Source organism: Candidatus Zymogenus saltonus (assembly GCA_016929395.1).
In the GTDB taxonomy this organism is placed as follows: Bacteria; Desulfobacterota; Zymogenia; order Zymogenales; family Zymogenaceae; genus Zymogenus; species Zymogenus saltonus.
This window is the reverse complement of the sequence record JAFGIX010000027.1, coordinates 57,672-115,342: the sequence shown is the minus strand read 5'-3', so window position 1 is coordinate 115,342 and position 57,671 is coordinate 57,672. Positions and strand designations below refer to the sequence as shown.

The following is a 57,671-nucleotide window of genomic DNA, read 5'->3' as shown; positions in this document are numbered from 1 at the left end:
ACGCCTGAATACCATGAGAACGACCCCCTTTCGCTCTATCGTCGAGCCGACTTCAACGGATTTAAGGTTACTCGGAGACCCCCTCCTTGAGCCTGGGGTCAAGGGCGTCCCTTATCCCCTCTCCGAGGAGGTTGTAGCCGAGGACGGTGACGAGGATGGCAAGCCCCGGGTAGAGGGAGAGCCACGGCGCTATCTCAATGGTGTCCTTGCCCTCGGTCAGGATGTTGCCCCAGCTCGGGGTGGGCGGTTGTATCCCGATTCCCAGAAACGAGAGAGCGCTCTCGGTCAGGATGGCGCCGGCCACGCCCAGGGTCGCCGCAACGAGGATCGGCCCCATGGCGTTGGGCAGGATATGCCCGAAGATGATTCTCATCCCCCCCGCCCCCTGGGCCTTGGCGGCGAGGACGAAGTCGCGCTGTTTAAGCGAGAGAAACTCCGCCCGCACAAGCCTCGCCACGCCCATCCACCCCGTTATACCGATTACGATCATTATGTTCCAGATGCTCGGCTCCAGAATGGCTATGACCGCCAATATCAGAAAGAATGTTGGAAAACAGAGCATTATATCCACAAAGCGCATGATGACGGCGTCCGTAAATCCGCCATAGTAGCCCGCCAGGGCGCCGATGAACACCCCGATTACGAGGGATATCCCCACCGCCACGAATCCAACCTTCAGCGAGATCCTCGAGCCGTAGACCATCCGGGAAAAAACGTCCCTGCCGGTCTTGTCGGTGCCGAATATATAATCTGTGCTCGGCGGCGACAGGACGTTTTCGCGGTCGATCTCCGCAGGATCGTGGGTCGAGATTACCGGCGCGAGAAAAGAGACCACGAAGAAGAGTAGGACGATTACGAATCCCGAAACGGCGAGTCTATTCTTTAAAAAGCGTTTTAGAAAATCGGATCTCATACGGTGAATTTCCTCTCCACCCTCTTGATCTCCTCCTCGATCTCCTCTACGGAGAATATGTCGTAGCGGATAAGGAGATTTACCAGAGCGCGAATTATTATCCGTTCCTGTTTAAGGGTTGAGTAGTGGGATTCGTCAAGCTCCTTCTTTTTCTTGGATTTTTCCATGGAGACTTCGTTGTCCATCTTCTTGATCCATTCTTCCTCTTCCCCGCTGACGTCTGAAGCCTTATCTCCCGACCAGGCGGGACCATCATCGGAAATCTCCCCCCGTTCCAACTTGCCGTAGTAACGCTCGACAATTGGCAAAAGCTCGCTCTCCTTGCAGAGGACGGGCTTGATCTTAAATCCGGTTACAAACTGCATATCCTCTATGGCGCTGAGATCGAGGGGATTCAACATGGCCACAAAAAGCGTCTTCTTCCCACCGGACTCATCCTTCTTTACGGGAATGGCCGCGTACTTTTTCGCGATATCGGCCGGCAGCATATTGGCGATTTCTTCGGGGATCGACTTATCTTTCAGGCTAACGGAGGGGATATTGAAGTGGTATCTCAACGCCGTCAGGAGCTTCTCCTCCGAGATGATATTCAAGGCGACCAGTGCCTGCCCCAACTTGCCGCCGTGCTCCTTCAGATAACCGAGGGCCCTTTTGATGTCGTTTTCGGTGACGATCTTTTTCTCAACCAATAAATCGCCCAGACGCACCTTTTTTTGCATAATAATCTCACTATCGCGTTTCCCCCCGATAATTACACGGGTCTTTGTCCCGATGAATGGAGGGGAGACATGAAGTCAATTATTAAATAAAACGTTCAAATATATATTATCAGTATGCTACCTTATAAGTATACCTCGATTGACATCGCATTTAAAAAGTTTAAGATCGATTACCTTCATCGGCCCCTTTCACTCCTCGAGCTTTTCCCTGAGATCATCTATGGTGATATACTCCTTCTCGATCAATATCTTTATCAGCGCCCTCAGGAGCTTGTTATCCCCCTTAGATCTCTTTGCCTCTTTGGGGGATGTGTCATTTGGGGGCTCATCTTTGCCGTCGCCGCCGACCTTGGCCGGCTTTATCTCCTCGCCGTCGTCGTAGATTACCTCGCCCGTGGAGGTGATCTTGAGCTCGTCTCCGCCCCTTATTATCGTCATCACATCATCGCTGTAATTTTCATCCTTGCCGTCTCCACTGCTAAGTCGACGCGAGTCCCTCGGGTCTATGTAACCCGTGTCGAAATTGTAATAGTGGCTGAGGGCGTTCATTATGGAGTGCTCTTTTGACAGGACCGGCTGAATCCTGTAGCCGGAGGCGAACTGAATCTCCTCGATGGCCTTTATATCCAGGGGGTCGGACATGGCCACAAGGAGGGTCTTTTTACCGAAGCTCACGGCAATCCTTACCGGGACGGCCTTGAATTTTCCCGCCATCTCCTTCGGAATGAGCTTGATCACATCGGATGGGATATTGATTTCCTGGAGGTCCATAATCGGGATCTCAAGGTGATATTTCAGGGCGGCAAGCAGCTTGTCTTCCGAGACGATCCTCAAGTATGTCAGCGCCTCCCCGAGCCTCCCCCCCCACTGTTTTTGGTGTTGAAGGGCCCTGCTTAGTTGACTCTCCGTGATTATCTTTCTGCTCACGAGGAAATCGCCGAGACGCATCTTTGCTTCAGCCATTTTCGGGTCTCCTTTTTGTCAAGATAGCGTAAAGCTGGGCCTGAAGTGACGCTCGCCGAGTCCGCGTCGCAAATCTCCCGTTTCCGCCGATGCGCGCCGTACGATCTTTTTCACCCCGCATGCATTGCAACAAAAAACCTCTCATCAAAATGAAATACAAACCTCCCTGTCCGCCCGGGTCTGGGCGAAATATTCAAAATTGTCAAAAGCGTTTTCCAATTAAGGCGAGACTATAAGTCTGCCCGCTCAATTCCTATATTTTAAGCTGAACAGAGTTCATTTTCAATATAACATTACTGTCGGAAACCACTTTCATAATTTTTCGAGGTAGTCGAAGCCTTGCCTCTTTCGCGCTTCAATTCTTCGCCAGCGATTCTATATCTCATATCTCAACGAGGTCGGCTCAACAGTTTCTTTTTATCCCGCACCCTTCTTACGGCTAAACCTTCAGGGCGGAAAAGAATCTCTCGAGATCGACGTTTCCGCCGCTGATGATTACCCCGACCATTCTATCCATGACGTCGATCTTCCCCGAGAGGAGGGCTGCCGCCGAAACCGCCCCCGACGGCTCCACCACAAGCTTCATCCTCTCCCAGAGAAAGCGCATCGCCTCGACTATCTCCATTTCCGAGACCGTTACGATCCCTGAAACGTTTTCACGGATGATCTCGAATGTCCGCTCGCAGAGGCTCGTCCTCAAGCCGTCGGCTATGGTGTCGGGGGGGCGCTCGTTCTTTACGATATGCCCCGCAACTATCGATCTGAAGGCGTCGTCCGCCCTCGCAGGCTCAGCGGCGTAGACCTCTATATTTTCGTCGATCCCCTTGGCCGAGATCGACGTGCCGGAGAGGAGTCCTCCCCCGCCGACCGGGGCGATTAATACCTCTATCCCCTTGACCTCTTCCAAAAGCTCCAGGGCCGCCGTTCCCGCCCCGGCTATGACATTGTCGTTGTCGTAAGGGTGGACCAGCGTATATCCGTGCTCTTCGATCAGCCGCTCGGTTTCTGCGATTCTCGCTCCTTCCGAGTTTTCTGAGAAGACGATCTCGGCGCCATAGCCGCGGGTTGCGGCGACCTTGACATCGGGGGAGCCCTTCGGCATGACCACCGTGGATTTCACTCCCAAAAGCCGAGTCGCCAGCGCCACCGCCTGGGCGTGGTTCCCGCTGGAGTGGGCCACGACACCCCTTGTCTTCTCCTCTTCGTTAAGGAGGCTTATTGCGCTGAAGGCGCCCCGTATTTTAAAAGACCCGGCCCGCTGAAAGCTCTCGCACTTGAAATAGAGGGAGGCGCCCAATTTCTCGTTTACCGTCCTGGAGGTCACAACCGGTGTTCGGTTTATATGGGGATCTATCCTCCCGGCGGCCTCCCTCACGTCCTTAATCGTTACCATCTGCTATATGACGGGGAAGTGAAATCGGCTGAAATATATAACCCCTCACCCAACAAAATTTGCATGTCTCGACTACTTCCTCATCGCGGTGAAGTAGCAGGTTTCGTCTCCGAGGGCCTTGCACTTCACCTCTTTGACCGTTAATGCGTTTTTGCCGAATGCGTAATCGGCGATATATTGAATATGCCCGACGTAGTGGTTGCACATAGGCCTTTTGGTCCTGTGTCCGGCGCAGTGGATGCAGTCGTACACGTCCAGATCGTAGAGACCCCTCTCGTTTACCGCGATCCTCCCCTTTCCGGAGCCGGCGACGTACATCTCCATCGCTCTGTTGAAACGCTCCTCCGATGGAAGGTCGTTAATCGAGTCGAAGACGTGGCCGAATTCGTCGATGTATCTTATTGTTGTGTACCCGATCCTTCGCCAGATGCCCATTGCCCCGTTCAGGCCGACAAGGTTTTCCACCTCTGTGTATATGCTCGCCTGCTCCGGGATGGTGAGGCAAGGCTCCCAGGTGTATGCCGGGGGATTTTCATAAATATGGATCAGGCCGATGTTCCTGAACAGTATCTTTGCGCCGTTGTCGCCGAGGATCTCGCGAATCGCGTCCAGGCCGCCCCGGATTCCAAGATTTGTCGCCATCTTTTCTTCACCGCTCATCTTACCCCCCCGGATGATAGTCCGGGACAATTATACAATATTGTTGAACAAATATAAAGAGTTTATGCAAAGAAATTTCTTACAAAAATCTTGACATATTTTGTACTGTACAATCTCAAACAGGGCGAAATAGCGATATGTTTTTTGAATGATATGATATGATATCCGGCATAGGCTGACAGTGCAATTACGGGGGACACGGAATGAAAGAGAGGGTATATATCATCGGCGTTGGGATGACAAAAATATCCAAGCAGGGGGGGAGTTACGAAGAGATGGCCGGATTCGCCGTCGGCGAGGCGATGTCCGATGCGGGCCTTTCGATGGAGGACATGGGCGACAGGAGGAGAATCGGGGGGATATGGTACGCAAACTGCGCCCAGGGGATGTTGACGAGCCAGCATTCCATCCGGGGCCAGGTGGTTTTGAGGAGGCTCGGCTTCGAGGGGGCCCCGATGGTGAACGTGGAAAACGCCTGCGCTTCCGCCACAACGGCCCTCAACCAGGCGGTGAACCACGTTGTCGCCGGGGTCTCGGATCTGGCGCTCGCCGTCGGGATCGAGAAGATGACGCCCGATTTCGACGACCTTCCGAACCACCCGGAGATCGAGGCGGCCCTTCCGTACATGGGTCTTTCGGCCTTCTGGAACGGCTGCGAGCAGGACAGGAAGGGTGAATATATCGAGAAGTGGCGCCGTGAAAAATCGAGGCTCACCGAAACCCCCTTCGAGGAGACCGACGTGGGGGTAGGAAGGAGCCCCTTCATGGACTACTACGCCGTAAAGACCCTCAAGATGATGGAGCGCTACGGCTGGACCCAGAGGCAGCTCGCCTGTGTGTGCGCAAAGACCCATCACATGAGCACGATGAATCCGAAGGCCCAGTACACGAGGGACTTCACGGCGGAGGATGTCCTGAACGACAAGCCGATAACGTATCCGCTGACGAGGGCGATGTGCGCCCCCACGGGGGAGGGGTGTGCGGCGGCGGTCGTCTGCTCGGAGCGGTATCTCAAGGAGGGGAGGGGGATCAATGATCCGGTCCTCGTTCTGGCATCGGTTCTTGTGTCCGGGAGGGACAGGGGGGATTTCGACGCCGACATCTCGGGGCGGGCGGCTGAGATTGCATACAAAGAAGCCTCCGTCACCCCGAAAGATATCGAAGTTCTTGAGCTTCACGACGCCACCACCTTCGGCGAGATATACCAGGCGGCCCAGGCCGGCTTCTGCAGTATGGAGGACGCAGGGGAGTTCTGCTCCACGGGAGCCACAGATATGGGAGGGGAGATACCCACGAACACCAGCGGGGGGCTCGTCTCCCGAGGGCACCCAGTGGGGTGCACGGGGCTCGCCCAGGTCTACGAGTTAGTGACCCAGATTCGGGGAAGGGCAAAAAAGCGCCAGGTCAGGGGCGCCAGGGTCGGGATGCACATAAACGGGGGCGGCGTCATCGGGGTCGAGGAGGCGGCCCTGGGCGTGCATATCCTAAAGGCGGTCTGATTCCGATCTTGCTATTATTTTTTACATCTAATATGTTTCAAACGGCGCTTTTCCCAATTACGGTTATGTCAGCGCCGTACGTCTTGATCATCAGCGCTGTTCAAAATAAAGGGGAGCAACCACCCCCCTTTAAATAGATCATTTAGAATTGCATTTGAATCCTAACCCGTGACCATCCTTCTTACGATGTCGGTAAAGACCTCGCTTCCCTTTATCATGTTCTCCACCGAGATTTGCTCGTCGATCCCGTGGACCATCTTTATGTGCTCCATCGGCACGAAGGCGGGGCAGATGCCGTAGGAGGGTATCCCCTTCTTCCTGAGGAAGCGGGAGTCGGACGTCCCCATAAGTAAGGACGGGGCGATCACGGCATTGGGAAAGTGATCCGCTACCGTCTCTTCTATAATCCGGTAGTGTTCAGTGTCTGTGGGGGACTCGGTCGAGTCGCTCCTCTCGATCGGCTCGATCTTTATCTCGTCATCTTTGAGCTTGCTTTTAATCTGGCCTATGAACTCGTCTATGTCCTGGCCCGGCAGGACCCTGCAGTCCAATACCGCCTCGGCGTGGCTGGGGATTATGTTTGTCTTGTCGCCGGCCTTCATTACGTTTAGGCTTATCGTGTTTTTCACCATGGCGGCTATCTGGGGAAGGGCGAGGAGACCGCTCTCCTTGAGGACCTTGACCAGCGTCTCTTCCCTGCCGTCTTCCACGAAGGGCTTGAGGAACTCCCAGCCGGAGGCGAGGTTTTTGAAGTATTCGGAGATGATGGGCGTTATGGTGATCGGCGTCTCTTCAGAGAGGAGCCTGACCAGCGCCTTGTTCAGGTTTTCCAGGGCGTTCTGGCCGTGGGGGGCGCTGCCGTGGCCCGGGAGGCCCTCCCGGATGAGTTTGAGCCAGCATATCCCCTTTTCGCCCGACGAAATCATCATCACCGGCCTTCCGGGGATGATGTCGCTCACCCCGAATCCCCCCTCGTTCAGGACTACGTCCGCCCTGAAGTCGTCGAAGTGGTTTTCGACGAGGTAGCCGGCACCCTCCGCTCCGCCCATCTCCTCGTCCGCCGCCGCAAGAAAGACGAGGTCGCGGTTTAGCTTCGCCCCCTCCCGCTTTAAGGTCAGAAGGGCCGTAAGCTCCATAATCCCGATCCCCTTCATGTCCAGGGCGCCGCGCCCCCGTATCATGCCTTCCACGATCTCGCCGGAGAAGGGGTCGAAGCTCCACTCGTCTCGATTTGCGGGGACGACGTCCGTGTGGCTGATCATCAAGACCGGCCCCCTCTCCCCGCTTCCGGAAAGCTGGGCGCGGATCGAGACCCGCCCCTTCTTCGGTTCGTACGTTTTGTATTCAATCCCCTCTCCCTCGAATATCTTCTTGAAAAAGGCCACAGCCTTCTCCTCGTTGCCGGGGGGATTTGTAGTATCGATCTTCAGATACTCACACATGAGCTTAACAGCTTCGTCTTTCATATCCATCTCCTTACATTCAGGTTCATGCAACTCCATTCATGTTACCATATTAAATATAAAGCATTTACTGACTCGACTGTTACACGCTACCTCATCCCTTGAGAGAATGCTTCAGCGCGGCCTCGGCGTGAATCTTCGTCGTATCGAAGAGCTGAACAGCGGCATCATCGACTCCGATTATGAGGGGAATCTCCGTGCAGCCCAAGATTACCCCCTCGGCTCCCATCTTGGAGAGCTCCCCGATGATATTGATGAGCTTTTGTTTGCTCCTGACGTTTAAGATGCTCTTTACAAGCTCATTGTAGATGATCCGGTTGATCTCGTTTATCTCGTCCTCTTCCGGGACGATCACGTCAAGCCCCTTCTTTTTAAGACCTTCCTTGTAAAACTCCTCCTGCATGGTAAAGCGCGTTCCCAAGAGTCCCACGCGGCCCACCCCGGAGGCTATTACCGCGTCTGCGGTGACGTCGATGATGGAGAGTATTGGAAGCGATGTGTTCGGCAGGATATATTCGAGGGAGCGGTGGGGGGTGTTTGAGGCGATGAGGCCGAAGTCCGCTCCGGCCGACCTCAACCTCTCGAAGACGTCGGCCATATCACGGCCCGCCTCCTCCCACTTTCCGTTGGCGAACCACTCCGAATATTTCTGAAAGTCGACGCTGTAAATCAAAATGTCGGGATAATACTCGTCCCCGGTCTCCTTCAAATATCCACGCGTTATGGTGTTATAGTAGACAGTGGTGGATTCGGGCGATAGTCCGCCGAGGATTCCTATCTTCTTTTTTGTGATATTTGACATATAACGGCGACTCCAATTGGTTTGTGTGTAAAGGAGTGAGAAGTTGAAATAATATCTGTTGCCGTTAATAATACCGGGACTTCTCCTCGTTGTCAATAAAATGATGGATTTTATTCTCTGTTTTGCCGTCGAAGCGGGGACAGGGACGCAAATCTGTTTCTCGGCCCTAAAATAAAAAGGTTGCCAAAGACATACGCCTTATGATAAATAATCAGTGTGTGTGGGGGCGGATATCGAGCGGGCGATGGTTTGGCGCTGAAATTCATCCTGTATTAATTTGATAATTCCATTGAAAGAGGGAAGGGGTTTGATCAGAGATAATATTAAGGGTAAGGGGGAGGACAAGGGGGGCGGGAAGTCGGAGGGGAGGTCGGAAGGGGGAGAGGAGGGAAGGGGGGTAAGGGGGGGGAGGATATTGACGTTCGATATCCCCGATGTCTGCTCGGCGTCCTTGATACCGGGCAGGAGCAGGCCCATAAACGGCAGGGGAGGGGACTTCAATGCGGGAAAGATCGGGGATTCGGTATACATCGATCTCAACCTCGGCATTGTGGCCGTGGCCGACGGCCCGGAGAGAAATCCCTCGGCCTCGTCGGTCTTTATCAAGAAGCTGAGGGCGGCCATCCATGGTTCGCCCAACTTCGGCTCACCCCCCAGGATCTTTTCCGAGAGTCTCTTTAAGGGGGCGTTTGAGGAGCTTGTCGAGACGGCGAACGTTATATCCAAGGGGACGGACTACCACAACGCCACGACGTTCTCGGCCCTCTTTACCGGTTTGAGGGATGAGGGGGAAGGAGGCTCGGCCGGGAGGGGGAGGTGCGGGCTTTACTCCGCCATCCTTCATACCGGAGACAGCATGATCTTTAAGATCTCCGCCGGGACGGGAGAGGTTTCGAGGCTGACGAAGACCAATCACTTTCTGATCGGGAGGGCGCCGAGGCTGTTTCAGGCCGAGTTTTTGTCTGAGATCGACGAGGTGATCGAGGGGGGGGACACCGTGCTCCTCTCCACCGACGGCCTCAACGACCTCGCCAGGAGCCATGGGATCACCACTGAGGATTTTCTAGCCCAGGAGATTGTGGGTCTCAATCCGAGAGGGATTACAAGGCGGATAGGCTCGCTCGCCGGGGGCGCCAAGATCCGTCTCGATGATATAGGTCTGGTCTGTCTCGTGCCGGGGGCCGCGATTTGTCGCCATCTGAACAAGGCGGTTCCCGGGATTATCCTTGAAGATGCGGTGGGTTGATAGAACCGCGTTTTTAAAAGTAAGTAAGCTTAAAATGTTTATTAGGGGGTAGATAGCGATGAGTAAAGGGATTTTAAAGATAAAAATTTATTACCCTTTGATTTTGGTCATGATCGTATCCGCGCTTATTCTATTTTCCTGCGGCAAGATGGGAAGAGAGAACTACGTCCCGATGTTCAAGGGCGGCCCCTCGAGGACCAACTCCTACTCCACGACCGGCAAGCCGCCTTCCGGGTCCGTCCTGTGGAAGTTCGAGGCCCAGAAGGATATATATTCTTCCCCCGCGGTCTCGAAGGGCGTTGTCTACTTCGGGAGTCACGACAGGAGCCTTTACGCCGTGGACGCAAAGAAAGGGACTGAAAAGTGGCGCTTTTCGACGGGTCACTGGGTTTCGTCTTCCCCGGCGGTCTCGGGGGGGGTTGTCTACGTCGGCTGCTGGGACGAAAACCTCTACGCCGTGGACGCAAAGAAAGGGACTGAAAAGTGGCGCTTCAAGGCGGCGGGGGATATAACCTCTTCTCCCGCGGTGTCCGAGGGGGTTGTCTACTTCGGCAGCGTGGACAACAACCTCTACGCCGTTGACGCCGGGACTGGCGTCGAGAAGTGGCGCTTTAAGACCGAGGGAGACGTGAACTCGTCACCGGCGGTTTTTGAGGGGGCCGTCTTCTTCGGCAGCAAGGACAAGAATCTTTATGCCGTAGACGCGAAGACGGGCACGGAAAAGTGGCGCTACATTACGGGAGGGGACGTGGTCTCGACCCCCGCGGTATCCGGCGGCCTCGTTTTTGTCGGCTCCGCCGATTCCAACGTCTACGCACTGGATACAGCCTCAGGCAAAGAGAAGTGGAAGTTCAAGGCCGCGGGATACGTTATGTCGTCCCCGGCCGTGGATGACGGCGTGGTCTACGTCGGCAGCAAGGGCGGATTCCTCTATGCGCTAAATGCGGCCACGGGCACGGAAAAGTGGCGCTTCAACGCCGGAAGCGATATTCACTCCTCCCCGGCCGTATCGGGGGGCAGGGTCTACTTCGGCAGCATGAAGGGCGATTTCTACGCCGTTGACGCCGCCGAGGGAAAACAGATTTGGCGTCAAGAGATTGGGGGCGGGATTCTGTCGTCCCCTGTCGTCATCGGCGGCGTTTTATACTTCGGCTGCTACGACGATCACCTTTACGCATTGGATTAAATAATGGAGAAGGCCATGAAACTATTGCGATCAAACAGAAGCGGCTCGGGAGGCTTCGGGGGGTTTTTGATTTGTAAGGTTACGATCCTTTTTATCCTGGCTCTTTTTTTACTCCCCTCAATCTCTTTAAGCCAGGAGGTCGAGTGGGAGCTGCGCTCCTCTTCCCACCTGGCCCCCCAAGGGCAGAATTACTACGATGTCTACAGGCTCTTTGACGGTCAGATGGGAACCGCGTGGGTGGAGGGGGTAAGCGGGGGCGGTGTCGGCGAATTCATCACGTTGAGACTGATGAATATTGCCGGCAATGTGGAAAACTACATTTACCTGAAGGGATTTGAGCTGAACAACGGCTACTGCAAGGACAGGGAGACCTGGTTAAAAAACGGAAGGGTAAGGAAGATAAAAATATATTTTAATGGGACGGAAATATACAACGGGCACCTCGAGGATACCATGAGGGAGCAGACGGTGAGCCTCGGGAGCCATCTCGTCAATATCGATGATGTGATAAAGATCGAGATCATGGATGTCTTCCCAGGAAGGGAATACGAGGACACCGCGATCTCGGAGCTGATCCCGATATATACCTTTGCGCAATGACCGTCTCGGCCGGCCGGCGATGGCAAGACTAAAAAACGGAGAGATCGGGGGAATGAACCGGTTTCGGGAACGGGGGAATTGGGAAAAGGAGAGGTTGAGAAGGATTGAGAAATGGGGGGGCGGTAAGGAGCCGATTAGATTGTTTGGATTGGGGAAGGCAGGGGGAATTGGGAGGATTGGGGAGGGGGAATGGGGAAATGGCTATACTATAACAATAGAGGGGTTGGGGGGCTTGAGAGACTGGGAGAAAACTGGGGGAATGAGGGAGCTGGGAGGAGCCGATCTGATTGTTTGATTGGGGAGGCTCGGGGTAATGGGGGAATTGGAGCCGGGGGAATGAGGGGGCCGTGGATTTTACTCTCCCGTGAATCTCTTCAGCCAAGCCGAGACTTGTTCATCGTACGAGATTGACCTCAAGAGCTCGATAGCCCTTCCCGTCTCGATCCGTTTAATCTCCGTGTCCCTCGATAGATATGCGGAAACGAGATGCTTCCTTGCGGCCGTCTTTGTCTCAAAGAGGGACTCGTAATAGGCGATGAGTTTTGTTATACCGCTATCTTCGGTTTCCTTGAGCGGCGTAACCGGGTCTATGTAGGCTCCATCCACCCTGATGCCGAGGTGAAGCTGGGGGGATACGGCGTTTCCGGATATGCCGGTCAACCCGAGTACGTCGCCCCGCCTTACCCGATTCGGCCCCCCGTAGGCCTCTTTCAGGTGCATATAGAGGGTCTCCACCCCCCTTCCGTGGCTGATTATCACGTAGTAGCCCGCATTTTTTCTGTTCTCTCTCACCGTAACCGTCCCGTCTGCCATAGCCCTTATCATGAGGTCGTCTCCGTAAAAGTCGAGCCCCTGGTGTTTCCGGGGCGCCCGTTTGAAGTCGTCCCTTACGGCGCCGAACCAGGGCAGGCCGTCCCTGACCAGGTCTTCGTGCATGGACCCCAGCGAGATGGCGAGGAGCTCATCCGTTGTGATGGAGGCGAAGGGGGCCGTCAGATCGATCCCGTTTATCGACCCCCATTTCGCGCAGTCGGAAGAAGCGGGGGATTCCCCGGCGGCTTCCTCCGCGCACGACTCAGATACGTAAAACAGGACGTCTAAACCGGTCGGGTTTACGGCCTTTGAGTAGGGATCATGCCCCGGCCCAGGCGAGAGCAAGCCGGAGGCGACGAGGACGACGGTTGTCCCAAGAAGTACGTGTATCAGGGATTTTAACCTGTTCATAGGCGGTCCGATAGACTTTATAGCAACGAGGGGTCTTCTTGAAAGGTCCCGGCCACCGACACCCCCCTTTTACGGGCCGGCCCCACTGTTTTCGAAATCGGATCGGAAAGACCTCCGTCGATCAATCCTTCTTTTTGCCTCCCCCCTTAGGCGGTGGGATAGCCAGTGGGGGATCGGGTCCGGTGATCTCCTTGGGCGGGGCCTTCGCCGGAGGGGCAACCGGTCTTATCAGTTTCATTAAAAAGTATATCCCGAGGGCCAAGATGCCGAAGAAAATCATGATTATGGCGGTGACAAGAAGATAGTTGACCTTGTAGGTAACGAGCTGGATGTCGAGGTTTCCGACCCTCTTCATGTTCAGCGCCCACGTGGCGCTTTTCTTGTTCCAATTTGTGGCATTGGTTTTTATGATTCTCCCCCTGTAGTTGACGACAAACGTGAGGGGGATGTTTTGAAAGAAGTCTATATCCTTCCCGCTCGTGCTCTTTGTCCGCTCCCTTACATAGGTGTAGTTGACGTTCAGGACATACCTCTTGAAGAGAACGTAGTCGGTAACTGAAAAGTCGAAGGCGTTGACCTTGGTAACCCTGATATATCCCGGGACTGTAGGTATCTCCCAGTGTCCCTTCATCAGCCTCTTCTGTCCGGTTACCGTCACCCTGTCCACCTCGTACACGGTCTCGACGCTGAATCCGTTGTTTCTCATGTCGGTTATGAGATCCTTGAGGTAGGGCGCGACGAGGGCCGGGGCGTCGATCCTCAGGGTAACGAGCTCGGAGTCGTCCTTGTCGATGGTGATCTCATACAATACATCGATGCATCCCGAGACGGCGATAATGGAGAAAAGCAAAATTGCTATCGCTATTTTTTGCTTCATGATAGGAATATCTTTCCGATTAAAATTGGAAGCCCCCGTGATTGTCGGACAATAATAGTATCTGAGGGGGGTTCTTGTCAAGCAGGAATGACGGGAAGGTGAATTTTAGTTTTTTCTCTTTTCACCCCTTCCTATTTTGGGTCCCTAAACGCTGTGAGGCTCTCGGAAGCGGCGGATTAGTTTCAGGTTATTGAAAGTTGTATTCGGGGTTTTTAGGATCGAAGTCGAGATCAGTCAGCCCGACGTTGGTTCTGAGGTCCCTGTATCTGTAGTCCTCCCACATTTCCCCGTCGGGGCCGTACGACCTGTAGTATAAGGGGAGGTATCGCTCCATGTCTATCCCGAAGATGGAGACCGGGGCGTAGTAGGGATAATCCTTGCCGTGGGGGAGTTTTATCCTTATGAGCCTTACCGGTTTTCCGAAGATATTTTTCGTCCCAATGTCCTCGACTATCATGTTGTCCTCCGGATGGGCCTTGGCGTAGTCCATGCTTCTTTCGAGGGTGTTCATCATATATACAAGGGAGGATTTGTCTATCGTATGCCGGGACCTTTTGTTGGCCATGTCCGCGCCCGGTTTTAGATTTAAGATGATCCCATTGAGGGCTCCACCTAAATGTCCCATCATCTTGCCGTCGTTCCACCCCTCCCGATAGATAATTTCCTGTCCATTGTTTGCTTCCCCTATGGAGCGGAGATAGACCGAGTTCGGCCTCTTGAATTTGTATAATATCACCTCCTCCGGCAGAAGCTTGCCCCCGACCCTCTGTACCTGGTGAACGACAAGAATGTAGTCGTTGACGCCCTTCATTGTGCCGATGCACTTCCTGAGCGCATCGATGGGCTCAAGGGTATGTTCGGAGTATACCTTTAATGGAATCAGGGTGAGCGTGAGTATCAGGATCGCAATCGCGGGATTGATGGGCTTTAGAGGTTTCATCTTGTTATTTTATTCAAAATATCTGTTTTTTAAAGGGCTTCGGGGCATGCGCAAAAAGTTTTTTGCCGGGATCAGCTCTCTTCTGCCGTTCTCGGGGAGTTCCCATTACAATGGGGATTGACCTCTCGGAAACGCGATCAGGATGTCGGTTCCGACTCCCACCTTGCTGTCGACCTCGATCACTCCGCCGTGGGCCTCGACGATCTGCTTGACCGTCGAAAGGCCGAGTCCCGTTCCCCCGTCCTTTGTGGAGAAAAAGGGATCGAAGATCGACGATTGAATATCCTCCTCTATTCCGGCTCCGTTGTCTGTGATCTTAATCACCAAAAATCCCCTGTAATCCTCGTTGTTTTCCCCTACGCTCACCTTTATCGTTCCGCCGTCGGATATGGCATCGGATGAGTTGAGAAAGATGTTCCAGAAGACCTGTTTTAATTGCTGGAAGTCGCCTTCCATGTTCGCGTCGTCGGAAAACGTGGTTTCGATCCCGATCCTGCTCTCCCCCTTGGGAGTGTTTTTGAAGACCGCGATGGTTTCGTTGATAACGCTTGTTATGTCCAGCATCTCCTTTTTTACCTCTATCGGTTTCGCGTACATAAGGAAATTCGTTATGAGGTGATTCAGCCGGTCGATCTCCTGGAGTATTATCTCCATGAGGTTTACGTTTTTCCCCTCCAGAGACAGCTCGTTTTTTAGAATCTGGATTGATCCGCTCATGGCGGCCAGGGGATTTCTGATCTCATGGGCAAGGTTGGCGGCGAGCTTGCCGAGGGTCGCAAGCCTGTCGGATTTTTTTACCTCCTCTTCCATCTCCATGAGGCGGGTGATGTCCTGAAAAAGGATGATCTTCCCCACTGTTTTTCTGCGGGCGTTTTTTAACGGGGAGACGGAGAAGCCGAGCACGTATCTCTTCTTGTGTTTGGTCTCATATTCCATCGTCCAGCGGTTCAGGCTGTCTTTGTATCTTGTATTCTCGATTCTCTTGATTTTGGACGCGATGCCCGACAGCAGATCTCCTATAGGCTTTAGGTAGACATCTTCGAGAGTCGTTTCAGTGATCTTTTCCGCCTGGCGGTTTATTGAGATGATCTCGTTGTTCGTGTTTATCGTGATTACTCCGGTCTGGATGTTCTGGATTATGTCGTTGTTCAATATCTTCAGCTCTTCGTAGTCTATCTCCTTTTCTATGAGCTCTTCCCCGGCCCTCTTGAGCTGTTCGGCGAGGTACCCGGAGAGGAACGCCACGAGATAGAAGGCGACGATGTTGATGAAGATATTGTAGAAAATATCGCTTTCCTTGTAGCTGAGCTTTGCGCCGCTGATGTAGGGGGATATTATTCCGTAGTAGTCAAGGTCGACGAGGACGCCGTAGAGTATTCCGGAGAGGGACGCCGTGAGAAACCCCCCCGATCGATATAGGACGATGCTTGCGCTTATGACAATGACGATATAGAGAAAAGCGAATATGCTCTCGATGCCCCCGGTGATGAATATCAGGGCGGTGACGATGAAAACGTCGAGAAAAAATTGGATATATGCGAAGATCTTGAGATTTTTGAGTATCCTGAAAAGGAGGATATATATCGCCGTCAGAAAGTAGGTAAATGCGATTAGGAAGTAAATCAGCTTGACGTCCGGGACGAGCTGGGATCCCTTTTCGGTGATTTGCAGGATTACCGAGGTCCAGAGAAGGACGGAGATAATGACTACACGGAAAAACATCAATATCTCGATGTTTTTCCGTAAATCCCCGACTTGTTTTTTTCTTTTTTTAGACGCCATGATTCTTAAGAAGAAAGATGGAAGGTATGGTCGCCGATAATCTTAAACCCGGTATAACGCTTTTTGAATGTATGGGCGGCTGTTATTGGATTTAAGATTATCCTCCCCCCATTGCGGCGGCCATGTTGAATATGGGGAGGTATAGGGCGATGACCATTCCGCCGACTACCACCCCGAGGAAGACCATGAGCATAGGCTCCAAGAGGGAGGTAAGCGCCGCAACGGCGTTATCGACCTCATCGTCGTAGAAATCCGCTATCTTGTTGAGCATGGCGTCCATGTTACCGGTGGCCTCTCCCACGGCCACCATTTGGACCACCATGGGCGGGAACACCCTGCTTTGGCTCATCGGCTCGGCGATCGTTTTTCCCTCGCTGATGCCGGTCCTTGTGGCCATAACCTCGATTTCCACGGTCTTGTTTCCGGCGGTCTTTGCGGTGATTTCAAGGGCGTCCATGATGGGAACGCCGCTGGATATCATGGTGCCCAAGGTTCTCGTGAAGCGGGCGACCGCGACTTTTTTCAACAGTGAGCCGAAGACCGGCACCTTTAATATGAGATCGTCTATTATTCTATTGCCTAAGTCGGTTCGGTAAAAGTATGTAAAGGAGATAACGAATACAATACCGGCGATTATGGCGATGTAGAGTTTTGTTTTGACGAAGTTGCTTAAGTTTACAAGGATTTGGGTTGGAACCGGCAATGCAACGCCGGCGCCGGCAAACATCTCCTGGAACATCGGAACGACAAAAACCATAAGAATTCCCGTGACGACCACGGCCACTCCCACGATGGTTGCGGGATAGACAAGGGCGCCCTTGACTTTAGATTTTAGTGACTCGGCCTTCTCGATGTAGGCCGCGAGACGGTTTAAGATCGTATCGAGGATACCGCCGACCTCGCCGGCCGCCACGAGGTTCACGTAGAGGGCGTCGAATATCTTGGGGTGCTTACTCAGGGCATCGGCAAAGGTTGCCCCGCCTTCAACATCTTCCTTGACGTTGAAGATGATGTTCTTGAAGGTCTTCTTTTCCTGCTGGCTTCCGAGGATATCCAGACACTGAACAAGGGGAAGACCCGCGTCTATCATGGTGGCGAACTGACGTGTAAAGATTACAAGATCCTTTTTGGTGGGCTTGGGCTCGAGGCCCGGAATCGTCATATCCTTGTCCATGCTGAAGCCCTTTTTCTCCGAAAGGGCGCTGGGAGTTATATTTCTTTGTTTTAAAAGCGCCGTTGCCGCCGCCTGGTTTGCGGCCTCTACCTCGCCGTTTTGCATCGCCCCGGTATTGTCCCTCCCCGACCATTTAAAAACAGGCATTTTACTCCCCTTTTATATATCGATGAAAAGCGTTTATGTCTTCACGGTTAAGATTAAACAAATTATGATAAAAACGGCGTCATTAATGGGCGGTGCTTTATTCTGTTTACAAAATTGACAAAACGCCGTGCCGCCCCCCGTAAAAAATTGCTCCGTCTATCCCGATGAAAGAATGTGCTCTTTAAAAGTTCTTGAATTTTTAAGAAAAACAGCCTTTATCGTTTTTCCAAGTCCCTACATGGGATGAAGTCTGCAAATAACCTTCGCTTGCGTTTCCCCCGTTTCCCCGCTTTCCCTCTCCCCCCTCTTGCTATTTTCCCCCGATTCCCAGCCCCCCTTCATCCCGACCCCCCTTTATCTATGTTACTCCCCCCGTTGTTAAGGCGTTTCTCATTATCGCCCGATCACCCGTTCCATAGAGTCCCGTCGAAATAGTGCGGGGTGATGGTTTATTGCGGCATCCCCCCGCCCCTTTGGGTCTGGGCCTGAGCCTGGGCCTGGGGTTGACCGGTTTTTGTGGTGGCGGTCGTCCCCCTTGAGAGCATATTCCTTAGCTCCTCGGGATCGGAGCTCCTCCCCATTGCCACGTCCAATGTCAGCATTCCCTTTGTATAGAGGGTATATAGGGACTGGTTCATGGTCTGCATTCCGAATTTTGCCTGGCCCACCTGCATGATGGAGTATATCTGATGGATTTTATCCTCCCTGACGAGGTTTCTGATGGCGGCGTTGGGCACCATGACCTCGATCCCCAGCACCCTTCCCTTGCCCCCCGCCCTTGGGATAAGCTGCTGAGAAAGAACCCCTTCCAGCACGAAGGATATTTGAGCCCTGACCTGTGATTGCTGGTAGGGCGGAAAGACGTCTATTATCCTGTTTATCGTTTGGACGGCCGAATTTGTATGGAGTGTTGCAAAGACGAGGTGGCCCGTTTCTGCGGTGGTGAGGGCCGCCTCTATGGTTTCCAGGTCTCTCATCTCACCGATGAGGACTATGTCGGGGTCCTGCCTCAGGATATATTTCAGGGCCGTCTTGAATCCTTCCGTATCGGCCCCCACTTCCCGCTGGTTGACGATACATCCCTTGTGGGGGTGGAGATACTCGATGGGGTCTTCGATGGTGATGATATGCTCGTGTCTCTCCTCGTTGATCTTATTGATCATAGATGCCAACGTTGTCGACTTGCCCGATCCGGTGGGGCCTGTTACCAGGATCAGGCCTCTCGGTTTTCTTGCGAGCTCCTCGACCACCGGCGGGAGTCCCAACTCCTGAAAGGACATGAACTTATACGGGATTATCCTGAAGGCGGCGGCCATGGCTCCCCTCTGGATGAAGACGTTCGCCCTAAATCTTGAGAGTCCCTTCACGCCGAAGGAGAGGTCGAGCTCGTTGTTCTCCTCGAACTTGTGTTTTTGGGCGTCGGTCAGGATGCTGTAGCAGAGGTTTTTTGTATCGGTCCCTGTTAGGGGGTCCATGGATAGGGGGACGAGTCTCCCGTCGATCCTGATCTGCGGCGGCGTTCCCGTTGTGATATGCAGGTCTGTGGCCCCTTTTTCTACCATTATTTTCAAGAGTTGGTGAAGACTTGCCATAAAGAGATCCTCTTCATTTTTTTATGTTTTTAAGATTTATGAATCCGCCGCGGACGCCCTCAATACTTCCTCGATGGTGGTGACCTTCTCCTTGATTTTCAGGATGCCGGCCTGTCTTAATGTTCTCATTCCGTGGCGCATTGCTTCACGCTTGAGTTCGATTGTTGAGGCACCGTTTAAGATCAATTCCTTGAGCTCGTCGTTCATTCTCATCACTTCGTAGAGGGCGACCCTCCCCTTATATCCCGTATTGGCGCATGTGGAACAGCCCCTTCCCTTGTAGACATCGATCTCTCCCGCTTCGTCCGGGGAGACGCCGATGTCGATAAGGGCCTGGGCCGGGACGTCGATTTTTTCCTTGCAGTGCTCGCATATCCTCCTGGCGAGCCTCTGGGCCACTATTGCGTTGAGGGATGAGGTGACAAGGAAGGGCTCGACCCCCATGTTCAGGAGCCGGTTGACAGTGGATGGGGCGTCGTTTGTGTGGAGCGTGGACAAGACGAGGTGGCCGGTGAGGGCGGCCTTGATGGCGATCTCGGCGGTCTCGAAGTCCCTGATCTCCCCCACCATGACTATGTCCGGGTCCTGACGGAGGAACGATCTCAATGCGGCCGCAAAATTGAGGCCGATCTCGTCGTGCATCTGTACCTGATTAATTCCTCCAAGGTTGAACTCCACCGGGTCTTCCGCGGTCATAATGTTGTCGGATTCCTTGTTGAGCTCTGAGAGGGCTGAATAGAGCGTGGTTGTTTTCCCGGAGCCGGTGGGGCCCGTAACAAGAACCATACCGTAGGGCTGGTGGATTGCGTCCTTAAATTTTTCCAGCGCCTCCACCTCGAAGCCCAGCCTTGTCATGTCAAGCTGAAGGTTCGACTTGTCGAGGAGCCTCAAAACGACCTTTTCGCCATACAGGACCGGAAGGACGGAGACCCTGAAGTCCATCTCCCTGTTCTTGCCGAGCTTTAGCTTGATGCGACCGTCCTGGGGGAGGCGTTTCTCGGCGATGTCGAGCCTCGCCATGATCTTGACCCTCGACGTGATGGCGTTTTTGATCTTGAGGGGAAGCCCCATCGCCTTTCTCAACACGCCGTCGAGCCTGTATCTTATCCTGTAGGATTTCTCGTACGGCTCGAAATGTATGTCCGATACGCCGAGCTTGATTGCCTTGATTAGGATTCCGTTTACGAGTTTTATGATGGGGGCTTCGACGTTCTCTGTGGAGTCTTCATCGCTGGACGAGTCGATAACCTCGACGGTGTCCACGGCGCCGTGGACAAGGGCGTCGAAGTCCTCCACCTCGACAACTCCGTCGTCGTCCATATCGCCGAATGCGCCGGAGCCATCTTCATCGTCGAAATCGTAATCCTTGGCGTCCAAGGACACAGACCCCTGGCCCTCCAATCCCCTGGTTCCGTAGTTCCTCTTTATGGCGTCGATGATGTCGGCCTCAGCCGCCACGACCACATCGACGTTGAAACCGGTAACGAACCTTACGTCCTCGACCACCTGCATGTTGGAGGGGTCCGCCATGGCGATAACCAGATTTGAGCCGGAGCGGGATATCGGTATGAGCATATTTTTCTTGGCGATGTTGGAATTGACGTATTTCAATACCGATTTGTCGATCTCGTAATCCTTAAGGTTGATCGATGGAACGTTATACTGGGAGCTGATGAATTCGGTTATCTCCGTTTCAGACAGGAAGCCGAGCTTCGTCAACTCCTGTCCGAGTCTCCCGCCGGAACTCTTCTGCTGCGCCATCGCCTTCTGCAGCTCTTCGGAAGTAATCAGATTATTTCTGACAAGCAGCTGTCCCAACCTTTCACTCATTTTTGATTGCCCCTTGAAAGAGAAATTTTGCTAATTCTGTAGCGCCAATTCTGTAGCGGAGAGTTTGGTAAAATCACCTTTATATCATATATTCAATTGTACTCTTTTGTCAAGACATATTTGACGACAATGAGAAGTTGGTAATAGTAAAAGTAGAGGACAGGATCAAGATCGTCGGGTCAAGGACAAATAGAATGGATAAGCTCAAAACGAAAGATTAACTGAGCCGCCTCTTTATATTCATATTTTTATGGAGCGGGATGGGAACTGCTCGGTGCCGCTTAAAGGACAATTGCGTGGAGTCCGGTCCTTCTATGTGTGCTGCCTTAAAATCTGGAAGCGAAGGGGAGGGCATTTCCATTGAGGCATAATAAGGGTCATAATCCCTCGAAACGAAGAGGGATTCAGACCTGTTTCATCCCCAGGGCCGCCCTCATGATATCGAGGGGAGCCTCCTCCCCTGTCCAGAGTGCCAAGGCGCGGGCGCCCTGATGGAGGAGCATTGCGAGGCCGTCGGAGTAGAGCACCCCCCTCTCTTTTAGGGCGGCTTCTACATCGCCCTTTTCTACTCCGTAGTTCATGTCAAAGAAGAGGGCCCCTTTTTTCATCTTGAGGAGATCGAGTCCAAGGGGATCGTTTTCGGGGGAGGTCGCCTCCGGTGTCGATTTCTTGACCGAGGTGGCGTTGATAATTATATCGAATCGGTCTATTTCCGGGTTAATCACTCCGGGATTTAAGGGCACGACCTCGATTTCTATATTCCTTTTCAGTACATCCATAAGGTTGGATCTCAGCTCCTCGGCCTTGTCTATCGACCTGTTTGCTATGGTGAGGGAGGCTGGCGATTCTTGAAGAATCGAAAAGAGGACGCCCCGGGCAGCGCCCCCGGCCCCTATTATTAGGATCCGGGCGCCTGAAACGGCGACGTTAAGCTCGTAGTTGATCGCGGACACCATGCCGTAGCCGTCCGTGTTGTCGCCGATGAGCTTATCCATGGACGGGAATATGGTGTTTACCGAGCCGGTGAGCTGGGCCTCCGGGAAGAGCTCGTCGAGGTATCCGATCACCCGCCCCTTGTGGGGTGCGGTTACGTTTACGCCGCCGACGTCCATTATCCTCAATGCGTTCAATACCGTCCCGACGTCTCTGCCCTGAACGTGGAAGGCGAGGTAGACCGCATCGATTCCCAATGTCTCAAAGGCGGCGTTCATCATCGCCGGGGATTTTGAGTGGGATACGGGATCGCCTATAAGGCAGAAGAGCTTGGTGGCGGGGGAAATCTCCCGTTTCATCTTCATTGCTTCTTGTAATATTCGACGTAGCTTCTGATGTTGTCCACATCAGGGTCGTCCGGGACGAGCTTCAGATACCTGCCGAAATAGTTTGCGGCCTCTTTATGGTTATCCTGACTCCTCAATATTATGCCGAGGTTTTTAAGGGAGACCAAAAGCTCTTCTTTGTCGATATTCATGGAGATCGCCTTCTTGTAGTTGGTAACGGCAGATTCGAGCTCATCGAGGTTGTCGTATGAGAGGGCGAGATAGAAATAGAGCTTTGCCGTCTTGTGTCCCCCCTTGTTTATCGCCTCCTCTATAAGCTCCACGGCGTCCTTGAAGCGGTCTGCAAATATAAGCTTTTCGGTCCTCTCCAAGTAATCTTCGTAAGAGATTGTCTCGGCCGACCAGGCCGACGCCGTTTCCACGGTCGGCCCGATGAAGGATTGAAAATCGGGGCAAACCGAAAAGGGGAGGGCGACCGCCGCGATAATAAATAACAACAGAAGGCCCGATCGCGCCTTTCCTGCAATATTCAATAATTTCCTGCTAAAAAATAATCTCATCTCTTTTAGATCCAACAATAGTCTTTGAAGTCAGTTAAATTCAAAACCGATGCCGCCTTTGTCCACAACTTGAACAAATCCGCCGCGGTTTGAAACATCTCATGGTCTCGCTTTGTCCTGATTTGACCCAACGCCGCAATGGAGGTAAATCTTCCCATCCCCCCCGTACCGCCGCTTTTTGTCATCTACTTGTAGTCACTGACATATTTTTTTATATTTTCGGCGTCCGGGTCGTTCGGGACGAGATCCAGATACCTTTCGAGGTATACGGCGGCTTCATTGTGCCTGCCCAAGCCCCTCAAGATTATCCCGAGGTTTCTCAGCGCCACGGTCAGCTCATTTTTCTCGAGGTTTAGATCGACGGCCTTCTTATAGTTTTGGGCGGCGTACTCGACCTCGTTCATGCCGTCGTAGGCCAACGCCAAAAGGAAGTAGAGGTTCCCGGTCTTGTCCTCCCTCTCGTCGATGGAGCCCTCGATTAGCTCAATCGCGTCCTTGTAATGTCGGTCGGAGATATAACCGTTGGCCTTTCTGACCACTTCGTTGTAATCGGGTCCCTTGGAAAGCCAGCCCTCTGGCGGCTTCTCCCCCGATAAGGAGTACGTCTTCTTGTCATCGTTCAGGTTGTAATGGTCGATCTTGCCGCTATCCTTTTTAACTATAATCCCGTAGATGTAGTTGTTGTAGGAGAGGGTCTCTATCGTTTCATCTCCGCGGACGTAGTGCTCTACCCAGGTCTCCGGGCCCACTACGCCGGACAGGACGTCCCTCCTCGTCTTGTAGTGGTCGTTTTTGAACGCCGGGTTCGGCTCGGCGCCATCGAGGATGTCCGATATGTAGAGGTTTTCCGAGGCCGAAGAAACACCCGGGATAAAAAGGACGGTCGTTATTAAAAACAGGGCGAGTAAAATATACGCGAGAGACGATCTCGCCGCGATCTTAGCCCTTATTTTGATTGCCTCTATTTTCATCAAACAGCTCTCCTCATTGCCCAATATTGCAATATTGATATGTCGGTGTATAGCTTAATACATCTTGTGCGGCCTTGTCAAGGACGCATTTCGATAAAAGTGTGTAAATATGTTAGGCTGGGCGTCGGGAGAGGGAATGGTCGGTCATTCAACCTCTTTCTTGCCGAAGTGGAGCACGATCGCCGCGATCTTTGCGCCCTCTTTGTCTTCGCCGGCGCTCACCTCCGATAGCGCCCTCTTGACCGCCGTGTCGTCCATCTTGAGGAGGGAATGAAAGATGACGAGCTTCTCCTCCTCTCCGGCCGTCTTGTAGGTCTCGATAAGCGGCCTTACGGACGCGAAGTTGTTGAGCTCGCCTAAGGAAAACTCGGCCCTTATCCTCACCGATTCCTCTGGGTTTTTTAGTAGGGGCAGTATATAGACTGTCCCCCGCCTCTGCTTCAGGTAGGCGAGGGTCATCGCGGCCTTTGCCCTGACCTTCGGGTCACCGCTCTTCAAGTCCTTGACCATCGCCTCGAACTCGAACGGGGGGGTCAGGGTTTTGCCCAGCTCCTTGAACTCGCTTTCGAGATCGGTGAAACTCTTCGACGGCGACAGGGCCGGGGGGGAGCCGGGTTCCGGGACCTCCGGGGTCGTCTCCAAATGAGAGGGCACCTTTGCGACATCTTCGTTATAGGGAGTATCGGGCATCGGCTTCGCGATACGATCTTTGATCGAGTCGAGGGAGAGCTTCGCTATGGCTCTAACCCTTGGGTCATCGTCGTTCAGGGCGTCGGTCAGGGACTTTACGGCGTTCTCCCTCCCGAAATTCGAGAGGAGCTGGGCCGCAAAAATCCTGACGTCGACGTTTTTATCCTTGAGGCCCAAGGCGATGAAGGCGGAGAGCCGATCCCTGTATCGGTCGTCGTACGTCTCGCCCGAAAATATCTTGAGCGATTCTCCTATCAGCTTTGCGTTGGAGACATTGCCCTTGCCGCCATCTCCCGCCGGGCAACCCTCTCCCCTGGGGGAGCCGTCCGGGCAGACCGAGCCTATCTTCAACAACGCCGAAACCGAGGCCTCCCAGACGGCCTGCTCCATGGAGCCGGTGAGGGTGTTCACCAGAGGCCATACTGCCCTTTTGTCTTTCGATTTTCCCAGCTCCGCCGCGGCGAAGGCCTTTACCTCGGGGATGTCGATCTTAAGCATCTTGATGTAGATGGGCACCTTGTCCGTAAAGAGTAAGAAAGCGGCCAGCGCGGTTATGACGATGATGAGGACTATGGCTATCCTGTTCCTTACGCGGCTGTCCTCCACGGTGATGATGGGCGCAGGCCCCTTCAGGTACTTGTCGTGATCTCCGCCGCCGGTTGTTCCGCCGGGGTCGCTATAGTTATAGCCGTTCGGGTTTTCTCGTTCCACGGTTTTTGCCTCTTAAAAGGTCGGGTTTTTAACATCTGCTGTGGGCGTTTAGGTTTGAATTATACCAGAATTGTTTTGAAAAGGCAAAAGGTGGATGAGTAAAAAATTGCGGCAAACAGGTTCATAATAGATGAAAATTTGAATTGCGGTTTAAAAACGGTGGATGTAGAATTCGGCTCAAATGATAAATGATATAAAGGAGAATGCTAAATGGCCAAAATCGATATTTCCGATGAGACCTTTGCCTTTGTTCCGATAACGACGCAGACGATCCTCGGCACCCATGTCGGCGGCAGGGCAAACTTCATGGCGCTCGGCTGGCTGACGCGATGCAATCACAAGCCGCCGATGATCGCAATATCCGTCAATAAAGGTCATCAATCGGCGGACGGGGTACTTCAGAACGGAGAGTTCAGCATAAATGTGCCGTCTACGGATATGGTGGCCATTACAGACTACACCGGGCTGGTCTCCGCGAAAAAGGTCGACAAATCGGAACTCTTCGCCCTTTTTTACGGCGGTCTCAAGGCCGCCCCCCTGATAAAGGGGTGTCCGGTCAATGTGGAGTGCCGTGTGGTCGAAATGGTCGAGCTGCCAACAAACTACCTATTTGTGGGGGAAGTTGTGGGCGTTCACGCCGAGGAGTCGGTCTTGACCGACGGGATTCCGGACGTCGAAAAGGTCAAGCCCTTTGTCCTGTCGATGCCGGACAACCGCTTCTGGGTGCTCGGCGATTGCGTCGGCCGGGCGTGGCAGGAGGGAAAGGGCTTCAAGAAGTGATTCGTAATTGAACCGGTCGGGCGTGGAGATTAAAAGGGGTAAGGCAGTCATGGGGTCAAGTAGTTATTGGTGGGGGAAAAGGGGTGGGAGGGGTAAAAGCCCCCTCCCACCGTAGGTTGGCCATCGTTCTTCTTAAACTCCGGCGTTTGCTTCACGGACTGCCCGGTCCGGGGAATCAGGTTTGACCGCTTGTCCGTCTTGGCGCAGACCACGGCAGGAGGCTCCGAATCCACAGGCCATCCCCTATTGCACCCCTATTGCACTATTTCTATGGCGACCAAATCTCTCCGCCCCCGGTTATGGGGACCGCCTGACCCACCATGTAGCTTCCGAGGGGGGAGGCGAGGAAGTAGATGACGTCGGCGATGTCGCGTCCCGTCGCCGGCCTTCCGATGGGGATCGTCTTGATCGATTTCTCCCTTGCCTCCTCGGGCGTGATCCCGTTGAGCATGGCTATGTACTGGTATTCGTCACGTCCCATGCTCGTCTCAACGAAGTGGGGACAGACGGCGTTTATCAGGATGTTTTTTGGGGCATACTCCAGGGCGACGGTCTGGGTCATCCCGATTATTGCGAACTTGCTGGGCGAATAGGCGCCGTATTCCGCAGGGCCCATAAGGCCCGCGGTGGAGGAGAGATTGATGATCCTTCCGCCCCCGACCTTTAACATTTCGGGGATAACCGCCCTCATGCAATAAAAGGTGCCCTTCACGTTCACCTCCATGGTCTTGTCCCAGGCCGCCTCCGGGATGTCCAAGAAGGGGCCCACCCCCACCCCCGATCCGGCGTTGTTGACGAGGATGTCAATCCTATTGAATACTTTTACGGTCTCCTTAACCATCTCCTCTATCTCGTCCTTCTTGGTAATGTCCACCTTGAAGGCCTTGGCCTTTCTTCCCATATCCTCTATTTTTTTTGCGACCGATTCCAGATATTCCCATCCCCCCAGGGGATACCATGACATGTCTCCCTCGTATGTGCGGCATATATCGGATATTACGACGTTTGCCCCCTCCTCCGCCATCTTGAGGGCCGTCGCCTCGCCGATTCCGTCAGGTCTCCCAACTCCGGTGACGATCGCCACCTTTCCATCGAGTGTTCCCACAATATTCTCTCCTCTTGTTTTTATGGTTGCAAAAAGAGGTGCGGGAAAGGGCTTAAAGGCCCTTTCCCGCATGGATACCCTATTTTATCCCTGCTCTTCGGGAACGCCCGTGTAGACCTGCTCGAACTGCTCCGCTCCTGGTGGTATGAGGTTGGACTGCTTGTCCGTCTTGACACAGAGCACCGCGGGAAGCTCCGAGTCCTTGGCGCGCCTGATGGCGTCCTCGAGGTTCTCGATCTTATCCACGTACTCGCTGTAACACCCAAGACCCTCCGCCACCTTGTCCCACCTTATCGGGTACTGCTTGCATCCCACCAGCTTCGACGGGTCGCCGAACTCCATGAGCTGGCCTATCTCCTCCATGCACCAGGACTCCTCGGCGTGAACCATTACCGTTATCTTTATCTTTTCCCTGACGGCGGTTACCATCTCCATGAAGTTGAAGCCCGCCGCCCCGTCCCCCACGATGACGTATACGTCCTTGTCCGGATTTGCCACCTTGGCCCCAATGGCGTAGGGGATGCCGATCCCCAGATGGCCGAACTCGAATAACCCCAGTGATGTCCTCGGCTTGGTGTAAGGGGTGAAAAAGGCGTTGAAGAGGCTGGTGTTTCCTCCGTCCCCTATGTTGATGGCGTCGGGAGGGAAAACCTTTCTGGCCGTCTGCACCGAGTGGGCGGGGTGGATCTTCTCCCCGGCGTAGTCCTTGATGTGTCCCGTCTGCTCCTGCCACCACTCGTCATCCATGTCCTTATACTGTTTTACCATCTTGCCGTCCGAGGGCTTTACCCCCATCTCCTTGAGCTTGCCGCCGAGCGCCTTTACCATCGCCTTTGCGTCGCCCACGACCCCCATGTGAATGGGCCAGTTTGCGCCGATGTTTCTCGGATCGATGTCCACCTGGATTATTTTCTGCTTGTCCGGATCGCCCCAGTACTTCTTGAACGGGAGGTCCATGTCGCCGAGCCTTGTCCCTACGGCGAGGACGACGTCCGCCTCCGTCCTGGCGGTCAGCGCCCCTTTCCCGTACCCGAAGATGTAGTTGGAGTGATCGTTCGGTATTGCCGACCTGGCGGCCATGGTGGTGGTGGCGGGGCAGTTGAGGAGCTCAACGAGACCCATAAAATCTTCCCACCCGCCGGAGTTGAGAACGCCCGTACCCGCCATGAGGAGGGGATTTTTGGCGCCCTTGATGAGCTTTGCCACCTCCTCGATCTGCTTCTCCGAGGGCTCCGGGGCGGTCGCCCTGTACTGGTGGGGTTCCAGGATCCTTACCTTCGACTCTTCACCCTCGGCGTAAGACACGGTATAGGGGACATCGACATGGACGGGGCCGGGCCTTCCCGACACCGCCTCCCTGAACGCCCGCTGGATGATTTCCGGGATCCGCTCCCAGGAGTGGACAACGGCGTTCCACTTCGTCACCGGCTTGAAAAAGTCGTACTGCTCCGTTCCCTGAAAGACACCCGGCTTGCATGGATATATGACCTCCTGGCGGCACTGGGACGAGATGGCGACTACCGGCACCCCCTCCTCCCTGGCGCATATCATCCCTGACAGGAGATTGGCCGTTCCGGGCCCGGCGCCCGCCATGACTACCGGGATCTCCCCTGTCGTCTTGAACACCCCCTCCGCCATGTGGACGGCGGCCGCCTCGTGCCTGGGGCCTATCCAGCGGATGTCGTACTTCCCCACGTTTGCGATGACCGGATTGTAAAACGCATCGATGATTGCAAAAATCCTCTTCACGCCCTCCTTCTTGAGACACTTTACTATAAGCTCTCCTCCGGTTATTGTTGCCATGATAATCCTCCTTTAAATAAGAAATTTGTGTTGTTAATAATGCTATCAATAAAACACGGTCCACACTCACTTTTTCATCGATTCCAGGTCCAGCGGCTCTCCCATGGCCTTCTCGTAGAGGACTCCCACCATCCCCAGGGCCGGGCCGGCGCTCAGTCCCCCGTCCAGCATTATCGCCTGGCCGGTGATGAAGGCGCTCTCCTCCGCCGCCAAGAAGTGAAAGAGGGCCGCCGCCTCCTCCGGCGTCCCCAAACGCTCGATCGCCTGAAGCATCGTGGAGACCTTGAGCTCTATCTCCGCACCCTCCACGTAGGCCATCGGGGTGTCCATTGTGCTGGGGCAGATGGCGTTTACACGGATACCCATGGGCGCCAGCTCCAGCGCCGCGGTCTTGGTTAAAGCGATGATCGAGGCCTTCGTTATCACGTAGATCCCGTAGGTGGGCGTGCCGAAGGCCCCGGCGTAGGAAGCGGTGTTGACGATGGAGCCTCCGACGGTCATGTGGGGGACGGCGTGCTTTATCCCCCATAGCACACCCTTGAGGTTGACGTTGATGCCGCTGTCGAGGTCCTCCTCCTTGATGTCGGTGACCATCCCGGTTGTCCCTTCAATCCCGGCGTTGTTTATGACGATGTCGATCTTCCCGAACTTCCCGGCGGCCTTTTCCATTAACGCCTTGACCTCCTTCTCTTTGGAGACGTCGGTCTTGACGTACATGCCGCCGGCGCTTTTGGCCACGCTCTCACCGTCCTGGATGTCCGCGACGACCACCTTCGCCCCAGCCTTTGCGAATCTCTCGGCCGTCGCCTTGCCGAGGCCGGAGGCTCCCCCCGTTATCACGGAAACCTTGTCTTTCAACGAAAACATAATAATTACCTCCTAAAAAAGAATAATAAGTTATCATTGGTCCTCCTTATTGCTTTTCAAGCGTGTTTACGACTATCTCCTTCAGGTATTGCCTGAGCTCATCCAGCTGAACCCTGTTTTCATCATCCAGGATGTTTCTGTAATAATCGATCCCCTCGACCAAGGCTATGATGAAGTTCGCGGCCTTGTTCGGGTCGATCCCCCTTATAACGCCGTGCTCCATATAGGAGTTAATCTCCACTATTAATATTTTTTTAAAACGCAGGTACATCTTTTTGAGGCGGTCTTTCAGACGCCCGTCCCTAAGGCTCAATGAGTAGCACTCGAAGAAGACCCGGTTGTCGATCAGGGGCCCCCACTCCGGCCCGAATACGAGATCGAGCAGCAGGCGAAATCGCATTTTAGGGTCGGTTACGTTCTCAAACCTGACGGCGTACATCTCCTCGTATCGGGAAAGGAGGTTATCCACGAGATCGAGGACAAGGTCGTCTTTCTTCTTGTAGTAATGGGTGATGAGGCTGGGGTGAACCTCCATGTGCTTGGCTATCTTGGCGATGGAGGAGCCCTTGAACCCCTCCTTTTTCATCACCTGGTAGAAGCTCTCCACTATCTCCTGCTTTCTTATGTCCGATATTTTTTTCGGCTTCATTGTCGCTCTCAATGCTATTGATTACCTTTGTTAGTTGACTGACCCATATATTAGTCAATTGACTAATTTTCTTGTTCAGTATACGTTCCTGAGGTTTCGTGTCAAGGGAAAAATGGGGGTTGCTGAAAAAAGTTTTTGGGGGACGGTTTGATGGGATTGATGGGGGAGGGGGGGGTAAACAAGGTCGGGCGGGCTAAACCGCTGTCTCGAATATCCCCGTCTCGTCGTCGTTGAGGTTGAGGTTCTTCCTTATCTCAAGCTCCCTCGTCATCGCAATGTCGTAGTAGTCGTGGGCTTCGACGGATGTGGGGACGCTGTTATAAGTGGGGAAAAAAGTATAGCTAAGACTACTTTTTTTCTCTTCCGCGTTCAATTTCTTTTTCAAACAGATCTTCCTGTGATGGTTCAGGCCAGAGCTTTATAATTTTTGGCGGTATATTTTTCTTGGGAGTTTTGGGATCATAAACAGATCTGTCAATCGGTCTTACTTTTAATTCGCCCTTCTCCGCAAGATTTAAGCGTTCTTTAGCTATCTCTATGTATTCCGGCATTACTTCCGCGCCGATTGCTCTCCTGTTGTGGATAATCGAGGCAATTGCAGTAGTGCCAACGCCAATAAAGGGATCGAATACCCAGTCTCCTTCATCTGTCATTGCAAGGACAAGTCTTTCAATCAATTCGACTGGGAATTGGCAAGGATGCATTGTCTTTTCGATATGATTTGCCTTGACATTTGGTATCTCCCATATATCGGTGGGATTTTTCCCTAGGGGATTCCCTGATAGTTGTCCTCTTTTCGGGCCTTTAAAGTGCTTTTTTTCGGGGTACTTTTGAGGGACACGAATAGGATCAAGGTTAAAAGTATAGTCATTTCCTTTGGTGAACCACAATATTACCTCGTATCTGCCTGAAAACCTCTTTGAAGCGTGTAAACCATGACCAAAATGCCACACTATCCGATTTCTCAGCTTTAAACCCAATTCGCTAAAAATAGGATATAAGACAATGTCAAGAGGTATTATTTCGCCATTATCTACAAAATTGCCGATCTGCCAGCATATGCTGCCGTGATCATTTAAAACTCTGTAACATTCTTTAATAACCTTTCGTTGTTGATTTAAATATTCTTCCAAATCAAGGCGTTTTTCATAAGGTTTCCCAAGATTGTAGGGTGGTGAGGTGACGACCAGCTTAATCAACCCGTTTGGTATTTGAGAAAGCAAATCGAGACAATCTCCTTCAAAAAGGACGACATTTGCATTTAAGTCGAAATTTGATGTAAAACCAATATTCTTCATCAAAGACTCAACTGTGTAAATTGAAAAAATATATCTAAAATTATTTAGGTATTTATCTATTGTGCTACACCTACCAAAATCAACGGAACTGCGGGGACTCCTCTTCCCTCTCTAATAAGGTTATAAAGCTCACTTTCATAATAGCCTGGCCCTGAAGACATCTCGGCCTGTAATTCCTTCATTGGCAGTATTTCAACACCAACATCGATTAAATCACCCACGTAGAATGCCATATGTTTCACAAAAAGATCGTATGCGACAAAAGAATATTTCCCAAATTGAACTTCTACAGCTACACGTTCTTTAACAAAATCTGTTTGGTTGTAGGAATAAATCGCTTTGTGTCCGGAGGCTAATATTTCCGCCTTTTGCTCTTCTGGGGGCATTTTCATTGTTTTTCTTATTAATTTGGCATCTTCAGTTACCCAATATGATGTTCGTTGCTGCTTCCATTCTCGCTTTTCAAATGCCGATCTGATTGATTTATTCATGTCATCAGGGGAATACAGCAGCTTACCTTTCATCGTTTTTTCTTTTGACACTTTAGTTTTACAAAGTTCTGCATTAGTTTGTGCTATCACGTCCTGTATTTCAGTCCAGATATATTCTTTATGAACTTTTATATGCTCAAGACCGTTTAGATGGGAATAAACCGCAACAATTCTCAAGAATATTCTCCTTGGTTTCTTATTTAAAAAATATCAGATTTAACTTATTAAGAGTTTAAATTTCATTGCTTTCTATTCACATTTTATGGGATTTTTATACTTTCTGTCTTTGCATTATACAAAATATATACAGTCAATTCAATGCCAATATCTCTTCCCCTCCTTGGTGATCACCTCGACGTCGGGGCGCCCGGAGAGCCTCCTCGGGCGGCCGCCCCGGGTGAATAGCTTTGCGATCCCGCCGCCGGCGATCCCCACAACGAACCCCCCCACGTGCGCCCAGAAGGCTATCCCGCCGGTGGCGCCGGTGGAGGCGGCGGTGGCTATACCCATGATGAACTGCATCAGGAACCACAGCCCTAAAAAGACGATCGCCGGTATCTCCATCGTGCGGATGATGTATATGATTATCACGGCGGTGAGGACCCTGGCCCTGGGGTAGAGGACGAGGTAGGCGCCCATCACCCCGGCGATGGCGCCGCTCGCCCCCACGGTGGGGATCGTGGAGCCGGGCGCCGTGGCTATGTGGAGGAGGCTCGCCCCGATCCCGGAGCCGAGGTAGAAGAGCACGTAGAAGAAGTGCCCCATCCTGTCCTCCACGTTGTCGCCGAAGATCCACAGAAAGAGCATATTCCCGATGATGTGCATCCAGCCGCCGTGGAGAAACATAGACGTGAAGAATGGGAGGATCTCGTATCTCGGCCCGTAGATCCCGGCCGTCACCCAGGAGGGGACGAGGCCGAAGCGGTATATAAACTCGTTGATCTGCTGCCCCTGGGCCAGCTCAACGAAGAAGACCAGGACGTTGAGGCCGATGAGGATGTAGTTTACGAACGGTATCCTCTGCGATGGGACGTTGTCTTTCAGGGGTATCATGGCATTTAGCTCTTTTTTGTAGAAGGCCTGTTTACTGTGAGGATATATTATGGGGGGTCGTATGTAAAGCTATTTTTGCTAAATTTCGATCCTCGATGAATCGTCATTTGACAAGGCAGGAGATTTCGTATATAAAAGATTTTATGGGGGTCGGCGGATTTTTCTCGGTTCCCCAACAAATACGGAGGTTATCCATGTTTCCTATAAAGAAGATTTTATGTACCACCGATTTCAGCGATCCATCCTTCAAGGCGCTGATCGCGGCACGGGAGATGGCCGAGAAGTTCAAGGCGTCCCTCATGATTCTGCACGTGGTGGAGGAGATCCCCGTCCTCCCGGCCCTGCCTACAAATCCCGCCATCGACGTCCCCCTCTATCAGGAAAAGCTGGAGGAGATGGCGATGATAACCCTCGAGACGGTGGTCAAGGACAAGATTGGGGAAAAGGCCTCTCCGGAGCTGATCATCGGGAGGGGAAAGGCGGCCGAGACCATAGTCGAGACGGCTGTTGAGAAGGGCGCAAATCTGATAGTCATCGGGACGCACGGGGAGACGGGGTTCAGGCATTTTGTCCTGGGCTCGGTGACGGAGAAGGTGGTCAGGCTCGCAAAGTGCCCGGTCTTGACGGTTCACGCCGCGGATTAGCCGGGAGAGCTCGGCCCGTCGATTCTTCCCGCTTTAATGTTTTGTCGGTCGGTTTTCAGGTTCGGGTGAGGTGTAAAGGTGTATACATAACGTGGGTTGTTCATGAAAGAGGGTGAGTGGTTTTCCCCACCGATTTCAATCAATAATAAAAAAGGCCCAGGGTATCCCGGAGCCTTTTTTGGTTTCTGATGCCGATCTGTAATTGTAATATGTAATAAAGTTTTGGCCGCAAACTATGAGTATAAAAAAGGGCCCCGACAATTCCGGGGCCCCTTTTCGCTTACATAACAATCAGTGACGGGCATTTCACGTTTCCCCCGTTTCCCATTCCCGTCCCCGCCGGCGCTATGAGCTGAAGCTCTCGTCTGCGATTTCGAGGTAGCCGTCCTCCTCGGTCTTAATGGCCTTGATCTTGCCGGCTGTCCTGGCAAGGAGGTTTCCGAGGTAGTAGCCCGCGGCGTTGAGCTTCCCGGCGTAGAAGGCCGCCTCGGAGCTGTCCTTGATCTTCGCCTTCAGGGCGTCCCCAGTGGCGCCTCCGGTCAGCTCCTGGAGCTTCGGGTAGGTAATTGTCGACTGCCAGAGGAGCTGCCACCCCATAACGAGGTCGCCCATGACCTCCATCAGCGGGCAGGCGTTTCCGAAGATCAGGCCCATCTTCCCCTTCCCCATAAGCTCCTGCTGGAAGGCGAAGGCCTCTTCAAGCCCCTTGAGGGTGGCCTCGACCTCTTTTGCGTAGGCCGCCAGCGCCTGGATGCCCTTCGCCTCGGCGACGACCTTTGCCACCTCTTCTTTGAAGTAACCGAACATCACCATGCCGTTTAGGAGGGTCTTTCTGAAGGTGAAGTCCATAGCCTGAATGCCGTTGGTTCCCTCGTAGAGGGACGCGATCTTGGAATCCCTGGCGAACTGCTCTACAGGGTACTCCTTGATGAAGCCGTATCCGCCGTAGACCTGAATGGCCTGGCCCGTGATGTCCCACACCATGTCGGTCTGGTATCCCTTGCAGACCGGGATGAGGAGGTCGAGGAGTCCCTGCCAGCGGGCCTTTTCTTCACCCTCTGTGGTCTCGACGTTGTCAGTCAGGTATCCCAGGTAGTATTGGAGACCCCTCATCCCCTCGACATAGGCCTTCATGCGGGTGAGCATCCTCCTCACATCGGGGGGCTGGATGATCGGGACCGATGGCGAATCCTTTTCCGTCATCTTGGTGTAGTGTGGTCCCTGGACGCGCTCCTTTGCGTACTGCACCGCGTGGAGGTACGCCGCCGAGCTGGTGGCCAGACCCTGAAGTCCCACGAATATCCTCTCCTCGTTCATCATGGTGAACATGACTTTCATGCCCTTCATCCGATCTCCGAGCATGTAGCCGACGCACTTTCCGTTGTCGCCGAAGTTGAGGGTGGTCGTCGGCGAGCCGTGGATCCCCATCTTCTCCTCGATGCCGCTGCAGTAGAGGTCGTTCCTCTCGCCTATCGAGCCGTCCTCTTTGGGTATAAATTTCGGCACGATGAAAATCGATATCCCCTTCGTCCCGGGTGGGTCGCCTTCGATCCTGGCGAGGACGGTGTGGATGATGTTTTCCGACAGGTCGTGCTCACCCGACGTGATGAACGACTTGGTGCCAACGATGGAGTAGGAGCCATCGGGATTCGGAGTTGCCTTACACTTTGTCGCCCCCACCTCGGAGCCGGCACCGGGCTCTGTAAGGCACATCGTCCCCAGCCACTCGCCCCCATACATTTTTGTCATGTAGGTGTTTTTCTGCTCCTCCGTGCCGAAGTTCTCGATCATGCGGGCGGCGCCGTGGGCGAGTCCCGGAAAGGCGATAAAAGCGAAGTTCGCCCCTGTGAAAAGTTCGGTGCAAGCCATGTATAGGGAATAGGGCAGTTGCTGTCCCCCGACTTCGGTTTTTTCCGCCATGGCGATCCATCCACCCTCATTATAGGCCTGAAGGGCCTTCTTGAAACTTGAAGGCGTGGTGACCTCGTGGGTCTTTGGATCGTATTGCGAACCAACCCTGTCACTCTCCTCGCTTGTAGGAAAAATTTCGTTTACCGTGAGTTTTTCTGCTTCGTCCAGGACCATATCAAAGATGTCTTTTGAGTGATCCTTGAATTTATCCCTCTCGGTGAGCTTTTCTATATCTAGCTGCTCGTAGAGGACGAAGCGTGCGTCTCTCATATCAACGATTGGATTTGCCATGATCGTCTCCTAAAATATTGTTAAAATATATTAAACCAACAAAGTGTAAGCATAACCATCTAAATTCATTTACAATTCGCCGGCCCCCTTTATGAATGAATAGTCATTCACCACACATTTTTAGCACCGACCGTAAAATATGTCAAGAAAAATATAAGGCTTTCCAACTTTTAAAGTTCGATTTAAAACAACTTGAAATAGTAACCGTTATCTGATAATCTTTAAAGAAAATCTAATTTCTTGATCAGCGGCCGATGAGGAGGAGGTATAATCGATAGCAAGTATAGGGCGGGCCGCGCTCTCCGCTTTCGGGACGGAGGAGTTTTCGGCCGTAAATATGGGTGCCGCGGCGGTAATTCGATAGGGACACTTTGGAATGTGATTATTTTTGGGATGTGATTAAAAATTGCTCTTTATGAGAGGAAGTTTTTTTAGCCGCGCTGATTGTAAACAAATTCAATTATTGAACTTTTTCTAATTACCATGGAAGAACTGAAGAGGAGAACAATCGGGTTGCTTCTGACGAGCGGGGCGGTCCGCTTCGGAGAGTTCAGGCTCAAGAGCGGAAGGATGTCGCCCTACTTCGTCAACCTCGGCGATTTGGCCGACGGCAGGGCGATCTCGGAGCTTGCGGGCTTGATGGCCGACAAGATTAAGGCGGATACCGGCCTTGAAGGCTTCGACGTGGTCTTCGGCCCCGCCTACAAGGGAATCGTTTTGGCATCGGCACTGACCTCGTCTCTCTACGAGAGATACGATGTCGTCAAGGGATTCGCCTACGACAGGAAGGAGAGCAAGACGCACGGGGAGGGGGGCGATTTCATCGGGACCGATCTTGAGGGGAAGCGAGTCCTTCTCGTTGATGACGTCATAACGGACGGCAAGACGAAGATAGATGCGATAGATCGGCTGGAGGGGGAGACGAAGGCAGAGGTGGTTGGGATTTTGGTGGTCGTGGACAGGATGGAGAGGGGCGGGGACGGAAGGGTGTTCTCGAAGGTCATTGAGGATAAATGCAACGTTAAGGTCAGCTCCTTGATATCCGTAATCGATATTATCGAGCATATCGAAGCCGCGGGCGCAGACGGCTTGGGAATTTCGGCGGAGGTTCTCGTTGAGCTGAAGAGGTTTGTGGATTATCCGAAAGAATAACAGCATCCTTTTCAAATTGCGATCAGAGTCATTCCAACTTAATAAGCTGAGTTTTGTGATTGTTGTCACTTCCATCTCACGCTGTTCATATTAAAAAAACCAAGTCAATCCGAAACCGTGTTTCCGCATCAGATCCGATTATTCGAGTACTGTTTTGTTGTACATTTTTGATTATATTTAGTATGTAGGGAAAGTTATGATAAAGTGAAAAGCGGCCACCTGTTTAGGGAAACAACTTCCATTTCGTTTTGTCTATAGAGGGAAAGAATGCTTGGGGGATTGTCGTTTTGCCGCCGCTTTTTTAATAACGATATGCCGGCTGTATTTTTTCGTGAGTCTGGGAGGGCCTTGTAGTTTTAGCGACCTTGAGGTTCCAATACAAAAGGACGGTTTTTGTTGTATAATAGTAATTGTTAAGGCTTTTGGGATTGGCGCTTTTTAACCAAGCCGGAATTCTGGATAAGATGTATTTATAATGAAAGATGGACCGACATTAGTCCTCCTCGTCGAGGATGATCAGGTATACGCGAATCTGATTAGAGAGATATTCGAGGACACGGTGACGGCTTCGTTCGATCTCCTTCACGCCGAATCGATCGAAAAGGCGATTAAATACCTGGCCAAGAAAGACGTCGGAATCATACTCCTTGACCTGATGCTCCCCGATTCCAGCGGCCTCGACACATTCTTGAAGATCAAGGGTGAGGCCGCGGAAATCCCGATCGTGATAATAACGTCCCTGGACGATGAAAAATTGGCGCTGGAGGCGCTCAATAAGGGTGCGGACGAGTACCTGTTCAAGATCGATGTAAGGCCGGACAATCTCATTCGCTCGCTCAGGTATGTCATGGAGAGGAGGAAGGCCGGAGAGGAGATCAGGAATTCCGAGGAGAAGCTTCGCACGCTCTTTATGGGGTTTCCCCTTCCTTCATATACATGGCGTCTCTCCGATGGGGATTTCATACTGGTGGACTACAACAGGGCCGCGCGGGAGATTACCGGGGGAAAGATCGATGAGATGTTGAATATAAGAGCGGAGGAGCTCCATTCCGACAAGCCGGAGATCGTCCGGGAGATCGCCCGCTGCCTGAAAAAGAATATCGTAATAAAAAAGGATTACGAGTACAGCTACAGGAGTTTGAAGAAAACGAGATTCCTGACGGTCACTATGATGCCGGCCTCCCCCGAATCCGTCTTCGTATTCACGGAGGATATTACCGACAGGAAAAAGGCCGAGGAAGAGCTCAAGAAGTCGAGGGATAACCTCGAGGTCGATATCAAGAAACGGATGAAGGAGCTTTCGGAGATAAACGAAAAACTGGAATTGGAGATAGAGGAGCGGAAGAAAGTGGAGGAGGCCCTGCGCAAGAGCGAAGAGCAGTTCAAGAGGATGATAGAGCAGTCGCCTTTCAGCATCCAGGTTATGAATACCGAAGGCAAGATCGTAAATGTCAATCGTTCCTGGGAGAAGCTTTGGGAAGGTTCTCTGGACGATCTAAAAGACTACAACATTCTCGAGGACGAGCAGCTCGAGAGACTCGGGGTTATGTCTTATGTCGAAAGGGCGTTTTCAGGGGAAGAGACGGTCATTCCTCCGGTGGAGTATGTTACGACCGAATCCCCCAAGATCGTTAAACGCTGGGTGGAGGGATATTTCTATCCGGTCAGGGACTCCGAAGGAGAGATTAACAGTATCATCCTGATCTCCAGGGACATTACGGAACAAAAGGAAACAGAGAGGACGATGAGGATCAGCGACTGGGCGATGAAGTCCTCCATCAGCGCCATAGTGCTCTTTGATCTAAACGGGATCGTCACCTATGTCAATCCCTCGTTCCTGAATATGTGGGGGTACGACGACATCTCCGAGGTCATTGGGTTGTCCTGGGAGGAGATCTGGTACGACGAGGGGAGGATCAGGGAAAGTATAGATTCCCAGGATGGGATGGAGAGCTGGGTCGGGGAGGTGCTCGCAAGGAAGAAGGACGGCTCCCTGTTCAACGTCCAGCTCTCGGCGAGCCTCGTTATCGACGAGGAGGAAAAGCCGATCTCCATAATGGGCTCCCTGGTCGATATTACCAACCGAAAGAAGCTGGAGGAGGAGCTATGGACGCTCTCCATCACCGACAGCCTTACGGGACTCTATAACCAGCGCTATTTCTACAGAAAGATCGAGGAGGAGGCGGCAAAGGCCAGGAGGATGTCCTACCCCATATGTCTGATGATATTCGACCTTGATAACTTTAAACAATATAACGATAGATACGGGCATCAGAAGGGCGACGATGTCTTGAGGGAGATCGGGGAGATCACAAAGAAATCCGTGAGGAGGGAGAGCGACGCGGCGTTCAGGTACGGCGGAGACGAATTTGCCGTGATCCTCCCGAACGCAAAAAAGGAGGACGCCTTGGAGGTGGCAAAGCGTATCGAGAGGGAGGTATCCAAGACATTTAAAGATATAGGAATAAGCTTCGGGATCGAAATCCTTACGGAAGATATTGCCATCGAGGAATTTATCAGGGCCGCGGACGTTGCCATGTACAGGGAGAAGGGATATAAGACCAACGATAAAAAGAAGGTTTGAGATCGGGATGGAAGGGATCGGCGGGATGGGGCGGATGGGGTGGTTTTGAGTGATTGAATAGGTGGGGGGAATAGGTTGGGCGGGGGCATTGCCCTCGTTTTCAACATCAGGGGAAACGATATAAAAAAAGGGAGTCGGGGGGATTGGGAATGAGGGAAAATTCGACTGGGGTAGGGGGCGAATTGGGGAGGATGGGATTTGGGGGAAGGGAGGATCGGTTATGTATGTATTCTTTTTAAGCGGTTGTTTCCACGAAGTTTTTAAAGGTGGTCATGCAATTTCGGGGGAGAAAAAAAAGGATTTGACAACGTTTCCAGATTTTTAGTAATATTTGACTTGAGTCAACCGTAACGCTCCCGTGAACCAATTTACTCCTATATCAAATTTTTCTATGGTAGATCTGTGAAGAGTAAGGAGAGACCATAGATATTCACCTCGCTGATTCGCGGTAATTTTATCGATTATTTCTGATGAGGCTTGAAAAAGCTGTCTGATGATGCCTTGTTTCCCTGTTTCCGACGGCGGTCTTATAATCCGGTTTTGGCGGTCCGGTGGGTCGATGGGCGGATGGGTGGATGGGCCAATAGGCCGATAGATATAACGGTCTTTTTAGAAAGTAGGGATTTAAAGGTCTTCGGTGGGATTGGAGAGTTCATATGGATGGCATGATATTGTTGTTCGTTTTTGCGGGGTTCATTTTTTAAAGCAGTAATTGAATGATTCGGTATCTATTTTTATCGATGTTCTTTTTGGACCGCCGCAAGGCGGTTTTTTACTTTATGGAATTATCCGCCCATAACGTTACGATAAAGGGGAAATTTTATTTAACGGGCGATGGAGTTTTGGGGTGCTTAAGGGGGAGGTGTCGGCAGGGAGGTCTTTTGGGGATTGACCGCCCATAGATATGTATGGATGGAGAGTCGGATGAGAAAGAAGCATATTAATGTGTTGTTGATAGAGGACGACCTCGGCTATGCCCGGCTGATCGAGAATATGATAAAAGACGCCAAGGGGAAGTCCTTTACCGTGGAGCATAGACCAAGTCTTGACAAGGGGATAAAACGCTTGGCGGAGGGGGGAATCGACGTGGTGCTGTTGGATCTGCTGTTGTCCGACAGCGGGGGTCTCTCGACGTTTCTCACCATTAGGGACAGGGCCGGGAACACGCCGATCGTGGTTCTTACGTCGGTCGAAGATGAGGTGACCGCCACGGAGGCGGTTACGAGGGGTGCACAGGACTACCTTTTCAAGAGGGAGATTACACCGGGACTCCTCGTCAGGGCGCTCTCATATGCGGTCTTGAGGGTGGAGACCGAGGCGAAGCTGAGTGAGTCGAAGCTGAAGATTAGGGCCCAATATATGGGGATTCCGATCCCCACATATACATGGCAAAAGAGGAAGGAGGGTTTTATCCTTATTAACTACAACGACGCCGCCTTAACGGCCACCGATGGAAAGATCTCCAATTATCTGGGAATGGCGGCAAGCGAGATATTCGATAAAGACAAGGAGATATTGAGGGACCTGTACAACTGCTACAGAAGGAAGTCAACGGTGAAGCGGGAGATGACCGGGGGATGCGATATTCTCGGGAAGGGAAGACACCTCGCTTTAAGCTATACATACGTTCCCCCGGACCTCGTTTTGCTCCATACCGAGGATGTCACCGGGCGGGTTGGTACCGAGGCGTCGCTGAAGGAGAGCGAAGGGAGAAACAAGGCCCTTTTAAAGACGCTTCCGGACATTGTCTTTCGTATCTCAAGGGACGGCAAATTCCTGGATTTTCACAGCACCGGTTTGGAAAGCCTTTCCGCAAGGCCGGAGAAGATTATAGGAAGGAGGATTGAAGAGATACTGTCCGAATATATGAGTGAAAGGCTTATGGGCTCTGTCAAAAGCTGTCTCGAAAGCGGGGATGTTCAGGTAATGGAGTGCCGGATGCCGATGCTCGTGAAGGGGTCTAAGGACTTTGAGGCCAGGACGGCTGTGAGCGGAGAAGACGAGGTCTTGATCCTCTTGCGCGACATCACGGATCGGAAGAAGCTTGACAAGGCCTTGAAGTTTCAAGGCGCCGTCACAGAACAGGTATCCGATGCCATAATCGTAACCGACGCCGATCTGAAAATCGTATATGCCAACGGCACAGCAAGGAAGATGTACGGCTATTCGGAGGAGGAGCTTTTGGGCAAAGGCATCGATTCGCTGGATGCGGAGCAGGTTTCGGAGCGGGACCGGAAAAAGATGTACGGCAAGGTTTCTTCCGGTAAAACATGGGCGGGGGAGAAGAAAAACTTGAGAAAGGACGGCACCGCCTTTGATTCCGAGTTTAAGATAACCCCCCTGTTTGATAGCAGCGGCAAAACAGCGTCGTATGTCGTTGTCGTAAGCGAAGTAACCTTTCGCAAGAAATGGGTGGAGAAGATCATAGGGGCAGCCCAGGAATGGCAGACTACCTTCGATTCCTTCTCCGACAAGATATCGATAATAGATAGAAATCATTGTTACATAAAGGTGAACATGGCCTTCGCCAAATCCCTGAACAGGCATCCAAGGGACATTGTTGGAAAACTCTGTTACGAGCTCGAGCACGGATTGAAGGCGCCCTTGCCCGACTGCCCTCATACAAAGGTTATCAGGACAAAAAAGCCCGTTGTAATACAGGGGTTTGATCAAGAGACGGGGGTATATACAGAGGCGACCATATCGCCCATTTTTGACAACGGTAAAGATGTCATTGCCACGGTGAATTTTACTAAGGATATAACGGAAAGGAAGTTGGCCGAGCAGAAGATAAAACAGTCTCTTGATGAAAAGGAGATTCTCTTGAAGGAGGTTCATCACAGGGTCAAAAACAACCTGCAGATCATATCGGGACTTCTCGATATGGACATGATGAGGATGGGCGGCAGGGACAGTTTCGAGCTGTTCAATGACGCCCGCTCGCGGATTCACACGATGGCCCTTATTCATTCCCAGCTCTACCAGAGCGAGAGATTCGATAAAATAAACCTTGTTAAACACACCCAAGACCTGATAAACTACATTTCCGTGGTCCACGCAAAGAGAAACGCGAATATAATTCCAGTTATCGAGGACTTTGACGTTACAATTCCCGTGACCCAGGCCATTCCTCTAAGCCTGATACTGAATGAGCTGTTTACGAACGCCTACAAACACGCGTTCGGAGAGGGGGAAAGGGGGACCCTTGAGTGCACGATCAGGGAATCCGACGAGGGCGTTATTACGGTCGTGGTTAAGGATAACGGTGTGGGATTGCCAGAGGGATTTGATATTAACGAGGTCGATGGCTTGGGTCTCAGGCTTGTCAGGAACCTCGTCAGGGAACAGCTGATGGGAGATATATTTGTAGAATCAGGCGACAGTGGAACTCAATTTGTGATTAAGTTTAGTGCGCTCAAGGAGGAGGGCAAATATGTCCAGGATACTGGTAGTTGATGATGAAGTTGTAATCTCGATGCAGCTTGAGGAGAGGTTGTCATCCATGGGATACGATGTTGTGGGCAGGGCGTCCTCGGGGAAAGAGGCGGTGGATAAGGCGAAAAAACTGAGTCCGGATCTTATTCTCATGGACATCGTCATGCCCGGGGAAATGGACGGGATCGATGCGTCCAGAATTGTCAAGGAGGACCTCGATATACCGGTTATATTTCTTACCGCCTTTGCCGACGACGAAAACATCATGAAGGCGAAAGAGACCGAGCCCTTCGGATATATAGTCAAGCCGTTTCAGGAGAGAGCGCTGAAGGCGGCAATAGAGGTGGCGCTCTACAACAAACACGTCGGCGTTCAACTTCGTCGATCCGAGCGGAAATACCGTACGATTCTCGAGAGCGCAAACGATCCGATGCTGATCTTTGAAGCTTTAAACCTTGGGGTAATCGAAACGAACAGAAGGGCTCAGGAGTTCTTCGGTATATCAAACGATAGATTTTCTGAGATGGACGTCTCGAGGCTCTTCCCCGAAGATGAGATCAAAAACTTCAATAAGCTTATCAAAAAACTTCTAAAAAGCAAAAAGCCGGTTTTGGAAAACTTTTTTGTAATGGGCGATAATAGGGAAGTTGTCCCGGTCGAGGTCAGCGCGTGTGCGGCGAGCCTCGAGGACGAGGTTGTGATTATAGCGATATTGAGGGACATTACGAAGCGGGAACTTGCCGACTGGGAGAAGAAGATACTGGTGGAGCTGAAGAGATCTATAGAAAAGGCGAAGAGGCTCAGCGGGATAATCCCCATCTGCGCCGTCTGCAAGAAGATCAGAAACAAAGAGGGGAAATGGATTCAACTCGAGGTTTTTATCAGGGACAACTCCGAGGCCGACTTTTCTCACGGCATCTGTCCGGACTGTAAGGCCACATACTATTCATCTTATGAATAGCGGCCAAAATATCGGTGGTTCTGTGCCGACAATTACAGGTTGATGATTTGAATAGGCAATTGAGGACGTATAGGCTGATTTTTAAAAAGGGCGTTTCTTCGGAGGGGGCATGTAAATAATCGGATGGAGCTGAAAGGCGTCTCGAACTCCTTATTGAATAGATACGGTGGATCGTGAAGATTACTCAGCTGCAAAAGGGGCAAATTTATAGTTTGAGTTTGAGTTTTAGTTTGATATTGTATTAATGTATGGAGATGAACATAATTTTCCCAGGCAGGTCAATACGCGGCGCTTCGATGTGAGAGGACAGATTGTGTTTCAACCAAGTTTTTTTGAAACAATTATAAGGGGTCGGGTAGGCCCCGTCTTTTATCTATGACAAGTCTAAAATCGGAAACTCAGGGGGCCGGTTCTGATGTCTGACGGGATACGGTCAAGGGAGGGCGGCCGCTCTTTCGTTATGGTCATGACCTCTGCGGCGATTGTGGCGGCCCTGGCGATAAATGTGCTGACCTTGCTGCCGGAGAAAAGATATATTCGCATTCCCGGTTTTCTTAGCGGTCCCGTCGAGGGGGGCGATAATTCCGATAGCGGTGGGATGGTTTTTGGTGGGGATGAGGTCGGCGCTCCCATTCCGTATGTGCCGATGTTTCGGGGAAACTTCCTCCACACCGGTTTCTACGAAGGTCCGACGATCGCCCCGCCATCGGAGGTTTTTTGGAAGAGGAAGATAGGAGGTCCCCTCTATTCATCTCCCCTGGTCAGGGAGGGGCTGGTGTACTTCGGGAGTGCGGACGGCAATATATACGCCGTTGACGGAAGGACCGGCGACGAGCTTTGGCGGTTTCAAACGGGGGGGAAGATATTCTCGTCGCCTGCGTACGGCAGGAGGATGATATATATAGGATCAAGCGACAGTATCCTCTATGCTATATCGATCAAGAAAGGAGATGAATCCTTTCGGTTCGAGACCAAGGACTGCATAACGTCTTCCCCGGCGCTTTACGGAGGCTCGCTCTTTTTTGGGAGCTGGGACGGCAACCTTTACGCCGTAAACGAAAAAAAGGCGGAGAAGCGGTGGAGCTTCAAAACCGGCGGTTGGATCCTCTCGTCGCCGGCGGTGGGGTTGGGCATGGTTTACGTGGGAAGCAACGACGACAGCCTCTACGCCCTCTCGGCCAAGTCCGGGGAGCTACTCTGGCGCTTCGAGACTGGTGGTGACGTGGTCTCGTCTCCTGGGATATTCAACGGGGTCGTCTACTTCGGGAGCTTCGACGGATTCCTCTATGCCGTGGATGCCTTTAAGGGAGGGCTTCTCTGGCGTTTTCGGACCGGGGGCGGGGTCACCTCTTCCCCCACAATATCGGGGGGAATATTAAAAAAGGCAAAAAAAGGGGAGGGGGGCGACGGATCGGGTGCGATGGTCTATTTCGGGAGCTTAGACGGAAACCTCTACGCCCTGAATGCGGCCACGGGAGAGGAGGCCTGGTGGTTTACGACCGGGGGGGCGGTGGTCTCATCGCCGGTCGTCTTGGATGGGGCGGTCATCTTCGGGAGCGACGACGGCCACCTCTACACCCTTGACTCGAAGACCGGGAGCCTCCTTTCCAAGCTTAAGGTCGGAGGCGCCGTGAAGGCGTCTCCCGCGGTGGCGAGAGTGGATTCCAACTCCACAATATATTTCGGCGGGGGCGACGGCTTCCTCTACGCGGTCAGGTAGCACGATTGACGGCTCGATGGTTTGAATGACGGCTTTCTAAAAAACCGGTCGTCTTATATATGTATGCTATTTTTATATAAACTTTTTTGGCAAAAAAATACGCTTTTTTGCTATTATATCTGAAATTGGAGCTAAAATTTAGGGCTATAGCGGATAATTAGGAATGTCATTTTAATGACGGGGGGGGATCATGGCACGGAAGCGAATAGGCAATTACGAAATAATAGAGGAGATAGGCGAGGGGGGAATGGGGATCGTCTACAAGGCGAAGCAGGAGGGGCTTGACAGGATCGTGGCCCTCAAGGTTCTGCTGCCCAATCTCTCCAGGAAGAAAGGTTTTGTGGAGCGCTTCATGCGGGAGGCGAGAAACGCCGCCAAGCTTGATCACCCGAACATAGTGACCATCTTCGAGGTGGGGACCGACGATGATTCCTATTTCTTCTCTATGAAGTTCGTCGAGGGCGAAGACCTGGCCGATATCTTGTTAAAGGGCCTCCTCCCCTTGAAGGATGCGGTGGATCTGACTTGCCAGATAGCGGACGGCCTCTCCCACGCCCATCAGATCGGCGTGATCCACAGGGACATCAAGCCGGCGAATATCATCGTGGACAAAAAAGGAAGGGCGGTCATAACCGACTTCGGGATCGCCCGGGCCGCCTGGGAGGAGAAGCTCACGGTCACCGGCCAGTCGATCGGAACGATAGAATATATGAGTCACGAGCAGTTCGAGGGGAGCTCCAACCTCGATCAGAGGACCGATGTCTACTCGCTGGGGGCGACCTTCTACCGCATGATCACGGGGGCCTCTCCCTATCCTGGGGATACCACCCAGGAGATCATGTACAAAAAGATCAAGGGGGATTACCCCGAGCCCACGAAGGTAAATCCCTCCCTCCCCCCCTGGGTAGACGGCGTCATCGCAAAGGCGATGGAGCAGAGTCGTAACAAGCGATTTAAAACCGCAAACGAGTTTGCTGAGGCCTTGAGGGTGGGACTTGCGGGCGAGCTGCCGAAGGAGATGTACGCACCACCCAAGGCGGTGGCTGCGGTTGTGGAATCGAAGGAGGAGCCGGTCTCCGTCAGGGATGAAAAGACGATTGTGTCATCGAAGGGCGGCGAAACTTTAGCGGCCGAACCACCCGGAGATAGGATAAAACCGGAGGCAAAGGGAGAGAGCGTGGTGATAACAGCAATCGGTATCGGCGCCCTCATATTCCTCATTATTGTGGGCGTGGTTTTAGGTCTGGTCGTAAAGTTCTATTTCAAGGGGAAGGCGGAGGGCCCGGCCATATCCACACCAAGTACGTTGCCGCCGGTGGAGACCCCGGTGCCCGTAGAGGAGCCGGCTCCCGCCCCGGAGCCGTCCCCGAGGTACGGATATATTACCGGCGACAGGGTCAATATCAGATCGGGACCCGGCGTAAGCAACAGCGTGGTTACAAAACTCAACAGGGGTGACGGCGTGAACATCCTCGAAAAGAAACTGTCCGGGAGTGAAAACGAGGGAAAGCTCTGGTACAATACGACCGTAAGGCTCGACGGCGGCGGAGGAAAGACGCTGAACAAGGGGCACGCCGTTACGGTCTTGAGAGAGACCAGTTCCGAGTATTACGTGAGATTTAGGATTACCGAAAGGAACGAGACCTACTACGGTTACGTAAACAAGGGGAACGTCAAGCTCTTTACCTACGATTACTGGTACAAGATAGAAACTTCGGGGGGAACCACCGGGTGGGTGATCGACGACTACGTAAATGTTACGGATTGGTAATAGAAGAAACTTAAAAATGGTGGATAATATGACTTTGAAAATAGATGGCAGATGTGAACTGGGCGCGAAAAGGGGGAGTAAGGCTTTTTCGCGCACGGGGATTTTCGTTATCTCCATTTTTCTCCTTTTTCTCTTTGCGGGCCTCAATGCGTACGGGGAGGCCGGGAAAAGACAGGGAATGAAGGTCGTGCCGTCTTCATTCGTGGGACAGGCGGACGACACGGGGGTATCCCCCGCATTTATGTCTCCGGTCTCGGCGGAGGTCGCCTTGATAAGCGCCTGCGGCGCCTACACGGCGGATAGGGGAGTCGATTTGCTGGGGGCCGCAAAGGAGAGATTGGGGGCGGCGGGGATAAGGGTCAGAGACGACGACACGGTCAGGCCCATGTCAGTTCCCATATGGCGTTTTAAAACATATATCCACTACTACCCCGGCGACGAGGCGGCCTTAAACGCCGTCGTAAAGGCCTTGGGGGTGGGCGAGGGGGTGAGCGACAACACCCTCATCAAGGGATATATAAAGGTAATCCTCGGCATAGACGCCGTATCGAGGCTGCTCTCCGGTGGGAGAGAGGGGTCGTCCATATATCTGTTGAACGGTACCGGAAGGGAGGACGCCACGGCGTCCTTTTTGGAGGACCTTACGACATCGGCTCCGGAGATCGGCGCCGTCAAGACCTTCGGTACGGCAAAGGGTATGGGGGGGGCGGCCGAGACCACCGTTGTCTATTATCCCGGGGGATCGGAGGAGACCGCACGGAGATTGATCGAGGTCCTCGGGGTGGGAAGGGGTGTCAGGCTGAACGGGGAGGATACCTTCATCGTTCTGGGCCCCGATTACTCCGAGGAGGAGTTCAAGGCCGTTCCCGATTGGGAGCCGAATCCGGGCGAGACCTACAGCGTTGTTATCAGAAAGACCAAATATATCATGGATGTCTTGGATTCCAAAGGAAACGTCGTCTGTGAATTTCCGGTCTCGGTAGGATCGAATCCCGACCTCGCCGACAAGAAGATGGTCGGGGACTCCCGCACCCCGGAGGGGGATTTCACCGTATCCAACATCCACGGCAGCTCCGACTGGCGCTTCAAGAATATAGAACTCGCCTACGGCCCCTACTTCATAAGGCTGAACACGCCCGGCTGGACCGGAATCGGAATCCACGGGACTAACGAGCCGTATCTCCTTGGCGCGCCCGTCTCCCACGGGTGCATTAGGCTGAACAGCAAGAACGTCGTGAAGCTCAGGAATGCGGTGAAGGTGGGGACAAGGGTCAAGATCGTCCATTGAGGACGGGGTCGGCTTGGCGGTCGTTTTTTAGGAGAGGGAGAAAGGAATTGTTTTTTTGAGATCCGACAATAGTGGTGGTGTTCATTTATGGTGCAATTCAAATAGGGGAGATTAGACTGTCACATCAACCGTTTGACACCAAGGCCCTTTAAGCAGTCTTATTGTAATATACATATGGGAATATTTAACAAAAAAAGGGGCGGGAAAAGGGTGGGGGAATCTTGAAAAGGGTGGAATATGGCGGCAGATAAGGAGATCAGGATAAGGGCGGCGGCGCTGACCGACGTCGGCAGGGTCCGGGAAAAGAACGAGGACAACTACTTCATCATGACGATCGGGCCAGAGGATGTCCGTCCCCCCGGGGTGAGGGCCGTGGCGGTCGTGGCTGACGGCATGGGGGGGCACGTCGGCGGGGAGGTTGCCAGCGGCACCGCCGTGAGGCTCATAGGCGGCTCCTTCGTCACGGAAGACGGTTGGGGCCTCTCGAGGTTCGGCGACAACATCGTTGACGCAACTGTAAACCTCATAGGCGAGGCGGACAGGCGCATCAGGTCCTTGGCCAAGGGGGGGGAGAAACCGCCGGGTACCACCCTGACCGCCGCTTTCGTTATCGGAAACAGCGTCTACATAGGACACATAGGCGACAGCAGGGCCTACGTCATTCGAGATAAGACCATCAAGGCGGTTACCGAAGACCACTCCCTCCTGGGGGAGCTTATCAGGAGCGGGAAGATCGATCCCAAGGACGCCGGAAACTTCAAGGGGAAAAACGTCATCACGAGGGCCCTCGGCGCGGGAAGCAAAATCAAGATCGATATGCCGGTCAGGGTCGACCTGATTGACGGGGACGTCCTCTTCCTCTGCTCCGACGGCCTCTGGGACCTCGTCTCCGACGAGGAGATACTGGGGGCGATCCACCATGAGGCGCAGCTCAACGGGGGACTCAAGCGGCTCGTCGACCTCGCCAACGGGAGAGGCGGCCTCGACAACATCACCGTTGCGGCGCTCGAATTCGGGCGCATGAGGAGGGATCGCAGGTTCGGCGGGGCGCTGATCGGTATAGGAGAAGCGCCCCCCTTGGGCGAGGCGGCGCCTGGAGACCGCATTCAGGCGGGCTATGGTGCGGGAAAGATAGTTTTAAATACCCCCGTAATCGTAGCCCTTACGACGTTCGGACTGGCCCTGACAATCCTGATGTTCGTGGGATTTTGGTATGCGGTCGGGGCGGTAATCGGCCTGATCAAGGGGAAGGCCGGGGATATTCCCGGGCCCAAAAACGGGGTGGAGATGGTGGTCCCCGAAAAAGGGCGAGATCGAGAAGGGATGGATAAGGACGATCTGAAGGAGAAGAAAAAGCAGAAAATCGAGATGGAAAAGGGCAAAGAGACGGAAGAGGAGAAAAAGCAGCCTATCACGAACCTTCCCGAGGGCCAGATCTGATTGGGGAAGACCCGCCTTCCACCCGCCGGTGTCCCGACCACAGTCAATAATTTTTTTCAATGATGGATTAGAATTGAGGAGCCTTTAAGAACCATCATTTCGACTTCAGATCAGACTCTATCCTGTTTATCCTCACCACGAGGGAATTCCTCCATTTTCGCTCACCCTTGACTAATTCGTTCAGCTCTCTCATGTTGCCCAGTTCGGCCTCTATCTCCAGGGCCTTGATGGTAAGGTCTAAATACTCGAGGGCGATGTTTGTAACCACAAGCTGCCTTTGGTAGAGGATACTCTCCGCCGTCATTTCGTCGACGGCATCCCCGATCAAAATCGGCCCCGGTGCGGCGAAGAAGACGGCGATGTGGATCGGCATGTAGATGACAAGTAAAATAATCGAGAATCTAAAGAGCTTTAGTCCCATGATTTCCCCACTTGCGTTTTAATGAATAAATCTGACAGGGATTTATTGTTGTGCTGATTCTACGGTAAGGGAGCGGCCGATATAAAGAATATGAACGGGAGGATAAGTTTTTTATGCTTCGCGGCCTCGTCGTGTGACTGCACGATCCATCTCTAAGACGGTATATTGAATAATGATGACGAATAGTTATGGGGGGCGAAAGAGAAACCTTTACCCCTGCCTCTAATCATCCTCGAACATCTTGAGCTGGCGGTAGGAATCGTATACCTTCAGCCTGAAGTCGGCGAGGTATTTCGGGATCTCGTATTTTTCGGATATATCCTCCCCGCTTTCGATATCTGCCTTGATGTGATCGGTGGGGATTACGGCAACGGCGGCCATCGCCGACGCCTGTCTCTCTATCTTGTCGTTGACTCCTATGGTGTAATAGTAGTGGTATCCGCCCGGGTGGAATCTGTGGTGGAAATATTCGTGAAAGCCTACGAATGTCTTGTGGCCGGAGAGCAATTTCCTGTTGATTACTATGAATGGATGGCCGCACATCGTGAAATACCAGCCCCTGGCCGGCATCCTGTGCTCGAAGGTGACAATTCCTTCTCTCTGGCAGAGATCCTCGAAGTCTCTGTATGTCAGGGACCTCTCGTTGTAGCCGGGTATTTCTGAGCTTAACTGTTCAATAATTTCGGAAATCAACGGCATGGCGATCTCAAATGAAACGGTTCATTGTCGAGTTTTGAACTACGGTAAAATTGAATATCAGAGCTAGTATCAAAGCCAGTATCAAAGCCAATATCAAAGCGAAAAATCGATCGTTTTACCTCCTCTCCATGTCGACTTTGACGGGGAAAAACGAGGGAGGATGATCAAACCATCAAGATTCATGGCAGATCTTTTTGGGATAATCGGGTCTTTTCGGCGTATTTCTGCCGTTGAGATCTAAAACCAATAATCATATCCAGTATTTAGCGATCGATTCGTTTTAGGTATTCAGACTCTAATTAGTTCCCTATATTTTCCTTTATTGTATTATTTCGTTAATTCATCGACAAAAGCTTCGCCGCAGAATCTTTGCCGCTTGAAAGAATCGTTTTTCGTGTCTTTCTATGGGCCGTTCAAAAACCGATTGGATAGTAACTCTATTTATCGGAAACAGTGCGCTTTTCTATAATCTTCAGCGCGAGCTTGAGAATATCCTTGATATCATCCTTGTCTTCAGGGGTCAGCTTGTCGTACTCCTTAAATCCCTCGAAGGCCTGAATGATCTCCGGGTCGTCGATCTTGGGAAGGGAAAGACGCGCTTCATCCGACACGAATTCACCCTTGTCCTCCCGAACGATCTCGAAGCTCTGATCGGCGGGAATTTCCTCCTTAGGGATTACCGAGTTGTCTTGCCCGTCATCCGGCGGATTTTCCTTGTCCCATCTCCTTGTGCTTTCGTAGGAGTCGTTGTCGCTCAGGAAAGCGTTGACCGGAACGTTGAGTACGTGAGATACCTTTTTGATGTTTTCGACGGTCATCGCACGCTCGCCGCTCTCCCACCTGCTCACCGTAGATTTCTTTACCCCCAGCATCTCCCCCAATTCCTGTTGTGTCAGGTTTTTCTTCTTCCTGAACAACTTCAAATTTTCACCTTCATTCATAACGTTACCCGTAAAGAGTAGTTAAAGAATTTTGGTTACTCTATATCCAAATCACTCCCACTGTTTTCAGATTTCTGTTTTCTCCATATTTATTGATCATTTTACATATAAGTTTCCATCATGTCAACAACTTTTTTGAAAAAAAGAATAATTAAGGGAATAAATGAGTTAAGTTGACGTAAATGGGAATATTTAGGGAATATTATTGACAATTAGTCAACATTGCCTGATTCCGAAGTTGACATTTAGTCAACATTACACTATCGTGTAATCTGCTTAAAAAAGGCGATGAACAGGGAGGTTTTTTCATAGGAGAAGAAGATGTTCAACCCCGACTACTACTTACCTACAGAGGATTATTTCTTGGTGTACGAGGAGGCATTGATGGAGCTTCGCGATGAAGATCTCTGGATATGGTTGATGCACAGGGCAGGGAAGAGTCAAGAGTGGATTGCCGAAAGGATGGGGGTTACTCAGTCCGCCGTAAGCCACAGGAAAAAGAAGATAGATGACTACTTCAAGGGGAAGATCATGGGAAACAGGAGGCAGGCTGATTCAAGGGCAGGGCGTGTCGGTGTTTAAAAGTCTTCTATTTTGATTGACTTTTATTCACAGAGATAATATAATAATAGGGTTTTTATTTCGTACACCAATTAAGGCCAACCTCTCTTCATCGATTTTGAAAGAGGAGAATTGGTCAAAAAGGGTAAGTAAGGGTAAGAATAGGAAAAAGAAAAAAATATATGGTAGCAAATAAACCAAATTCTGCAAAAAAGACTTATCGGATCGTTGTCTTTACGTTGGTTATCCTTCTCTCCTTTCAGACCCCCGCCTTTTCAGGCAACTGGTTTGACGAGTGGAAGGATAAGATCATCTATTATCAAGACCTCTTGGAAAAACTGATATTTCTTCCCGACCTCCCTCCCGTAAAGAAAAAGGTCGATATTCTCATCTTAGGGCTCGACGGCAGGAGGGGCCAGAAGAACAGGCGGTCGGATGCCATTCACTGTTTCACCCTTTATCCGTATCAGGGAAAGATAAAGATCGTCTCCATTCCCAGGGGCACCATGAGCGAAAAGATAATGGAGGGAAAAGAGATCATCGCAAACACCTATTCCCTCGGCGGCAAAGAGTTGACGATCGAATCCGTTGAGGAATATCTTGACCTCAAGGTCGATTACTACGTGATCGTCGGTTTTTCCGAGGCCCAGGCGATATTTGAGAAACTCGGCTACAACGGCGAGAAGACCCTGCAGGTGCTCCGCTCCCGAAAGGCCTACGGGATAGGTGATCCCCAGAGGTCCCACAATCAGGCACTCTTTATGGCCAACGAGATAATGAGGAACTACCCCTACTTCAAGAAGTATCCCACCGTCGGGCGCGCCCTCTTGTTTGTGGCCCACGAAATCGTCGATACGAACATGCCCTTCGAGGTTATGGTGCAGATAACGGACCTCTATCTCGAAAATGGAATAAAGGAAATGACGTTGGCGATGAAGCCGCAAAATCACGAGAAGCAGGTCAAAGATATAAGCATCACCCCCGAGACAGTTGATTCGGTCCTCAGAGATCAAAAGAAGATGCTCGATAAATGCGAAGAGGCCGTGGAAAACATCGAGGAGACTAAGGAGGAGGACGCCCCTCCCATGTCCCAGTATCTTGCCGGCCTTATTAATTACAACAAGAGGTACCTTGGGAAGGACGACAGGGGGATAATCTCGAGAAACGGCATCAAATACGAACAACACCTCTGGTATCAGGTAGAAAACGAAAAGCTCTCGGAGAAGCTCCACTTCGAGTTCACGGAGCTTATGTATCAGGCCCACTTCAACCTGGGGGAGTATAAACAGGCCCGGAGCATAGCCCAGTCGTTTATGGATGAGCGGTCTCTTGACCTCATAAACATGGATTACAAGGAAAAGATCGGTCGGATGATAATGAATTGCGAGGAGCAGCTCTATGCCAACTCGTCTGAGAAGTGAGGGCCGACTGGTTTATCATCGATAGCCGATGATCCAGATTTAGGGGAGATCGGTGGTTTGTGTGGTGGGTGATATTTAACCGGGGGGGAGGGGCGGGATTTGAGCAGATGGGCTGAAGCAGGGGGGGGTAAAGCAGGGGGAGATGCTTGAGCAGAGGGACGATGCTTGAACTTAGAGGACGATACCAAATATTGCACGGACTTCGGTTGTGCGGCGGACTTTTTGAATTACGCGGCGTGGGTTACAGATAAAAGAGAAACTTTTTTATTGAAGTATAAAAATATCTAAGAGTTTTTGAAATATGAAAAGAGAGACGGATAAAAGGCGCAAGGAAGGCGCCATCATTAGGTCTTTAATAATATTAATATCAATTGCGGTTTTCTCATCGGCATGCACCTTGGCCGTGAAGACGACGCCCTCAGCAACGGCGCCCATCGAGAGGGAGCTTCAAAGATACGCAATGGGAGTCGTCGAGAAGACCAATCCCTATATCTCCGGGAATATCATCAACCACTCAAGCCAATCTTTTGACTTTATGGGAAAGGAGTTCCCCTTTTACCGCACCCCCTTCTGGGACAAATTTTCTCCCGCCCACTTCGAGATACTCGAAACGGAAGACGAAAAGCCGAATTGCCTCGGGGGACTTCAGCTCAATTATCATAAGTGGGTCACAGCCCTGGCGAGGGAGTTCGGGTATAAAAATCCGGTGGAGATGGTCTACTACGGAAAGGTCTTTACCGAGGTGTTGCGGGGAAAGCTGATCCTCAAAAACGCAGGGAACGTTGACGCATCGATAGTTCGCTCGAAGAAGAGGGACTTCTATTCCTTCTTCGACTACATGGGGCTGAACCACGCCGAGTTTTCGTGGATCGCCTTCGAGCGGATGTACAACAAGCGGTGGGTCGTGGCGATGAAATACGACCCGGAGTCGAGCGTGGACGGCTTCGATTACTGGAAGAACAACAAGAAAGACCTCCCAATAAGGGTGAGACTCCCGATGGTGGAGGGCTTTAGATACATCCCTCGTGAGGGGGATATTGTTGTGGGGCTTTACAACCAGACCAACTACCCCAGACATTACATCAGCCACATTTTGTTCTGCGTAAAGGGCGGTGACGACCCCCTCTTCGCAGAACAGTTCGAGCGGCACGGTTACTTCAAGGCCTTCTCACTCTTGATGAACGAGGAGTTCGACTACGGCTTCGAGGCGATCTTAAGGCCCTTCTATCCGGTGGATCCCGAGAGATTCAACGAGTTCGTTAAAACCCCCCTCTCGGCATACAACGAGCCTATACCGGACGGATCTATCATCCTGGCCCCGAAGTCGAGCATCAGGTCTTACCTTTCAGGACATCTGAAGGCTCAAGCTGATTAGCCGGAAAATAGGCCGGCAGGACAGACAAGACAGGGCACCCCGACAAAAGGTCTATCCTTTAACGGCGGGCAGTTTCCGGGAATGTGGACCGGCCGCTTCAGATTCATCGCACATCCACGTAAAAACCGTTTGCGCCGCAGGAGCCGCTCAGGCCTTTAAGGGAGCGATTGCCGAAGCTTCGGCGGATTGAGGGGATTTCATCCCTCCGCAAATATCGGCTTGACGGGGAAAATGGCGAGGAAAAGGAGTGTCGCCGATACGATTTTTGCACTCAATTCGCCGTGAAACATGAACAAAAAAGGTATTAAAAGATAACCCGGCTCTCGACGGCGGGCGATTGAAAGTGTGGACCCCAAATGCCCATATAATATGAGGCTTATTCTCGATGACGGGCAAACTGGACGTGATCGTGTAAATCCAAAAAGGATAATATCGTCCCCTCTGCCCCTCTGATATATCGGTGATGCTCGAATATCTAATGGCCAATGGCCAACGGCTTATGATGAAAAAATCGCCGATTTCCCGTCAACTCCGGAAAGATGTCCCGTTTAATCGGAAAGCCGCAGCGGCTGCCGATCTTATTGAGCCTGTATATCTGACTACTTCTTCTTGGTCAGGCGTCTGTAGCTTTCGAGAGACATCGAGGCGAAGATGACGACAAGGGCAGCTAATATAAAAGTGAGATAGATCGTCCTGCCCAAAAGGACTATTTTGTTGAAATCGCCCAGCAGCGCCGGATTGAAACAGATTAAAAGCAGTAGACCCCCGAAGACAACCGTCAGGATATGCCAGGACATAATTGACTCCTTATACTAATAGGGATAATAGTATAAGATAATATGGGTTTTGTCAAGGATAAATCATTAGGATAATAGTGGGGGACAAACTCCGATTCTCAATCCTCCGGCCGATATTCAGGGTATTTACGCCGGTCTTTCAATGACTTAATGGCAAAAGATGCAAATCGATTGATTTAAAGGAGAAAAAAAGGTTGCTCTCTGATCGGCGCATTGAAAAGGAAATAGGCAATAACGTCCGGCTTATCAACTCTCAAAAGCCTTTTACCAATCTTTTGCCTCCCCCACCTTCGCCCCGGGAAAGTAAAACTCGATGATCTCCTCGTGGTTCAGGCCCAGCCGCGAGAGCCGAATAGCCCCCTCCTGGCACATCCCCACGCCGTGGCCTAGGCCGCGGCCCTTAAATAGATAGTAACCGCCGGAAATATCCATCTCGAAGAGGGCGCTCTTTATCGTGCTCCACCCCAGCGCCCTGCCTGCGGCGATCCTGAACTCCTCCCCGGAGATCACCCTGGCCTCAGGCCCCGTTATCTCCATCTTTTCAACCCTTCCGGAGGGATCCCTCGAAATTATTTTTAGGCCCTCTGCCTTAACGCCGAATGAGTCGGATAGAAGCGTCCTCATTGTCTCGCCGTCGATCCTCGCCTCCCACCTGAAGTGCCCGCTCCCGCCGCAAAGATAGCCGCCGCGGCCGGGGAGCCTGCACACGACCGGCTTGAGGTACGGGAGGTCGTCTCCCCCCCAGACGTGGGCCGGTGTGGTGGTGACGCCGCCGCAGCAGGCGTGGTAAAAAACCCGGGCCGGCTTCCCATTAAAGAGAAGGAGGCGACCTCTTGTCTCGTCGACCGCCCTTACCGAGAGGGCGGTCTCGACCCCCGCCCCGCCGTAGTGCTGGCAGTGGGTCTTGTCGCAGAAGTCGTAAACGCCGTGCCTCCCCATGTTTCCGAGTACGTACGTCCGGGAGAGGATCGCCTGGGCTTTCACCGCCTCC

Annotated in this window: 52 protein-coding genes (2 of these 52 cut by a window edge); 18 read left to right on the top strand and 34 right to left on the bottom strand. The window is 52.2% G+C overall.

The window, feature by feature from the left end; genetic code table 11:
- The 6 genes from JW984_05975 to JW984_05950 all read right to left on the bottom strand — a co-directional run.
- On the bottom strand, positions 1-15 hold the 5' portion of the coding sequence (locus JW984_05975) for a zinc ribbon domain-containing protein (protein MBN1572731.1). 597 nt of this gene lie to the left of the window's left edge; only the first 15 of its 612 coding nucleotides appear in the window; it begins with the start codon at positions 13-15; the stop codon falls past the left edge of the window.
- Between the two features lie 52 nt (positions 16-67).
- Positions 68-913 (bottom strand): ABC transporter permease, encoded by an 846-nt coding sequence (locus tag JW984_05970; protein MBN1572730.1) that lies wholly within the window; start codon positions 911-913, stop codon positions 68-70.
- Positions 910-1,632: a hypothetical protein gene (locus tag JW984_05965; GenBank protein ID MBN1572729.1), complete on the bottom strand. Its 723-nt coding sequence runs from the start codon at positions 1,630-1,632 to the stop codon at positions 910-912. Before JW984_05965 ends, JW984_05970 begins: the two co-directional genes overlap by 4 nt.
- A 189-nt stretch (positions 1,633-1,821) precedes the next feature.
- Complete coding sequence (locus tag JW984_05960; GenBank protein MBN1572728.1) at positions 1,822-2,595, bottom strand: hypothetical protein; 774 nt, start codon at positions 2,593-2,595, stop codon at positions 1,822-1,824.
- Between the two features lie 439 nt (positions 2,596-3,034).
- Complete coding sequence (locus tag JW984_05955) at positions 3,035-3,988, bottom strand: pyridoxal-phosphate dependent enzyme (protein MBN1572727.1); 954 nt, start codon at positions 3,986-3,988, stop codon at positions 3,035-3,037.
- Positions 3,989-4,060: 72 nt separating this feature from the next.
- Entirely contained in the window at positions 4,061-4,648 is a 588-nt protein-coding gene (locus tag JW984_05950; GenBank protein ID MBN1572726.1) for a 4-vinyl reductase, read from the bottom strand.
- Positions 4,649-4,851: 203 nt separating this feature from the next.
- Between JW984_05950 and JW984_05945 the strand changes: the two genes are divergently transcribed.
- Positions 4,852-6,147 carry a thiolase family protein gene (locus tag JW984_05945; protein ID MBN1572725.1) on the top strand — a complete coding sequence of 432 codons (1,296 nt, stop codon included), beginning with the start codon at positions 4,852-4,854 and terminating at the stop codon, positions 6,145-6,147.
- Between the two features lie 161 nt (positions 6,148-6,308).
- Here JW984_05945 and JW984_05940 read toward each other — a convergent pair whose 3' ends face one another.
- Positions 6,309-7,613, bottom strand: a complete 1,305-nt coding sequence (locus tag JW984_05940) for a M20/M25/M40 family metallo-hydrolase (protein ID MBN1572724.1) — start codon at positions 7,611-7,613, stop codon at positions 6,309-6,311.
- Positions 7,614-7,704: 91 nt separating this feature from the next.
- The gene (locus tag JW984_05935; protein MBN1572723.1) at positions 7,705-8,412 is read right to left on the bottom strand and encodes an amino acid racemase; all 708 of its coding nucleotides are present in this window, start codon (positions 8,410-8,412) and stop codon (positions 7,705-7,707) included.
- 307 nt (positions 8,413-8,719) lie between these two features.
- Between JW984_05935 and JW984_05930 the strand changes: the two genes are divergently transcribed.
- From JW984_05930 to JW984_05915, 4 genes are read left to right on the top strand one after another with little or no spacing between them, the layout of a single operon-like run.
- Complete coding sequence (locus JW984_05930; protein ID MBN1572722.1) at positions 8,720-9,658, top strand: hypothetical protein; 939 nt, start codon at positions 8,720-8,722, stop codon at positions 9,656-9,658.
- A 58-nt stretch (positions 9,659-9,716) separates the two neighbouring features.
- Positions 9,717-10,844 (top strand): PQQ-binding-like beta-propeller repeat protein, encoded by a 1,128-nt coding sequence (locus JW984_05925; protein MBN1572721.1) that lies wholly within the window; start codon positions 9,717-9,719, stop codon positions 10,842-10,844.
- A 15-nt stretch (positions 10,845-10,859) separates the two neighbouring features.
- A complete protein-coding gene (locus JW984_05920) occupies positions 10,860-11,444 on the top strand; it encodes a hypothetical protein (GenBank protein MBN1572720.1) in 585 nt (194 codons plus the stop codon).
- A 19-nt stretch (positions 11,445-11,463) separates the two neighbouring features.
- Complete coding sequence (locus tag JW984_05915; protein ID MBN1572719.1) at positions 11,464-11,739, top strand: hypothetical protein; 276 nt, start codon at positions 11,464-11,466, stop codon at positions 11,737-11,739.
- Positions 11,740-11,798: 59 nt separating this feature from the next.
- Here the strand turns inward: JW984_05915 and JW984_05910 are convergent, their stop codons facing one another.
- The 11 genes from JW984_05910 to JW984_05860 form a co-directional block, all read right to left on the bottom strand.
- Complete coding sequence (locus JW984_05910; protein ID MBN1572718.1) at positions 11,799-12,668, bottom strand: M23 family metallopeptidase; 870 nt, start codon at positions 12,666-12,668, stop codon at positions 11,799-11,801.
- 121 nt (positions 12,669-12,789) lie between these two features.
- On the bottom strand, positions 12,790-13,545 hold the full coding sequence (locus JW984_05905) for a hypothetical protein (protein MBN1572717.1): 756 nt from the start codon (positions 13,543-13,545) through the stop codon (positions 12,790-12,792).
- Positions 13,546-13,732: 187 nt separating this feature from the next.
- A complete protein-coding gene (locus tag JW984_05900) occupies positions 13,733-14,485 on the bottom strand; it encodes a DUF1571 domain-containing protein (GenBank protein MBN1572716.1) in 753 nt (250 codons plus the stop codon).
- Between the two features lie 105 nt (positions 14,486-14,590).
- Entirely contained in the window at positions 14,591-16,207 is a 1,617-nt protein-coding gene (locus tag JW984_05895) for a PAS domain-containing protein (GenBank protein ID MBN1572715.1), read from the bottom strand.
- 157 nt (positions 16,208-16,364) lie between these two features.
- Positions 16,365-17,588 (bottom strand): type II secretion system F family protein, encoded by a 1,224-nt coding sequence (locus tag JW984_05890; protein ID MBN1572714.1) that lies wholly within the window; start codon positions 17,586-17,588, stop codon positions 16,365-16,367.
- Between the two features lie 449 nt (positions 17,589-18,037).
- Positions 18,038-19,180 (bottom strand): type IV pilus twitching motility protein PilT, encoded by a 1,143-nt coding sequence (locus JW984_05885; GenBank protein ID MBN1572713.1) that lies wholly within the window; start codon positions 19,178-19,180, stop codon positions 18,038-18,040.
- Positions 19,181-19,216: 36 nt separating this feature from the next.
- The gene (gene pilB / locus JW984_05880) at positions 19,217-21,010 is read right to left on the bottom strand and encodes a type IV-A pilus assembly ATPase PilB (protein MBN1572712.1); all 1,794 of its coding nucleotides are present in this window, start codon (positions 21,008-21,010) and stop codon (positions 19,217-19,219) included.
- A 404-nt stretch (positions 21,011-21,414) separates the two neighbouring features.
- Positions 21,415-22,302 (bottom strand): shikimate dehydrogenase, encoded by an 888-nt coding sequence (aroE, locus tag JW984_05875; protein ID MBN1572711.1) that lies wholly within the window; start codon positions 22,300-22,302, stop codon positions 21,415-21,417.
- A 2-nt stretch (positions 22,303-22,304) separates the two neighbouring features.
- On the bottom strand, positions 22,305-22,823 hold the full coding sequence (locus JW984_05870) for a tetratricopeptide repeat protein (GenBank protein ID MBN1572710.1): 519 nt from the start codon (positions 22,821-22,823) through the stop codon (positions 22,305-22,307).
- Between the two features lie 212 nt (positions 22,824-23,035).
- Entirely contained in the window at positions 23,036-23,821 is a 786-nt protein-coding gene (locus JW984_05865; GenBank protein ID MBN1572709.1) for a hypothetical protein, read from the bottom strand.
- 144 nt (positions 23,822-23,965) lie between these two features.
- Entirely contained in the window at positions 23,966-25,222 is a 1,257-nt protein-coding gene (locus JW984_05860; GenBank protein ID MBN1572708.1) for a HEAT repeat domain-containing protein, read from the bottom strand.
- 210 nt (positions 25,223-25,432) lie between these two features.
- On the opposite strand from JW984_05860, the gene JW984_05855 reads away from it, so the two are divergent.
- Positions 25,433-26,002, top strand: coding sequence for a flavin reductase family protein (locus JW984_05855; protein MBN1572707.1), 570 nt, complete (start codon positions 25,433-25,435; stop codon positions 26,000-26,002).
- 47 nt (positions 26,003-26,049) lie between these two features.
- Here JW984_05855 and JW984_05850 read toward each other — a convergent pair whose 3' ends face one another.
- The 9 genes from JW984_05850 to JW984_05810 form a co-directional block, all read right to left on the bottom strand.
- A complete protein-coding gene (locus JW984_05850) occupies positions 26,050-26,235 on the bottom strand; it encodes a hypothetical protein (GenBank protein MBN1572706.1) in 186 nt (61 codons plus the stop codon).
- Between the two features lie 35 nt (positions 26,236-26,270).
- Entirely contained in the window at positions 26,271-27,107 is an 837-nt protein-coding gene (locus tag JW984_05845; GenBank protein ID MBN1572705.1) for an SDR family oxidoreductase, read from the bottom strand.
- 84 nt (positions 27,108-27,191) lie between these two features.
- Positions 27,192-28,910 carry a thiamine pyrophosphate-binding protein gene (locus JW984_05840; GenBank protein ID MBN1572704.1) on the bottom strand — a complete coding sequence of 573 codons (1,719 nt, stop codon included), beginning with the start codon at positions 28,908-28,910 and terminating at the stop codon, positions 27,192-27,194.
- A gap of 66 nt (positions 28,911-28,976) precedes the next feature.
- A complete protein-coding gene (locus JW984_05835; GenBank protein ID MBN1572703.1) occupies positions 28,977-29,777 on the bottom strand; it encodes an SDR family oxidoreductase in 801 nt (266 codons plus the stop codon).
- A 46-nt stretch (positions 29,778-29,823) separates the two neighbouring features.
- Positions 29,824-30,426 (bottom strand): TetR family transcriptional regulator C-terminal domain-containing protein, encoded by a 603-nt coding sequence (locus tag JW984_05830; protein MBN1572702.1) that lies wholly within the window; start codon positions 30,424-30,426, stop codon positions 29,824-29,826.
- Between the two features lie 193 nt (positions 30,427-30,619).
- Positions 30,620-30,811 (bottom strand): hypothetical protein, encoded by a 192-nt coding sequence (locus JW984_05825; GenBank protein MBN1572701.1) that lies wholly within the window; start codon positions 30,809-30,811, stop codon positions 30,620-30,622.
- Complete coding sequence (locus JW984_05820; protein ID MBN1572700.1) at positions 30,774-31,724, bottom strand: site-specific DNA-methyltransferase; 951 nt, start codon at positions 31,722-31,724, stop codon at positions 30,774-30,776. Before JW984_05820 ends, JW984_05825 begins: the two co-directional genes overlap by 38 nt.
- A gap of 56 nt (positions 31,725-31,780) precedes the next feature.
- Positions 31,781-32,392, bottom strand: a complete 612-nt coding sequence (locus JW984_05815) for a restriction endonuclease (protein ID MBN1572699.1) — start codon at positions 32,390-32,392, stop codon at positions 31,781-31,783.
- Positions 32,393-32,530: 138 nt separating this feature from the next.
- Positions 32,531-33,268, bottom strand: a complete 738-nt coding sequence (locus tag JW984_05810) for a rhomboid family intramembrane serine protease (protein ID MBN1572698.1) — start codon at positions 33,266-33,268, stop codon at positions 32,531-32,533.
- Positions 33,269-33,462: 194 nt separating this feature from the next.
- Here JW984_05810 and JW984_05805 point away from each other — a divergent pair, with 194 nt between their 5' ends.
- Positions 33,463-33,912 carry a universal stress protein gene (locus JW984_05805; protein MBN1572697.1) on the top strand — a complete coding sequence of 150 codons (450 nt, stop codon included), beginning with the start codon at positions 33,463-33,465 and terminating at the stop codon, positions 33,910-33,912.
- A gap of 345 nt (positions 33,913-34,257) precedes the next feature.
- Here the strand turns inward: JW984_05805 and JW984_05800 are convergent, their stop codons facing one another.
- Positions 34,258-36,114 (bottom strand): acyl-CoA dehydrogenase, encoded by a 1,857-nt coding sequence (locus JW984_05800; protein ID MBN1572696.1) that lies wholly within the window; start codon positions 36,112-36,114, stop codon positions 34,258-34,260.
- A gap of 483 nt (positions 36,115-36,597) precedes the next feature.
- Between JW984_05800 and pyrE the strand changes: the two genes are divergently transcribed.
- The 8 genes from pyrE (at position 36,598) to JW984_05760 (ending at position 50,465) form a co-directional block, all read left to right on the top strand.
- Positions 36,598-37,266 (top strand): orotate phosphoribosyltransferase, encoded by a 669-nt coding sequence (gene pyrE / locus JW984_05795; GenBank protein MBN1572695.1) that lies wholly within the window; start codon positions 36,598-36,600, stop codon positions 37,264-37,266.
- 475 nt (positions 37,267-37,741) lie between these two features.
- On the top strand, positions 37,742-39,850 hold the full coding sequence (locus JW984_05790) for a diguanylate cyclase (protein ID MBN1572694.1): 2,109 nt from the start codon (positions 37,742-37,744) through the stop codon (positions 39,848-39,850).
- A gap of 924 nt (positions 39,851-40,774) precedes the next feature.
- Positions 40,775-43,306, top strand: a complete 2,532-nt coding sequence (locus JW984_05785; GenBank protein ID MBN1572693.1) for a PAS domain S-box protein — start codon at positions 40,775-40,777, stop codon at positions 43,304-43,306.
- The gene (locus JW984_05780; protein ID MBN1572692.1) at positions 43,284-44,246 is read left to right on the top strand and encodes a response regulator; all 963 of its coding nucleotides are present in this window, start codon (positions 43,284-43,286) and stop codon (positions 44,244-44,246) included. Before JW984_05785 ends, JW984_05780 begins: the two co-directional genes overlap by 23 nt.
- 415 nt (positions 44,247-44,661) lie before the next feature.
- On the top strand, positions 44,662-45,966 hold the full coding sequence (locus JW984_05775) for a PQQ-binding-like beta-propeller repeat protein (protein ID MBN1572691.1): 1,305 nt from the start codon (positions 44,662-44,664) through the stop codon (positions 45,964-45,966).
- A gap of 190 nt (positions 45,967-46,156) precedes the next feature.
- Complete coding sequence (locus JW984_05770) at positions 46,157-47,737, top strand: protein kinase (GenBank protein ID MBN1572690.1); 1,581 nt, start codon at positions 46,157-46,159, stop codon at positions 47,735-47,737.
- Positions 47,738-47,765: 28 nt separating this feature from the next.
- Positions 47,766-49,025 carry a L,D-transpeptidase family protein gene (locus JW984_05765; protein ID MBN1572689.1) on the top strand — a complete coding sequence of 420 codons (1,260 nt, stop codon included), beginning with the start codon at positions 47,766-47,768 and terminating at the stop codon, positions 49,023-49,025.
- Positions 49,026-49,262: 237 nt separating this feature from the next.
- Positions 49,263-50,465, top strand: coding sequence for a serine/threonine-protein phosphatase (locus JW984_05760; GenBank protein MBN1572688.1), 1,203 nt, complete (start codon positions 49,263-49,265; stop codon positions 50,463-50,465).
- Between the two features lie 94 nt (positions 50,466-50,559).
- On the opposite strand, the gene JW984_05755 is transcribed toward JW984_05760, so the two are convergent.
- The 3 genes from JW984_05755 to JW984_05745 all read right to left on the bottom strand — a co-directional run bounded on the left by JW984_05755 (position 50,560) and on the right by JW984_05745 (position 52,526).
- Positions 50,560-50,886, bottom strand: a complete 327-nt coding sequence (locus JW984_05755) for a hypothetical protein (GenBank protein ID MBN1572687.1) — start codon at positions 50,884-50,886, stop codon at positions 50,560-50,562.
- Positions 50,887-51,108: 222 nt separating this feature from the next.
- Positions 51,109-51,585, bottom strand: a complete 477-nt coding sequence (locus tag JW984_05750) for an ImmA/IrrE family metallo-endopeptidase (protein ID MBN1572686.1) — start codon at positions 51,583-51,585, stop codon at positions 51,109-51,111.
- A gap of 437 nt (positions 51,586-52,022) precedes the next feature.
- Complete coding sequence (locus JW984_05745; GenBank protein ID MBN1572685.1) at positions 52,023-52,526, bottom strand: helix-turn-helix transcriptional regulator; 504 nt, start codon at positions 52,524-52,526, stop codon at positions 52,023-52,025.
- Positions 52,527-52,910: 384 nt separating this feature from the next.
- Here JW984_05745 and JW984_05740 point away from each other — a divergent pair, with 384 nt between their 5' ends.
- From JW984_05740 to JW984_05730, 3 genes are all read left to right on the top strand, one after another.
- Entirely contained in the window at positions 52,911-53,108 is a 198-nt protein-coding gene (locus JW984_05740; GenBank protein ID MBN1572684.1) for a helix-turn-helix domain-containing protein, read from the top strand.
- Between the two features lie 161 nt (positions 53,109-53,269).
- On the top strand, positions 53,270-54,508 hold the full coding sequence (locus tag JW984_05735; protein ID MBN1572683.1) for an LCP family protein: 1,239 nt from the start codon (positions 53,270-53,272) through the stop codon (positions 54,506-54,508).
- A gap of 301 nt (positions 54,509-54,809) precedes the next feature.
- On the top strand, positions 54,810-55,883 hold the full coding sequence (locus JW984_05730) for a hypothetical protein (protein ID MBN1572682.1): 1,074 nt from the start codon (positions 54,810-54,812) through the stop codon (positions 55,881-55,883).
- A 599-nt stretch (positions 55,884-56,482) separates the two neighbouring features.
- Here the strand turns inward: JW984_05730 and JW984_05725 are convergent.
- Positions 56,483-56,680 (bottom strand): hypothetical protein, encoded by a 198-nt coding sequence (locus JW984_05725; GenBank protein MBN1572681.1) that lies wholly within the window; start codon positions 56,678-56,680, stop codon positions 56,483-56,485.
- Positions 56,681-56,944: 264 nt separating this feature from the next.
- Positions 56,945-57,671 carry the 3' portion of a SpoIID/LytB domain-containing protein gene (locus JW984_05720; protein ID MBN1572680.1) on the bottom strand. The gene runs 494 nt beyond the window's last position, so only the last 727 of its 1,221 coding nucleotides appear in the window; its start codon lies off the right edge, out of view; it ends in the stop codon at positions 56,945-56,947.

Excerpts from the sequence above, each read along its gene's own strand:
- JW984_05970 (MBN1572730.1), bottom strand. The coding sequence starts at position 913 with ATGAGATCCGATTTTCTAAAACGCTTTTTAAAGAATAGACTCGCCGTT.
- JW984_05965 (MBN1572729.1), bottom strand. The coding sequence starts at position 1,632 with ATGCAAAAAAAGGTGCGTCTGGGCGATTTATTGGTTGAGAAAAAGATC.
- JW984_05960 (MBN1572728.1), bottom strand. The coding sequence starts at position 2,595 with ATGGCTGAAGCAAAGATGCGTCTCGGCGATTTCCTCGTGAGCAGAAAG.
- JW984_05955 (MBN1572727.1), bottom strand. The coding sequence starts at position 3,988 with ATGGTAACGATTAAGGACGTGAGGGAGGCCGCCGGGAGGATAGATCCC.
- JW984_05950 (MBN1572726.1), bottom strand. The coding sequence starts at position 4,648 with ATGAGCGGTGAAGAAAAGATGGCGACAAATCTTGGAATCCGGGGCGGC.
- JW984_05945 (MBN1572725.1), top strand. The coding sequence starts at position 4,852 with ATGAAAGAGAGGGTATATATCATCGGCGTTGGGATGACAAAAATATCC.
- JW984_05940 (MBN1572724.1), bottom strand. The coding sequence starts at position 7,613 with ATGAAAGACGAAGCTGTTAAGCTCATGTGTGAGTATCTGAAGATCGAT.
- JW984_05935 (MBN1572723.1), bottom strand. The coding sequence starts at position 8,412 with ATGTCAAATATCACAAAAAAGAAGATAGGAATCCTCGGCGGACTATCG.
- JW984_05925 (MBN1572721.1), top strand. The coding sequence starts at position 9,717 with ATGAGTAAAGGGATTTTAAAGATAAAAATTTATTACCCTTTGATTTTG.
- JW984_05920 (MBN1572720.1), top strand. The coding sequence starts at position 10,860 with ATGAAACTATTGCGATCAAACAGAAGCGGCTCGGGAGGCTTCGGGGGG.
- JW984_05915 (MBN1572719.1), top strand. The coding sequence starts at position 11,464 with ATGGCAAGACTAAAAAACGGAGAGATCGGGGGAATGAACCGGTTTCGG.
- JW984_05910 (MBN1572718.1), bottom strand. The coding sequence starts at position 12,668 with ATGAACAGGTTAAAATCCCTGATACACGTACTTCTTGGGACAACCGTC.
- JW984_05905 (MBN1572717.1), bottom strand. The coding sequence starts at position 13,545 with ATGAAGCAAAAAATAGCGATAGCAATTTTGCTTTTCTCCATTATCGCC.
- JW984_05900 (MBN1572716.1), bottom strand. The coding sequence starts at position 14,485 with ATGAAACCTCTAAAGCCCATCAATCCCGCGATTGCGATCCTGATACTC.
- JW984_05895 (MBN1572715.1), bottom strand. The coding sequence starts at position 16,207 with ATGTTTTTCCGTGTAGTCATTATCTCCGTCCTTCTCTGGACCTCGGTA.
- JW984_05890 (MBN1572714.1), bottom strand. The coding sequence starts at position 17,588 with ATGCCTGTTTTTAAATGGTCGGGGAGGGACAATACCGGGGCGATGCAA.
- JW984_05885 (MBN1572713.1), bottom strand. The coding sequence starts at position 19,180 with ATGGCAAGTCTTCACCAACTCTTGAAAATAATGGTAGAAAAAGGGGCC.
- pilB (MBN1572712.1), bottom strand. The coding sequence starts at position 21,010 with ATGAGTGAAAGGTTGGGACAGCTGCTTGTCAGAAATAATCTGATTACT.
- aroE (MBN1572711.1), bottom strand. The coding sequence starts at position 22,302 with ATGAAACGGGAGATTTCCCCCGCCACCAAGCTCTTCTGCCTTATAGGC.
- JW984_05865 (MBN1572709.1), bottom strand. The coding sequence starts at position 23,821 with ATGAAAATAGAGGCAATCAAAATAAGGGCTAAGATCGCGGCGAGATCG.
- JW984_05855 (MBN1572707.1), top strand. The coding sequence starts at position 25,433 with ATGGCCAAAATCGATATTTCCGATGAGACCTTTGCCTTTGTTCCGATA.
- JW984_05840 (MBN1572704.1), bottom strand. The coding sequence starts at position 28,910 with ATGGCAACAATAACCGGAGGAGAGCTTATAGTAAAGTGTCTCAAGAAG.
- JW984_05835 (MBN1572703.1), bottom strand. The coding sequence starts at position 29,777 with ATGTTTTCGTTGAAAGACAAGGTTTCCGTGATAACGGGGGGAGCCTCC.
- JW984_05830 (MBN1572702.1), bottom strand. The coding sequence starts at position 30,426 with ATGAAGCCGAAAAAAATATCGGACATAAGAAAGCAGGAGATAGTGGAG.
- JW984_05820 (MBN1572700.1), bottom strand. The coding sequence starts at position 31,724 with ATGAAGAATATTGGTTTTACATCAAATTTCGACTTAAATGCAAATGTC.
- JW984_05810 (MBN1572698.1), bottom strand. The coding sequence starts at position 33,268 with ATGATACCCCTGAAAGACAACGTCCCATCGCAGAGGATACCGTTCGTA.
- JW984_05805 (MBN1572697.1), top strand. The coding sequence starts at position 33,463 with ATGTTTCCTATAAAGAAGATTTTATGTACCACCGATTTCAGCGATCCA.
- JW984_05800 (MBN1572696.1), bottom strand. The coding sequence starts at position 36,114 with ATGGCAAATCCAATCGTTGATATGAGAGACGCACGCTTCGTCCTCTAC.
- pyrE (MBN1572695.1), top strand. The coding sequence starts at position 36,598 with ATGGAAGAACTGAAGAGGAGAACAATCGGGTTGCTTCTGACGAGCGGG.
- JW984_05790 (MBN1572694.1), top strand. The coding sequence starts at position 37,742 with ATGAAAGATGGACCGACATTAGTCCTCCTCGTCGAGGATGATCAGGTA.
- JW984_05785 (MBN1572693.1), top strand. The coding sequence starts at position 40,775 with ATGAGAAAGAAGCATATTAATGTGTTGTTGATAGAGGACGACCTCGGC.
- JW984_05780 (MBN1572692.1), top strand. The coding sequence starts at position 43,284 with ATGTCCAGGATACTGGTAGTTGATGATGAAGTTGTAATCTCGATGCAG.
- JW984_05775 (MBN1572691.1), top strand. The coding sequence starts at position 44,662 with ATGTCTGACGGGATACGGTCAAGGGAGGGCGGCCGCTCTTTCGTTATG.
- JW984_05770 (MBN1572690.1), top strand. The coding sequence starts at position 46,157 with ATGGCACGGAAGCGAATAGGCAATTACGAAATAATAGAGGAGATAGGC.
- JW984_05765 (MBN1572689.1), top strand. The coding sequence starts at position 47,766 with ATGACTTTGAAAATAGATGGCAGATGTGAACTGGGCGCGAAAAGGGGG.
- JW984_05760 (MBN1572688.1), top strand. The coding sequence starts at position 49,263 with ATGGCGGCAGATAAGGAGATCAGGATAAGGGCGGCGGCGCTGACCGAC.
- JW984_05755 (MBN1572687.1), bottom strand. The coding sequence starts at position 50,886 with ATGGGACTAAAGCTCTTTAGATTCTCGATTATTTTACTTGTCATCTAC.
- JW984_05750 (MBN1572686.1), bottom strand. The coding sequence starts at position 51,585 with ATGCCGTTGATTTCCGAAATTATTGAACAGTTAAGCTCAGAAATACCC.
- JW984_05745 (MBN1572685.1), bottom strand. The coding sequence starts at position 52,526 with ATGAATGAAGGTGAAAATTTGAAGTTGTTCAGGAAGAAGAAAAACCTG.
- JW984_05740 (MBN1572684.1), top strand. The coding sequence starts at position 52,911 with ATGGAGCTTCGCGATGAAGATCTCTGGATATGGTTGATGCACAGGGCA.
- JW984_05735 (MBN1572683.1), top strand. The coding sequence starts at position 53,270 with ATGGTAGCAAATAAACCAAATTCTGCAAAAAAGACTTATCGGATCGTT.
- JW984_05730 (MBN1572682.1), top strand. The coding sequence starts at position 54,810 with ATGAAAAGAGAGACGGATAAAAGGCGCAAGGAAGGCGCCATCATTAGG.
- JW984_05725 (MBN1572681.1), bottom strand. The coding sequence starts at position 56,680 with ATGTCCTGGCATATCCTGACGGTTGTCTTCGGGGGTCTACTGCTTTTA.